This window comes from Denitratimonas organivorans, from assembly GCF_037478135.1.
Classification (GTDB): Bacteria; Pseudomonadota; Gammaproteobacteria; order Xanthomonadales; family Xanthomonadaceae; genus Denitratimonas.
Genome location: NZ_JBBHDV010000012.1, coordinates 57,156 through 114,826, shown reverse-complemented (window position 1 = coordinate 114,826; position 57,671 = coordinate 57,156). Strand labels below are relative to the sequence as shown.

47 protein-coding genes (2 of these 47 cut by a window edge) are annotated in these 57,671 nt (G+C 65.8%); 19 read left to right on the top strand and 28 right to left on the bottom strand.

What is annotated here, in order from left to right:
• Both WDB66_RS12390 and WDB66_RS12385 read right to left on the bottom strand, forming a co-directional pair.
• Nucleotides 1–1,227, bottom strand: partial view of a hypothetical protein gene (locus WDB66_RS12390; RefSeq protein ID WP_339398903.1) — the 5' portion only. It extends 621 nt beyond the left edge of the window; 1,227 of the gene's 1,848 nt are visible here — the first part of the coding sequence; the start codon lies at nucleotides 1,225–1,227; its stop codon lies off the left edge, out of view.
• Nucleotides 1,228–1,436: 209 nt separating this feature from the next.
• A complete protein-coding gene (locus tag WDB66_RS12385) occupies nucleotides 1,437–3,755 on the bottom strand; it encodes a winged helix-turn-helix domain-containing protein (RefSeq protein WP_339398915.1) in 2,319 nt (772 codons plus the stop codon).
• A 397-nt stretch (nucleotides 3,756–4,152) separates the two neighbouring features.
• Between WDB66_RS12385 and WDB66_RS12380 the strand changes: the two genes are divergently transcribed.
• Complete coding sequence (locus WDB66_RS12380) at nucleotides 4,153–6,693, top strand: Ig-like domain-containing protein (RefSeq protein WP_339398902.1); 2,541 nt, start codon at nucleotides 4,153–4,155, stop codon at nucleotides 6,691–6,693.
• A gap of 160 nt (nucleotides 6,694–6,853) precedes the next feature.
• Here the strand turns inward: WDB66_RS12380 and WDB66_RS12375 are convergent, their stop codons facing one another.
• From WDB66_RS12375 to gpmI, 3 genes are read right to left on the bottom strand one after another with little or no spacing between them, the layout of a single operon-like run.
• A complete protein-coding gene (locus tag WDB66_RS12375) occupies nucleotides 6,854–8,326 on the bottom strand; it encodes a S41 family peptidase (protein ID WP_339398901.1) in 1,473 nt (490 codons plus the stop codon).
• A gap of 28 nt (nucleotides 8,327–8,354) precedes the next feature.
• Complete coding sequence (locus WDB66_RS12370) at nucleotides 8,355–9,536, bottom strand: murein hydrolase activator EnvC family protein (protein WP_339398900.1); 1,182 nt, start codon at nucleotides 9,534–9,536, stop codon at nucleotides 8,355–8,357.
• A complete protein-coding gene (gene gpmI, locus WDB66_RS12365; RefSeq protein WP_339398899.1) occupies nucleotides 9,533–11,086 on the bottom strand; it encodes a 2,3-bisphosphoglycerate-independent phosphoglycerate mutase in 1,554 nt (517 codons plus the stop codon). The genes WDB66_RS12370 and gpmI overlap by 4 nt, the downstream gene beginning before the upstream one ends.
• A gap of 139 nt (nucleotides 11,087–11,225) precedes the next feature.
• Here gpmI and WDB66_RS12360 point away from each other — a divergent pair, with 139 nt between their 5' ends.
• From WDB66_RS12360 to WDB66_RS12335, 6 genes are all read left to right on the top strand, one after another.
• Nucleotides 11,226–11,903 (top strand): DUF4097 family beta strand repeat-containing protein, encoded by a 678-nt coding sequence (locus WDB66_RS12360; RefSeq protein ID WP_339398898.1) that lies wholly within the window; start codon nucleotides 11,226–11,228, stop codon nucleotides 11,901–11,903.
• Between the two features lie 93 nt (nucleotides 11,904–11,996).
• On the top strand, nucleotides 11,997–12,290 hold the full coding sequence (locus tag WDB66_RS12355; protein WP_339398897.1) for a HigA family addiction module antitoxin: 294 nt from the start codon (nucleotides 11,997–11,999) through the stop codon (nucleotides 12,288–12,290).
• A 432-nt stretch (nucleotides 12,291–12,722) separates the two neighbouring features.
• Nucleotides 12,723–13,124 (top strand): hypothetical protein, encoded by a 402-nt coding sequence (locus WDB66_RS12350; RefSeq protein ID WP_339398896.1) that lies wholly within the window; start codon nucleotides 12,723–12,725, stop codon nucleotides 13,122–13,124.
• Nucleotides 13,125–13,431: 307 nt separating this feature from the next.
• Nucleotides 13,432–13,905 carry a hypothetical protein gene (locus tag WDB66_RS12345; protein ID WP_339398895.1) on the top strand — a complete coding sequence of 158 codons (474 nt, stop codon included), beginning with the start codon at nucleotides 13,432–13,434 and terminating at the stop codon, nucleotides 13,903–13,905.
• Between the two features lie 118 nt (nucleotides 13,906–14,023).
• Complete coding sequence (locus WDB66_RS12340) at nucleotides 14,024–14,554, top strand: hypothetical protein (RefSeq protein ID WP_339398894.1); 531 nt, start codon at nucleotides 14,024–14,026, stop codon at nucleotides 14,552–14,554.
• Nucleotides 14,555–14,717: 163 nt separating this feature from the next.
• Complete coding sequence (locus tag WDB66_RS12335; RefSeq protein ID WP_339398893.1) at nucleotides 14,718–15,035, top strand: MliC family protein; 318 nt, start codon at nucleotides 14,718–14,720, stop codon at nucleotides 15,033–15,035.
• A gap of 42 nt (nucleotides 15,036–15,077) precedes the next feature.
• Here the strand turns inward: WDB66_RS12335 and WDB66_RS12330 are convergent, their stop codons facing one another.
• Nucleotides 15,078–15,818: an AraC family transcriptional regulator gene (locus WDB66_RS12330; RefSeq protein ID WP_339398914.1), complete on the bottom strand. Its 741-nt coding sequence runs from the start codon at nucleotides 15,816–15,818 to the stop codon at nucleotides 15,078–15,080.
• Between the two features lie 419 nt (nucleotides 15,819–16,237).
• On the opposite strand from WDB66_RS12330, the gene putP reads away from it, so the two are divergent.
• On the top strand, nucleotides 16,238–17,725 hold the full coding sequence (gene putP, locus WDB66_RS12325; RefSeq protein ID WP_339398892.1) for a sodium/proline symporter PutP: 1,488 nt from the start codon (nucleotides 16,238–16,240) through the stop codon (nucleotides 17,723–17,725).
• A gap of 475 nt (nucleotides 17,726–18,200) precedes the next feature.
• Here the strand turns inward: putP and WDB66_RS12320 are convergent, their stop codons facing one another.
• From WDB66_RS12320 to WDB66_RS12300, 5 genes are all read right to left on the bottom strand, one after another.
• Nucleotides 18,201–19,430: an ABC transporter permease gene (locus WDB66_RS12320; protein ID WP_339398891.1), complete on the bottom strand. Its 1,230-nt coding sequence runs from the start codon at nucleotides 19,428–19,430 to the stop codon at nucleotides 18,201–18,203.
• The gene (locus WDB66_RS12315; RefSeq protein ID WP_339398890.1) at nucleotides 19,414–20,124 is read right to left on the bottom strand and encodes an ABC transporter ATP-binding protein; all 711 of its coding nucleotides are present in this window, start codon (nucleotides 20,122–20,124) and stop codon (nucleotides 19,414–19,416) included. Before WDB66_RS12315 ends, WDB66_RS12320 begins: the two co-directional genes overlap by 17 nt.
• The gene (locus WDB66_RS12310; protein WP_339398889.1) at nucleotides 20,121–21,371 is read right to left on the bottom strand and encodes an efflux RND transporter periplasmic adaptor subunit; all 1,251 of its coding nucleotides are present in this window, start codon (nucleotides 21,369–21,371) and stop codon (nucleotides 20,121–20,123) included. The genes WDB66_RS12315 and WDB66_RS12310 overlap by 4 nt, the downstream gene beginning before the upstream one ends.
• Nucleotides 21,368–22,066 carry a YIP1 family protein gene (locus WDB66_RS12305; protein ID WP_339398888.1) on the bottom strand — a complete coding sequence of 233 codons (699 nt, stop codon included), beginning with the start codon at nucleotides 22,064–22,066 and terminating at the stop codon, nucleotides 21,368–21,370. Before WDB66_RS12305 ends, WDB66_RS12310 begins: the two co-directional genes overlap by 4 nt.
• A 243-nt stretch (nucleotides 22,067–22,309) precedes the next feature.
• Entirely contained in the window at nucleotides 22,310–22,600 is a 291-nt protein-coding gene (locus tag WDB66_RS12300) for a ComEA family DNA-binding protein (RefSeq protein WP_339398887.1), read from the bottom strand.
• 273 nt (nucleotides 22,601–22,873) lie between these two features.
• On the opposite strand from WDB66_RS12300, the gene WDB66_RS12295 reads away from it, so the two are divergent.
• From WDB66_RS12295 to WDB66_RS12275, 5 genes are all read left to right on the top strand, one after another.
• Complete coding sequence (locus WDB66_RS12295; RefSeq protein WP_339398886.1) at nucleotides 22,874–23,155, top strand: DUF2249 domain-containing protein; 282 nt, start codon at nucleotides 22,874–22,876, stop codon at nucleotides 23,153–23,155.
• Nucleotides 23,152–24,417 (top strand): hypothetical protein, encoded by a 1,266-nt coding sequence (locus WDB66_RS12290; protein ID WP_339398885.1) that lies wholly within the window; start codon nucleotides 23,152–23,154, stop codon nucleotides 24,415–24,417. The genes WDB66_RS12295 and WDB66_RS12290 overlap by 4 nt, the downstream gene beginning before the upstream one ends.
• Entirely contained in the window at nucleotides 24,414–24,809 is a 396-nt protein-coding gene (locus WDB66_RS12285) for a putative zinc-binding protein (protein ID WP_339398884.1), read from the top strand. Before WDB66_RS12290 ends, WDB66_RS12285 begins: the two co-directional genes overlap by 4 nt.
• A gap of 123 nt (nucleotides 24,810–24,932) precedes the next feature.
• Nucleotides 24,933–26,657 (top strand): DUF1800 domain-containing protein, encoded by a 1,725-nt coding sequence (locus tag WDB66_RS12280; RefSeq protein WP_339398883.1) that lies wholly within the window; start codon nucleotides 24,933–24,935, stop codon nucleotides 26,655–26,657.
• Nucleotides 26,657–28,120, top strand: a complete 1,464-nt coding sequence (locus WDB66_RS12275; protein WP_339398882.1) for a DUF1501 domain-containing protein — start codon at nucleotides 26,657–26,659, stop codon at nucleotides 28,118–28,120. The genes WDB66_RS12280 and WDB66_RS12275 overlap by 1 nt, the downstream gene beginning before the upstream one ends.
• Nucleotides 28,121–28,196: 76 nt before the next feature.
• On the opposite strand, the gene WDB66_RS12270 is transcribed toward WDB66_RS12275, so the two are convergent.
• From WDB66_RS12270 to WDB66_RS12260, 3 genes are all read right to left on the bottom strand, one after another.
• Nucleotides 28,197–28,844: an anaerobic ribonucleoside-triphosphate reductase activating protein gene (locus WDB66_RS12270; RefSeq protein ID WP_339398881.1), complete on the bottom strand. Its 648-nt coding sequence runs from the start codon at nucleotides 28,842–28,844 to the stop codon at nucleotides 28,197–28,199.
• A gap of 14 nt (nucleotides 28,845–28,858) precedes the next feature.
• Nucleotides 28,859–29,044: an anaerobic ribonucleoside-triphosphate reductase gene (nrdD, locus tag WDB66_RS12265; RefSeq protein WP_339398880.1), complete on the bottom strand. Its 186-nt coding sequence runs from the start codon at nucleotides 29,042–29,044 to the stop codon at nucleotides 28,859–28,861.
• Between the two features lie 166 nt (nucleotides 29,045–29,210).
• Nucleotides 29,211–30,953, bottom strand: a complete 1,743-nt coding sequence (locus tag WDB66_RS12260) for a ribonucleoside triphosphate reductase (RefSeq protein ID WP_339398879.1) — start codon at nucleotides 30,951–30,953, stop codon at nucleotides 29,211–29,213.
• A gap of 145 nt (nucleotides 30,954–31,098) precedes the next feature.
• Between WDB66_RS12260 and WDB66_RS12255 the strand changes: the two genes are divergently transcribed.
• Entirely contained in the window at nucleotides 31,099–31,512 is a 414-nt protein-coding gene (locus WDB66_RS12255) for a YbaN family protein (RefSeq protein WP_339398878.1), read from the top strand.
• 66 nt (nucleotides 31,513–31,578) lie between these two features.
• Here the strand turns inward: WDB66_RS12255 and WDB66_RS12250 are convergent, their stop codons facing one another.
• The 3 genes from WDB66_RS12250 to WDB66_RS12240 are packed head-to-tail and all read right to left on the bottom strand — an operon-like array spanning nucleotide 31,579 to nucleotide 34,429.
• Nucleotides 31,579–32,190: a class GN sortase gene (locus tag WDB66_RS12250; RefSeq protein ID WP_339398877.1), complete on the bottom strand. Its 612-nt coding sequence runs from the start codon at nucleotides 32,188–32,190 to the stop codon at nucleotides 31,579–31,581.
• Nucleotides 32,187–32,426: a hypothetical protein gene (locus WDB66_RS12245; RefSeq protein ID WP_339398876.1), complete on the bottom strand. Its 240-nt coding sequence runs from the start codon at nucleotides 32,424–32,426 to the stop codon at nucleotides 32,187–32,189. The genes WDB66_RS12250 and WDB66_RS12245 overlap by 4 nt, the downstream gene beginning before the upstream one ends.
• On the bottom strand, nucleotides 32,426–34,429 hold the full coding sequence (locus WDB66_RS12240; protein ID WP_339398875.1) for a marine proteobacterial sortase target protein: 2,004 nt from the start codon (nucleotides 34,427–34,429) through the stop codon (nucleotides 32,426–32,428). Before WDB66_RS12240 ends, WDB66_RS12245 begins: the two co-directional genes overlap by 1 nt.
• Nucleotides 34,430–34,606: 177 nt before the next feature.
• On the opposite strand from WDB66_RS12240, the gene pdsR reads away from it, so the two are divergent.
• Both pdsR and WDB66_RS12230 read left to right on the top strand, forming a co-directional pair.
• On the top strand, nucleotides 34,607–35,296 hold the full coding sequence (gene pdsR / locus WDB66_RS12235; protein ID WP_339398874.1) for a proteobacterial dedicated sortase system response regulator: 690 nt from the start codon (nucleotides 34,607–34,609) through the stop codon (nucleotides 35,294–35,296).
• 229 nt (nucleotides 35,297–35,525) lie between these two features.
• Nucleotides 35,526–37,484, top strand: coding sequence for a choice-of-anchor X domain-containing protein (locus WDB66_RS12230; RefSeq protein WP_339398873.1), 1,959 nt, complete (start codon nucleotides 35,526–35,528; stop codon nucleotides 37,482–37,484).
• Between the two features lie 130 nt (nucleotides 37,485–37,614).
• Here the strand turns inward: WDB66_RS12230 and ppc are convergent, their stop codons facing one another.
• The 5 genes from ppc to WDB66_RS12205 form a co-directional block, all read right to left on the bottom strand.
• Nucleotides 37,615–40,380: a phosphoenolpyruvate carboxylase gene (ppc, locus tag WDB66_RS12225; protein WP_339398872.1), complete on the bottom strand. Its 2,766-nt coding sequence runs from the start codon at nucleotides 40,378–40,380 to the stop codon at nucleotides 37,615–37,617.
• Between the two features lie 145 nt (nucleotides 40,381–40,525).
• Entirely contained in the window at nucleotides 40,526–41,830 is a 1,305-nt protein-coding gene (locus WDB66_RS12220) for a substrate-binding domain-containing protein (RefSeq protein WP_339398871.1), read from the bottom strand.
• Between the two features lie 216 nt (nucleotides 41,831–42,046).
• Complete coding sequence (locus tag WDB66_RS12215) at nucleotides 42,047–43,489, bottom strand: S8 family serine peptidase (RefSeq protein WP_339398870.1); 1,443 nt, start codon at nucleotides 43,487–43,489, stop codon at nucleotides 42,047–42,049.
• A gap of 145 nt (nucleotides 43,490–43,634) precedes the next feature.
• Nucleotides 43,635–47,456 (bottom strand): ATP-binding protein, encoded by a 3,822-nt coding sequence (locus WDB66_RS12210; RefSeq protein ID WP_339398869.1) that lies wholly within the window; start codon nucleotides 47,454–47,456, stop codon nucleotides 43,635–43,637.
• Nucleotides 47,457–47,533: 77 nt separating this feature from the next.
• Entirely contained in the window at nucleotides 47,534–48,607 is a 1,074-nt protein-coding gene (locus tag WDB66_RS12205; protein WP_339398868.1) for a hypothetical protein, read from the bottom strand.
• A gap of 185 nt (nucleotides 48,608–48,792) precedes the next feature.
• On the opposite strand from WDB66_RS12205, the gene WDB66_RS12200 reads away from it, so the two are divergent.
• The 3 genes from WDB66_RS12200 to WDB66_RS12190 are packed head-to-tail and all read left to right on the top strand — an operon-like array spanning nucleotide 48,793 to nucleotide 52,006.
• Nucleotides 48,793–50,352, top strand: a complete 1,560-nt coding sequence (locus WDB66_RS12200) for a type IV secretory system conjugative DNA transfer family protein (protein ID WP_339398867.1) — start codon at nucleotides 48,793–48,795, stop codon at nucleotides 50,350–50,352.
• Nucleotides 50,349–51,659: a type IV secretory system conjugative DNA transfer family protein gene (locus tag WDB66_RS12195; RefSeq protein WP_339398866.1), complete on the top strand. Its 1,311-nt coding sequence runs from the start codon at nucleotides 50,349–50,351 to the stop codon at nucleotides 51,657–51,659. The genes WDB66_RS12200 and WDB66_RS12195 overlap by 4 nt, the downstream gene beginning before the upstream one ends.
• Nucleotides 51,660–51,676: 17 nt before the next feature.
• Nucleotides 51,677–52,006 (top strand): cyclic-phosphate processing receiver domain-containing protein, encoded by a 330-nt coding sequence (locus WDB66_RS12190; protein WP_339398865.1) that lies wholly within the window; start codon nucleotides 51,677–51,679, stop codon nucleotides 52,004–52,006.
• 69 nt (nucleotides 52,007–52,075) lie between these two features.
• Here WDB66_RS12190 and rpoH read toward each other — a convergent pair whose 3' ends face one another.
• The 6 genes from rpoH to gspF form a co-directional block, all read right to left on the bottom strand.
• Nucleotides 52,076–52,939: an RNA polymerase sigma factor RpoH gene (gene rpoH, locus WDB66_RS12185; RefSeq protein ID WP_339398864.1), complete on the bottom strand. Its 864-nt coding sequence runs from the start codon at nucleotides 52,937–52,939 to the stop codon at nucleotides 52,076–52,078.
• 142 nt (nucleotides 52,940–53,081) lie between these two features.
• Nucleotides 53,082–53,816 carry a uracil-DNA glycosylase gene (gene ung / locus WDB66_RS12180; protein WP_489670862.1) on the bottom strand — a complete coding sequence of 245 codons (735 nt, stop codon included), beginning with the start codon at nucleotides 53,814–53,816 and terminating at the stop codon, nucleotides 53,082–53,084.
• Nucleotides 53,810–54,673: a response regulator gene (locus WDB66_RS12175; RefSeq protein ID WP_339398862.1), complete on the bottom strand. Its 864-nt coding sequence runs from the start codon at nucleotides 54,671–54,673 to the stop codon at nucleotides 53,810–53,812. The genes ung and WDB66_RS12175 overlap by 7 nt, the downstream gene beginning before the upstream one ends.
• Nucleotides 54,670–55,662 (bottom strand): permease-like cell division protein FtsX, encoded by a 993-nt coding sequence (ftsX, locus tag WDB66_RS12170; RefSeq protein WP_339398861.1) that lies wholly within the window; start codon nucleotides 55,660–55,662, stop codon nucleotides 54,670–54,672. The genes WDB66_RS12175 and ftsX overlap by 4 nt, the downstream gene beginning before the upstream one ends.
• Nucleotides 55,659–56,342 carry a cell division ATP-binding protein FtsE gene (gene ftsE, locus WDB66_RS12165; protein WP_339398860.1) on the bottom strand — a complete coding sequence of 228 codons (684 nt, stop codon included), beginning with the start codon at nucleotides 56,340–56,342 and terminating at the stop codon, nucleotides 55,659–55,661. The genes ftsX and ftsE overlap by 4 nt, the downstream gene beginning before the upstream one ends.
• Before the next feature lie 124 nt (nucleotides 56,343–56,466).
• A protein-coding gene (gspF, locus tag WDB66_RS12160; protein WP_339398859.1) for a type II secretion system inner membrane protein GspF crosses the window boundary here: on the bottom strand, nucleotides 56,467–57,671 show its 3' portion. The gene runs 7 nt beyond the window's last position; 1,205 of the gene's 1,212 nt are visible here — the last part of the coding sequence; the start codon falls outside the window, past its right edge — the gene reads right to left on this strand; the stop codon is at nucleotides 56,467–56,469.

Sequence of the window (57,671 nt, the reverse complement as noted above, 5' to 3'; positions counted from 1 at the left end):
CGCCTCCACGCTCCAGGACAGGGAGCGGTTGGTCGGCCGTGAGCGGCCGATGTCGGTGAACACGTTGTTGTGGATGGCAATGTCATCGAAGCGCAGCGCACCACCGGGTGGATAGTTGCCACCCAGGCTGATCCCGATCTCGCCGTCGACATATAGGTTGTTGTCAGTGACCAGTCGCCGGCTGTCATAGTGCTCGGCAGTCAGGTAGGCGGTCCATTTGTTGCTTATGGATGAGGGGCGCAGGAACAAGTTTCGCTGGAACAGCACGTTGCTGGCCGAGCTGAAATAGGTGTTGTGGTTGAAGATGGTCGCCTGGCCGCCTTCGGCATCGTTGTTGCCGTTGATCGACTGGATGCGCCAGCCGTTGTGGTCGAACAGGTTCTCCTGCAGCAGGATGGTCGCCACACCGTCGCCATGCCCCTTGCCGCTGTGGTAGATGCCCTGCGAATGCCCCATGCCCGTGGTTTTGTAATTGCCGGAAATGATGCTGCGTCGGACCGCCAGCCGGGTGATTGGCTCGTTCGGTGCATCACCGGTGAACACGTTGTTGGCATAGGTGCGGAACACGCAGTCCTCGATCAGCACGTCGCGCACCTGGTTCAGACTGGGCGCCTGCCAGGTGGAAAAGCTCATGCCGCTGCCGCCCTCGTAACCGGTGAAGTAGGGCCCGTCGGTATCACGGGTATGGGCCCAAAAGCGGATGCCGACCACGGCCACATTCACCGGATGGGACGAGGCGATGCCGCGTTCGACGCCGGTGCGCAGTTCCGGGCGCGGTCCTTCACCCCAGGCGGTGGCGACCATGCGTTCGGTGGCCGAGCGCCCGCGCCGTATCGGCAGTGATTCTTCCCAGACACCTCCAGCGCGCAGCAGCAGCCAGTCGGGTGAATCCTGGCGCAGCTGTGCTTGCGCCGCCGCCAGTGTACGGAACGCCAGCACCGCCCCCACCGGTTGCGTTGGATCGGCACCGATGACTGCGTCTGCGAGCAAATGGAACTGGCCGTTGCTGTCACTTCCAGCATTGGCATCGACATAGACCAGACGGCTGTCGGCCGAGGGCGTCAGGATCGACCAGCCCGCCTCGTCCTGCTGCGGCAGGTTGAAATCGGCCACGGACAAGCCGCCGCCCGCCATGGAAATGCCGGAAACGGCAAGCAGCGCCAGAACGACGCCCAGCCGCTGCAGACTGGTCAGCTGCGGCCACGATGGATGGTGCGATGTGCCCATGGAACGGATCTCCCTTGTCGACGCGTCACGCCCGCTCGAAACTCGGGAGCGCAGCCGCGGCGGCTATGAACAGCCATCGCCTGGCGGCAGTGGCCGGACGGGGAGAACCCTCAGCCTGGGTGGTTCGGCGTCCCCGCATCCCGTGCCGAGAGTGATGCGCGGTCGCCGTTGATGCTTCAACGCGGGATCGTTTCTGGATCAGGAATCGATCAGAACGTGGCTTCTGCCGCCTTCGTCACAGGCAAATCGCCGCGCTGCGCGAGGGTGTCCACTTCGAGCGGAAGGGCGCGCTCACCCGCCAGCCGCCGAAGGTGGTGGAGGGCCGCAGAGCGCGCGGCTTGCGGTTCCAGCACATAAAGAAGGCGGATGCGCGCGCGGGCGGCGCCGAAATGATGGCTGGCGGATGGCGCCAGACGCTGCATCAGTTGCAGCAGGCGCGGCTGCTGTCCTTCGATGTCGGCAAGCCAGGGCAGCGCCATCTCGGCGAACTGCAGCCAATGCCGGGGACTGGCGCCATCGTCGAGCAGCGCCCATGACTGGTCCACCTGCATCAGGGCGGCGGACTGGTCACCTTCGGCCCGGGACACGGCCATGTCGGCCGCCAAGGCGTGCAGGCGGACGGCCCGCAACGTAATCTCCTGCGACCACTGCCGGAGCGCCCGGGCCTCGCGTCGGGCAGCTTCCAGGTCTCCGCCATCGAGGCTGGCCTGCACCTGCAGCTGCCACGCTTCGGCGTGGAAGTGGCGCAGGTTGCGATGCGCCGCCAGACGCTCACGCGCGAGGGCGGCCTGGTGCAGGCGTGCGTTCGACGGTGCGCTTTGCGCCACCAGCAAGCGGGTCTTCAACAGCTCATGCACGGCCTGGTAGGCAGCCAGCCCGGATTGGCCGGCAAGACCCTCCTGCAATGATGCCAGCGTCGTCGTCGCCTGCTGCACGCGGCCGTGTTCCAGCAGCCACATCGCTTCGACAATCTGTGCATAGGCGCGCGCGAGTGGACTGCCCACGTGCCCGCGCTGCAGGCGGGCAGCGACCTTGTCGGCGGCCGGCAGATCGAGGCTGGCCAGGTGCAACTCCAGCTGCGCCGCCAACACGTGCACGATGCCGGACGCATCGCCCAGCGCGGTGAAGCCGGCCAGCGCCCGTTCCAGTTCGCTGCCGGCCTCCATCAGGCGTTCGCTGCGAAGTGCATGTACGCCCAGATTGCTGGCCAACACCGATTGGCGCTGCAGATCGCCTACTCCGATCAACAGGTGCCGGGCGCGGACCAGATGCAGGTCGGCTGCGGCCAGCTCGCCGCGCTCTTGTGCCAGCAACCCCAGATTCATCTGCACCACGCCGAGCAGATCGGCATCGGTGGCGGCATCCAGTTGCAGCGCTAGTTCCTCAAGCAGCGCTTGGGTGCGCGCCGGTTCGCCCATCATCGCGTAGACGCTGGCGAGGCTGGTCCGCGCTCGCGCCCGGAGACGCCGGTCACCCACCGGGTCCAGACTTTCCAGCACACTCTCGAAGCGTTCCCGCGCCTGCGCCAGATCGACGCGATGGAACGCCACCGCCGCCTCGGCCATGCGCAGCCGCGGATGTTCGCGCAGTTCCGCGTCGGCGCCGGCAATCAGGTGCTCGACGCGATCCAGGTCGCGTTCCAGCAACGCGGCATCCACCTCCAACAGCAGGCCCAGCACGGCAGCGCTTTCCGACGGTACCGGTGCCGGTGCGTGTCCCAGCGCGAGTGCCAGTCGATCGGCAGCCTCGCGCGCGGCGGCGAGGGCATCGTCGGCTTCGGCCAGCACGCGGGTGGATGCGTGCCCGGGCCCGCGAGCGTCGATATGCACCACCCAGACGCCTTGGGCCTGGCTGATACGGGCGTTCACCACCTGGGCGCCGGTCGCATTCAGCGCGGCCTCGTTTCCGTCCCGGAGTGCGGTTCCCTGCAGTGCCAGCGCGGTCTCGACCGGCACCGTGGTCGCGCCGGCAGCGCGCAAGCGGCTGGCCACCAGATCCATGAGTCCCAGCCGCATCCAGGTCGTGTCCGGCTCATCGCCGGCGATCACCGGCCGCACCAGCATTGCCTGCGGCGGCACAGCGGTTGCGAACGCCCCAGGGTTTGCGGTTTCTGGCACCGCCACCGGCCTCTGCACCCACGCGGCGACCGCAACAACGACCGCCACCAACGCGAATGACCACCATGGCAGCCGCCGGGCCACACCCGTGGCCGCCATCGGCGCTGCCGCAACTGTCGGCGGCTCGACCGACGCGGCACTTGAAGCGGCGACCTGCTCCACCGGCGCCACCCAGCGATAACCGAAGCCGCGGATCGAACGGATCGGCCCGTCCGGACCGCCGTCACCCAAGATGCCGCGCAGTTCGAAGATGGTCTGCGCCAGCGCGCCGTCGCTCAGGTGTATGTGGCCCCACACCGCATTGATCAGCTCATCGCGGGACAGGGCGCGGTGGTGGTTGGCCACCAGATGCAGCAGACAGGACATCGCCCTCGGCGGAACCGCGATCTCGACGTCATTGCGGGAAAGCACCCGCGTGCCCGCGTCCAGCAGCCATGGGCCGGTTCGCCAAACCCGGCAATCCAGATGGGTATCGGATCGGGGAGCGGACACCGGCACCTCACTGCGGCAAAAGAGACAACATTCTGTCACGAAATGTCACAACCACCTTCCCGTCGCACCACCGCGTGCAGCAGCGATGACGGCGATGGTGGGCATTTGCCACTGACGCGCCCCGGCAACGGGCCCGGCGCAGAAAGCGGCAGCCACCTGATCCTGCGCTTCTGGCCGTTCCGGTTGCGGCATCAGTACGTCATCAGCGAACCCTGATCGAATCCTGATTCCATCATGATATTGATGACGCCGCAGTCGGCGCTGGTGGCCGCAAGTGCAGACTATCCTTCGCTTTTCCGCGCGAAGGGCGAGCGATATGAAGTCTGTAATTGCCATGGTGTGCCTGCTGCTGGCCGGCCCGGCGGCCGCCATGCACGTGTTCGACGGAACCGATGCCACCCATGTCGCGGTGGCGGACGGGCCGTGGTTCGATCCAGCAACATGGCAGCCCGCAGTACCCGGCGAGGGTGCGGTGGTACATATCCCGGCGGGTCGGAGTGTGGTCTATGCCGGCCACGGCAACGCCGGTTTGCGCGGCCTGCTGGTGGACGGGCAGTTGCATTTCGATCCTGACCAGTCCAGCACGATGCGCGTGGACACCTTTGAAGTCGGCATGGCCGGCGAAGTGTTGATTGGTACCGTGGGAGCGCCGGTACAGCCGGACGTGCTGGTACGTATCGTCTTCACTTCCGATACCGATATCGACATCGTCCAGGACCCACAGCTGCTGGGCCGTGGCCTGGTAGCGCACGGACGCGTGCACATCCACGGCGCGCGCAAGACGGTGCACGGCAAGGTGGCGGTGGATCCGCTGGCCGGACAGACCAGCCTGCAGATGGCGCAGGCGCCGGAAGGTTGGCAGGTCGGCGACACTCTGGTGCTGACCGGCACCCGCTATTCGGGCTGGAAGTGGGACAACGCCATCGGGGCGGTGCGCTACCACGGTACCCAGGATGAGGTGCTGACCGTGACATCGCTAGATGGCGCGAGCATCGGCTTCACCCCGCCGCTGCAACACGACCACCGCACACCGCGACTGGATCTGAAGGCCTCGGTCGCCAACTTCAGCCGCAACGTGCGCTTTGAAACCGAAGGTGGTGAAACCGCGCCGATCCACCGGCGTGGCCACGTGATGCTGATGCACCATACCGATTACGACGTGCGCTACGCGCAGTTCCAGCACCTGGGCCGTACCGACAAATCCATCGCCAGTTTCGATCCCGACCAGTTGCCGGGCCTGACGCCGACCAGCAACATCCGCACCCGCTATCCAATGCACCTGCACTTCACCGGCCTGAACGAGCCGGACAAGCCGTCGATGGTGATCGGCAATGCGGTGTTCAACAGCCCGGGCTGGGGTTACGTGCATCACGCCAGCAACGCGATCTTCGACGACAACGCCAGTTTCGACACCCATGGCGCCGGCTTCGTGGCCGAAACCGGTGACGAGATCGGCTCGTGGACGCGCAACATCGCGATCAAGGCCGAGGGCAACTCCTCGTTCAATCCGAAAAACGGCAACGACGTTGCCAGCCACGACATGGGCCGCACCGGCGCCGGGTTCTGGTTCCAGGGGCGAATGGTGCGCAACGTCGGCAACGTGGCCGCCAGCGTCAACCATGGCTATGCCTACCTGCACCGCGGCACCCGCATGCGCTCGTTCCCGCACACGCTGTTCCCAATGGGCGATGGGCTGCGGCGTTCACGTGCGGAGTCGCCGGACCATCCGCCGATCCTGAACTTCCACGACAACGAGGCCTTCGCCAGCACGGTCGGCATCTACGTGGTCAAGGCCAATCCCAATCAGGGCCACGGTATCCACACCCATATTTCCGACTTCCGCGCCTGGGAGGTGCGGGCCGGGGCGGCGATGGAGTACACCTCGCACTACCTGCTGGAGGACATCGACGTCATCGGCAACACGCCCGAGCCGTTCCGGCAGCCGGCGTTCGGCATCGAGTTCGGCAGGAACGCCACCGACATGGTGGTGCGTGGTGCGCACATCGCCGACATGCCAACGGGCGTGATCCTGAGCAAGGATTTCACCACCAACGATCCGGTGACGAAGAAGCAGTACGTCACCATCGATATCGACTTCGACAACGTGCCCGAGCAATACCGGCACCTGGATACCAGTGTCGACCAGGTCCTGACCAGCGCCGACCTGGTGCCGGAGCGCTTCGATATCGAGCTCAACGACGGACAGATGCTGGAATACAACGACCCGGGTACCGGCGGCCATGTCGAGCTGCCATTCATCGGCAGCAAGACCGACAGCATCGGCAGCCAGCAGATACCGGCCGGCACCGATTGGCTCGGCGTGCCGGCCCGGGAAATGATCTACAACGTCTCCAACGACGGCTACTACCGCACCGCCGACAACGTACCCTATGCCATCGTGCCGCAGTATTTCACCAGCCGTGCCGAAGGCATCGTCCACAAGTACGGCCTGCTGGTGCGTCTGGGCCCGGCCGTGGAAACGCAACTGGGCTACCAGCACAGCGCGTGGCGCAATGCCTTCCAGCGTGGCGTTCTTGATCTGGACAGCCAGCCGCCGCTGGCCGTTGATGATGCCGTCATCGTTGCGCGCAATGGCCAGGTGATCATCGATGTGCTGGCCAACGACAGCGATCCCGATGGCGATCCGTTGGAACTGGATGGCTTCGTGCCGCCAACGTACGGACTGGCCTGGGCCACCGCCGATGGCCGCATCGGCTACCGGCCGGACCCGGAGTTCACCGGAATCGATCAATTCCGGTACTGGGCCACCGACCGCCACGGCCACTTCAGTCCGGCGACTGTGAAGGTGAACGTGGGTGGCGGCGGGGTTTTCGCGGACGGCTTCGAGTCGCCGTAGTCAGGCAGTGCCTGATGCGGGTGCTGCTGGACCGGCACCCGCATCAGCGCTCACCGGCTCCAGCCTTCCACACGCACCGACAGGTCCGGGGCAGGACGTGCAGCCCGAGGCGGTCGCGGATGCGTAGATCTTCTCCAGCACCCGATGCGGCGCGAGCGTATCAGTCGGAGGCGCGGGTATCGCTGCGTTCGCGGAAAACGGACAGGCCCTTGAGCATGTTCAGGGCTTCGCGCACGCCGCTGTCGTCGAGTTCTTCCGGGCGTTGCAGCGGGATGATCGGGATCGAGCTATCGACGGCGGCTTCGGCTTCGGGCGTTTCGTTGTCGCCGCGCAGGTGGCCGGGAAGGTCGCGTTCGCGCACCGTCGGCGGCTGGTCGGGGACGCTGGCGATCTGGTCGATGCGGCTTTCCAGCGGCACGTCCGGAATGATGCCGGTGGCCTGGATCGAGGTGCCGCTCGGGGTGTAGTAACGCGCGGTGGTGAGCTTGATCGAATCGCCGTTGTCCAGCGGCAGCACGGTCTGCACCGAGCCCTTGCCGAAGGTCGGCGAACCCAGCACCAGGGCGCGGTTGTGGTCGCGCAGTGCGCCGGCCAGCACTTCGGCGGCGCTGGCGGTGCCACCGTCCACGAGGATCGCGATCGGTGCGCCTTCCAGCAGATCACCGTTGTGCGCACCCAGTTCGCTGCGCGAATGCGGCAACCGGCCACGGGTGGACACGATCAAACCGTCATCCAGGAACAGGTCGGCCGCCTCGACCGCGGCATTGAGCAGGCCGCCGGGATTGCTGCGCAGGTCCAGCACCAGCCCCTTCACCTCGCCCTCGTTCTGCTGCATCGCCTGCTGCAGCTTGCGGTCCAGTTCCAGCCCGGTATCGGCCTGGAAGGTGGAAATGCGGGCGTAGACATAACCCGGTTCCAGCGTCTTCACGCGCACGCTGGCGACGCGGATGATTTCCCGCGTCAGGGTGAACAGCAGCGGTTCCGCCGCGCCTTCGCGTTCCACCGTCAGGCGGGTCTGGCTGCCGGCGGCGCCGCGCATCGAATCGATCGCGGCATCCACGCCATCCACGGTGATCGGTTCGCCATCGATCGCGGTGATGACATCGCCGGGCAGGATGCCGGCGCGCGCGGCCGGGGTTTCATCAATCGGTGCGATCACCAGCAGGCTGCGGTCCGGCTGCTGGATGACTTCCAGGCCCAGGCCTTCGTAGGCGCCGCTGGCGGCTTCGTTGAGGGCGCGGGATTGCTCGGCATCCAGATAGGCGCTGTGCGGGTCCAGATCGATCAGCAGGCCGCGGATCGCGGCGCGCATCAGCGTGGCGTCGTCGATCGGATCGACATAGCCTTGCTTGACCGCGCGGAACACGGCGACGAAGCGGCGGATTTCGTCGAGGCTGACGGCATCCTCGGCATCCTCGGCATCCTCGGCATCGGCCGCATCGGCGACATCGGTTTCCTCAGCAGTTGCCTCCGTATCCGCTGCGGTGCCGGATTCAGCCGGCTGACCGGAATCGCCGCTGCTGTCCGCCGGCGGGGTTGCGGCGGGTTCGCGCGCGGCCAGCGGTGCGGAGAATATCAGCGCGCAGACCAGTGCCAGCGCGACGTGAAAACGGGAGGGGATCAGGCGATTCATGCTGTGATTATCGCATGGCGCCAAGGCTTCAGCGGCGTGCGAACCAGCCGCGCGGGTCCACCGGCCGGCCGTTGCGGCGCAGCTCGAAATACAGCGCCGCCTGTTGTCGGCCGCCGGAACTTCCGGCGCTGGCGAGGGTATCGCCGGCCTTGATCCAGTCGCCGACATCGCGGTGCAGGCTGTCGTTCTGGGCATACAGGCTCATATAGCCGTCGCCGTGATCGACGATGACGATCAGGCCATACCCCTTGAGCCAGTCGGAAAACGCCACCCGCCCATGCGCCACCGCGCGCACCGGCGCACCGGCCTCGGCTGCGATCAGCCAGCCCTGGCTGGTGCGGCCATCCGGCAGCTTGCCGCCGAACGCGGTCAGGGTACGACCCGGCAACGGTGGATCGAGTTTGCCGCGACGCTGGGCGAACGGCTGCACCGCATCCAGCTCATCCGGAATGTCGGCGAAGATGTCCTGCAGGCGTTCGAGCAGCTGCGCCAGCGCGGCTTCATCGCGGCCCAGTTCCCTGAGGCGTTCGCCGGTATCGCTCAGGCGCTGCTCCAGTCCGGCCACCAGCGCCCGGCGTTCCTCGCGCTGGCTTTCCAGATCGGCGATGCGTTGCTGCTGCTGCGCGCGGCTGGCGTCCAGTTGCTGGCGGTATTGGTCGAGCTGGCGCACGACCTGGGCCAGCTCGTCCAGTTCTTCCAGCAGGGTTTCGATGCGCGTGATGCGGTGCTGCTGGAAGTAGCGCTGATAGCCCTGCACCCGTGCCATCGCATCGAGCCGGTCCTGCGCCAGCAACAGTTTGAGCTGCTGGTGTTGGCCCAGCGCGTAGGCCGAACGCAGCAGCGCGGCGAGCGATTCGCGTTGCGTGGCAAGACCGGCTTCGAGGCTGTCACGCCGGGCTTGCAGCTGCGCCAGCGTGGCCAGCTGACCGGCGACTTCGTCATCGATCAGGCGCAGCGCGCGGCTTTCCTGATCCACCAGCTGGTCGGCCTCGCGCACCGCGCGGCTGGCGCTGTCGCGTTCGCCATCCAGTTGCTGGCGCAGCGCGGTGAGTGCGGCGATTTCCTGCCGGATTTCGGCCAGTTTGCGCTGGGTTTCAGCTTCGCGCGCAGAAGGCTCGGCCGCCGCCGCAGTGCCCGCCAACACCAGCAGCAGCGCCAGCGCCGGCAGCAGGCGATGCAGGTAAAACCGGCAGCCAGCGGCAGCTTTCACGCCGTGGTGGCGGTGTCGCCGGGCAGGAACTGCACCAGCGCGTGGCCGCTCATTTCCTGCGGCTGCGCGATGCCCAGCAGGTGCAGCAGCGTGGGTGCCACATCCTTGAGCGCGCCATCGTCGCGCAGCGTGGCCGGGCGGCCGAGATAAACCAGCGGCACCGGGCCGGTAGTGTGTGCGGTATGGGCCTGGCCGGTGGCCGCATCGCGCATCATTTCCAGATTGCCGTGGTCGGCGGTCACCAGCATTTCGCCACCGACCTTGCGGATGGCCGCCGTCAACGCGCCCAGCGCTTCATCGACCGCTTCTGCTGCGCGGATCGCGGCCGACAGGCTGCCGGTGTGGCCGACCATATCGGGGTTGGCGAGGTTGCAGATGATCACGTCGTAGCGCTGCTGTTCGATCGCATCGACCAGTTTGGCGGTGACTTCCGGCGCGCTCATTTCCGGCTTCAGATCGTAGGTGGGCACGTCCGGGCTCGGCACCAGGATGCGTTCTTCACCCGGCCAGCGGGCTTCGCGCCCGCCGCTGAAGAAGAAGGTGACGTGCGCGTATTTCTCGGTTTCGGCGATGCGCAGCTGGCTCAGACCATGCGAGGCCAGCACTTCGGGCAAGGTGTTGACCAGGTTTTCCGGTGCGAACGCGAGCGGCGCCGGCAAGGTGGCGTCGTATTCGGTCAGGCAGACGAAACGCGACAGCGCGATCACACGCGGCCGCACGAATCCGGAAAACTCCGGCTGCACGAAACTGGCGCTGAGCTGGCGCGCGCGGTCGGCGCGGAAATTCATGAACACCACCGCATCGCCATCGCGCATCGGGTGGGCGCCATCGATCACCGTGGGCTGCACGAACTCGTCGTTTTCCTCGCGCGCATAGGCCGCCTCCAGCGCACTGCGCGCATCGGTGGCACGCGCCGACGCCTGCGCCTCGGCAATCGCCAGATACGCCTTTTCGACCCGCTCCCAGCGGTTGTCGCGGTCCATCGCGAAATAGCGCCCGCTGACGCTGGCCACATGCGCACCCGGCACTTTGGCGCAGTGTTCCAGCAGGCGCTCGATGCTGGACGCGGCCGAACGCGGCGGCGTGTCGCGGCCATCCAGGAAGGCATGCACCGCGATGTGCGGCACGCCTTGGCGGCGCGCCAGTTCCAGCATCGCGAAGATATGGTCCTCGTGGCTGTGCACCCCGCCCGGCGACAGCAGGCCGAACAGATGCAAGGTGCCGTTGTTGGCAATCGCGCCCTGGCAGGCGGCTACCAGTTCGGCGTTGTCGAAGAAGCTGCCATCGGCGATCGCCGCATCGATGCGGGTCAGATCCTGATACACCACGCGCCCGGCGCCCAGGTTCATATGCCCCACTTCCGAATTGCCCATCTGCCCGTCCGGCAGGCCGACGCGCAAGCCGGAGGTGTGGATCAGCGTATGCGGACAACTGCGCAGCAACCCGCGCCAATGCGGCAGATGCGCCTGCGCGATGGCATTGTCGGTGGGATCATCGCGCTGGCCCCAGCCATCCAGGATCAGCAACAGAACGGGCTTGGGTCGCGACACGGCATGACTTCCGGCAGTGAAAATGCAGGAGGATGATAACGGATGCTGGCAACCGCGCCGTGGCGGCGCAGCGCAACCGCTGTCCATTTTCCGCCCCGCACCGCCGGCGCCCATCCCCATCCGAACAGGAGCACACACCATGCGCAGCCTCATTCTCATCACCGCCCTGCTGGCCTGCCCGGCGGTCATGGCGCAGCAGAACATCAGCCGCGTCAACGGCGCCATCCAGACCGAAGCCGGCGCCCGCTACGGCACGCTGGAAACCGTCAACGGCGCCATTTCAGTCGAATCCGGCGTCAGCGCCGGCGAAGTGGAAACCGTCAACGGCAGCATCCGCGTGGCCGAAAACGCCAGCATCGTCTCGGCCGAAACCGTCAATGGCAGCATCCTGATCGGCGAAAACGTCGTGGTGAAAGGCGATCTGGAATCGGTCAGCGGCCGCGTCGATGTCGGCGCCGGCACGCATATCGGCGGCGATATCGAAGTGGTCAACGGCATCATCACCCTCACCCGTGCCCGCATCGACGGCGATGTGGAAGGCGTCAACGGCGGCATCAATCTGCACGGCAGTCAGGTCGGCGGCGATATCGAAAGCGTCAACGGCGACATCCTGATCGGCCGCGACAGCGTGGTGCGCGGCGACCTGATCATGCACAAGAAGCGCGGCTTCTCCTTCGGTTTCGGCGCCAGCCGCAAGCCCAAAGTCACCATCGAAGCCGGCGCCACCGTGGAAGGCCGCCTGCGCTTTGAACGCGAAGTGGAACTGAGCATCTCGCCGGAAGCGAAAGTGCAGCATGCGGATGCGGTGGAAGGCTGATATCACGCATGGCGCGGACCGGCTTTGTACCGGTTCGCGTTGTCGGTTTTGGAAAAGGAACGCTTACGTCCTGGGCCGGGAGGACTACCACTGATGACTATGCACAACCCACCTCATCCTGGCGGGTTCATTACTGCCATCTATCTGGAGCCGAATGGCATCAGCGGCCGCGAGTTGGCGGAAAAGCTGGACGTGGCGGCCTCTACCCTCAGCCGGGTTCTCACAGGTTCCAGTCGAGTCACGCCTGAAATGGCGCTCCGTCTTTCCAAAGCGATTGGTCGCTCACCGGAGAGCTGGCTCGCCATGCAGCACGCTCATGATCTTTGGATCGCCCGCCAGCATGTCGACCTTGACCGGATGCGCAAGCTCGATCTGGCTGCCGCCTGACAGTTCATTTATGGCTGCTCATTTATGGCTGCCCCGGCCAACCCTTGATCGCATGATGCTGTGAAACGGTAGCCTCACCGTATCGGGTTCTGCATTTCTCCATCCTGTTGACGTTTTTTCTTCACTCCCGGGAACAGGAGCCGCTGCATTCGTGCAGCAGGCTTTACGGTGAACTTTTGCCAGATCCAGCAGTCCGGCAAGGAGGCGACTCAGGCCACCACCAGCGAAACGGCGGCAGATGATTCAACCCGTACCGGTTTGGTGGTAGCGTGCCTGTCGAACTGTCCCGTGATCCCGTGTGCTGATGGCGAACACCTCCAGTCTGGCTCACCGAAGCCCTGTGACAACATGGGAAAAGTCCATACGATCACTCAAGCCGACGCCGTTTCGTGGTACGGCTTGATTCCGGTGTCATCAAAAAGGAGTGTGCATATGAACATCAGTACCTCGAAAGCCATTGCCATTGCCGCCATCGCGTTTGTCGGCGGAGTTGTTGCGGCAAACCTGCCTCCCGCCGTCGCTGCGGGTACGCCCCAGCCCGACCTTTCAAGCCAGGCGTTCGCCGTGTCCATCTATGAAATAGCGCAGAATTTTGTTTTTGGTGAGGAGTTCGTTGGCTCTTATACCAAGAGCATCACTCTCTCGGACGGGTCCACGCGAGAGATCGAACTGACGCCCATGATTCATAACGGCATACAGGTAGTGCGCTTCAAAGACACCGGCGGGCACACATACATGGGCCTTAATGGCACTACGACCAATGGATCGCTCATGGTTCAGGTCAGAGAATACGACGCATCATTAGCAGCACTGAAGGAGCAGGGCTGGCAGTAGGCCCGTCAGGCATCAGGTATTTGAATCATGGGCACTGCTGCCTGGGTGTGCTTTGACTGCCAGACTTCCGTTAGGCGCAACACGGCATTTGACGGAGAGGTGCCGTGCCCGAACTGTGGGCGCTCTTGTAGCTATCTCGGCCACAAGATTCCCGTTCCGCCAAAGTCCAAAAGCCGGGAGTGGGCAGCGCTCCGCGATCAGCTCGCTCGCGAGCGCATGCAAAGAGATCTCGCCTCATACACTTCAGAAGTTCGGGCACGGCATGCCATTGAGCAGGAGATTGCCCGTCTGGAGGATTTGCCGGTCAATGAAGGACGCACCAAGGCTATTCGCTTGCTTCGGCGCCGTCTCTCCGGGTCAAGCGCATAAAGAATATCAAGGCCTCGTCATGAGACTATTCAGCACGCTTGCACTTGCTTGTCTGATGATCGCGGCCGTCTCTTTCGTCTTTGCCGATGAAAAAGCAGCCGACGGCGTGCTGTCTCGCGCAGTAGGCATTCCCTCCTTCATCGGCGCCATTTCAAACTTTTTTACTCCACCCCGGACCCCCGGCTTCTGGCCAGATTCCACCTTTTCCGAAGGGCACATTGTGATCGCCCTGGCAGTGTTTTCGCTTCTGGCCACCTGCGGTTGCGCGTTATTCGCAATGCTCGCCCGCCGCCGTCGCGAGCCCACGTTCGGATATGCCGGCCCACTTGTACTCTCACTGGCCATTGCCCTGTTTTCAAGCCGTCTGCTTGCATGGGTTTGGCCGCTCCACTCCGCTTGGGCAAGCTGGTGAAGAGCTCAGGTAAAGTCGCTGATTGCATGCGGATCCCTTGCCGGGCAACGCAGTATTCAAAGCGTTTCCACTGTTTTTCCCAGTACGCACACCCCACCACCCTTTGGCACTTCACGCAATGAACCCCCTGACCCCTCCCCTGCTGTCTTTCGCACTTGTTGTGATGTCCTGCACCGCGATGTCACAGGAATCCGGGCCAGCCGATGCAATCAGCGAAGCGAAGTGGTCGGACTACGCCGGGCATTACCCGGCAAGCACGCTATGTGCGGATGACGAGGTGACGTTGTGGTCGTGTGGATTCGATCAGCGGGAGTTTGCGATTTGTTCGTCGCGGGAGATGTCGCGGGATGTGGGGCACCTGCAATATCGTGTGGCGGATGCGGGTGCGGTGGTATTTCTTTATCCGGAGGTGAAGCAGCCGCCGGCTGGGCTGTTCACGTTCGACACCTACGCCAATGGGGATGCAGCGCTCGGTTTCGTGCATGACGGGCAGCGCTACGCGGTGGTGGACCGGCTGCGCGGCGAAGGTTCGGTGACGGTGCGGGCGGCGGATGGCAGCACCGGCGAGGTCGATTGCGCGGGCAACCAGACGCTGCAACTCAATTACACGCTGCGCCTGATGCATGAGGCCGGGATGTGGCGCCGTTGAGCGGCCTGTCCGGTCCGGTTGCCGCTGCAAACTGCGCCCACACACAATCGAGGTCGCCCGAAAACGCGCTGATGGTGAGCGGTTCCCGGTCAGTCTTCGGCGGTCCCGGCATTATCCACCGGGCCGATTGGAACCGCTGTTTCTTTCCCTTCTTGCTCCTGCCATGAAACCTGTTCTTGCCGCGTGGCTGATCGTTCTGTTGGCTGGGGCTTGCAGCGCTGTGCCGACGACGCCGGATTTCCATGATGTGGACTTCAGCTGCGCCAACGGTGAAAGCGTTTCGGTGCGCTTTTTCCTCGGCCAGGAGCGTGCGGTGCTGAGCCGCCGCGGCCAGGGCATCGAGCTTGCGCAACAGCGCAGCGGCTCGGGCTTCATCTACAGCAACGGGCCCAACACGATCCGTGGCAAGGGCGATGCGTTGACGATCGAGATCGGCCGCATGGTGCCAATCGAGTGCAACGCCAGTCCGGCGCAGCGCTGAAGTACATCGCGCGTGCATTGCCTTTGTTTCCACCCGGTCTGATCAAGCCGGGCTGACCGGCGTGACGTGGGTGGCACCGGTACGAACCATGGCGCGGTAGTCGCGCGGGGTCATGCCGACAGTGCTCTTGAACTGGCGCGCAAACGCGCTCTGATCGGAGAAGCCGCAGGCCTGGCCGATACGGGCGATGCTGTCGTTGCCGTGCAGCAGCCGCATTGCGGCTTCGATCCGCAGTTTGGTCAGCATCTGCTGCGGGGTGATCTGGAACACGCGCTTGAACAGGCGTTCCAGCTGCGCCACGGAAACCCCGGATTTTTCCGCCAGGTTCCGCACCCGCAACGGCTCGTGGAAGTGTTCCTGCATGTGGTCGACGATTTCGCGCAGGCGCTCGAACGAGGAATGGCGGCTGTCGGGCTGGCCCAGATCGCGGGAAATGCCGATCAGGCCGACGATGCGGCCGTGTTCGATCACCGGCTGCTTGCGCGTCAGGCACCAGCCGGTGCTACGGTTCGGATAGAGCTGGAGTTCAAGCAGGTTTTCGATGGTTTCACCGCGCAGCACGCGCTGATCCTGCAGGATGTAACGCCCTGCCAGCGTGGCCGGATACAGCTCCAGCACGCTGCGCCCGAGGATCTCCTCGTGCCGCTTGATACCCACGCGCTGGCTCAGGGTCTGGTTGACATGGGTGTAGCGGCACTGCGTGTCCTTGATGAAGAACACCACGTCCGGCAACAGATTGAACAGGCCCAGCAGCTCGTTCGGTGACAGGGTGACCTGGTGGATGGCGGCGGCTCCATGTGATGCGCTTCAGCAGCATGGGATGGTGCCAGATTCGGCTCGTTCCTTCGGATACCTGGGGCCTTCATTGCGTGGTCGTGGCCGGCCCTGTGAGGCCAGATCATCCGTACAACAATGATGGAACGCTTTCGAGGGCAGCCCGGCTGATCCCGGGTAGTTTCGCGCCGAGGCCACACTGTGGACATACCCGCATCCGCCAGTCGCAGCACCAGTACGATGCGTGCCCCGCTGACTCCCCCGCGCCGACGCATGGTCAGCCTGCAAGGGTGGGCCGGCGGCCGGGAACGTCCGGCACACGACCGCGGACCGGTGCTTCGGGCATCCTGCGCCGATGGACGATGGCGCCGGGACCTTGCTCCCGGCCACACTGATGTCACCAGCTTCCGACCGGGAATCCGCACCACATGACCGCCAGCACTCCCCTGCTTGTCACCTTCGCCGCCTACCTGTTGCTGATGGTGGGTCTGGGTTTTGTCGCCTGGCGCCGCACCAAGACCTTCGACGATTACATCCTCGGCGGGCGCTCGCTCGGCAGCTTCGTCACCGCGCTGGCGGCCGGCGCTTCGGACATGAGCGGCTGGTTGCTGATGGGCCTGCCCGGCGCGCTGTATCTGAGCGGCGCCTCCGAAGCCTGGATCGCGGTCGGCCTGATCCTGGGCGCGTGGGCGAACTGGAAGTACGTCGCCGGCCCGCTGCGCGTCTACACCGAACGCACCCGCAATGCGCTGACCCTGCCGGACTACTTCACCCATCGCTTCGAGGACCATAGCCGCGTGCTGCGGGTGCTGGCGGCGCTGGTGATCCTGGTGTTCTTCGCGATCTATTGCGCCTCGGGCATCGTCGCCGGCACGCGCATGTTCGAAAGCGTGTTCGGCCTGCCCTACGGCCGGGCGATGCTCTGGGGCGCGGCGGTCACCATCCTCTACACCTTCATCGGCGGCTTCCTGGCGGTGAGCTGGACCGACACCATCCAGGCCTCGCTGATGATCTTCGCGCTGCTGCTGGTGCCGGTGTTCACGGTCATCGGCGTCGGGGGCCCGACGCAGGCGCTGGCGCTGGTGGAACAGGTCGATCCGACGCGGCTGAACTGGATCGGCACTGGCGGCATGATCGCGGTGATCTCGTCGCTGGCCTGGGGTCTGGGCTATTTCGGCCAGCCGCACATCCTGGCGCGCTTCATGGCCGCCGACAGCCTGCACACGATTCCACGCGCGCGCCGCATCGGCATGACCTGGATGATCCTGTGCCTGACCGGCGCGGTGGCGACTGGCTTCTTCGGCATCGCGTACTTCGCCGCGCATCCGGACGTGGCCGGGCCGGTCAATGCCAACCCCGAGCGCGTGTTCATCATGCTGTCGGAAGTGCTGTTCAACCCGTGGATCGCCGGCGTGCTGCTGTCGGCAATCCTGGCGGCGATCATGAGCACGCTGTCGGCGCAGCTGCTGGTGTGCTCCAGCGCGCTGACCGAGGATTTCTACCGTGGCTTCCTGCGCCCCAAGGCCGGCCATCGCGAACTGGTCTGGGTCGGGCGCCTGACCGTGCTGGGCGTGGCACTGCTGGCGATCTGGATCGCGCGCGATCCGGACAGCCGCGTACTGGGCCTGGTGGCCTATGCCTGGGCCGGCTTCGGCGCAGCGTTCGGGCCGGTGGTGATCCTGTCGCTGTTATGGAAGCGGATGACGCGCAACGGCGCGATCGCCGGGATGCTGGTCGGCGCGCTGACCGTACTGCTGTGGGAACACACCGGCAGCGCCCTGTACGAAATCGTGCCGGGCTTCATCGCCGCCACGGTCGCGATCTTCATTGTCAGCCTGCTCGGACGCGAACCCTCGCCCGACATCCAGGCCCAGCATGAGCAGGTGCGGCTGACGTTGAAGGAAGGCGGCTATTAATTAATAGCGCGGAGCAGAGCTCTGACATCAAGGTGTCGGGGCTGCTTGATGACCGTTAACAGGAGCCGCTTGGGCAAGCCCCATCGCGGGCAAGCCCGCTCCCACAACAGAAAATCCGATCCGCAGAAAAGCCGGTCCGCATGTCGGAGAACGTCGTCATTGCATGCGCACAGCGCGTTGTCCGACACGACACCCGGGCTCGCGCGCAACATCGGCAACGAAGCAAACCCTCGCCGTAGGAGCGCACCCGCAGGGGGCGCGAAACCATGTCAGGGGGGGCGTTGGAAAGCAAAGCTTCGTGCCCTCTACGAGTGCGCTCCTACAAAAGCAGTGCTGGATGGCGGGCAAGTCCATCGTGCTTCCAGCACCGCCAAGCTTGCCGTCCACCTCGGACCGCTTGTTTTTGTGGGAGCGGGCTTGCCCGCGATAGCCGTCTTGGGTGACAGCGCCGGGCTCGCCCCGGCGCTCGCTGCACCTACTCGTAACGCAGCGCTTCGATCGGGTCCATGCGGGCGGCCTTGGCGGCTGGCATCAGGCCGAACACGACGCCCACCAGGGTCGAGAAACCCAACGCCAGCGCCACTGCCCACCACGGCACGACGGCATCCGGAAAACCAGGGATCAGACGCGCGGCACCGAAGCCCAGCGCATAGCCGATCACCAGCCCGATCAGCCCGCCCAGCAGCGACAGCGCGGTGGCCTCGATCAGGAACTGCATCAGAATGTGGTGGCGTTTGGCGCCCAGCGCCTTGCTGATGCCGATCTCGCGGGTGCGCTCGGTGACCGACACCAGCATGATGTTCATGATGCCGATGCCGCCCACCAGCAGTGACACGCCGACCACACTGCCCAGCACCAGCGTCATGGTGTTGATGATGCCGGCGAAGCTTTCGGTCAGCTGGCGCGCGGTTTCCACCTTGAAGTCGTTGCGCTGGCCGGGCTTGAGCCCGTGCAGGCGACGCAGCAGCGAGGTCACGCGGTCGCTGACCGGCTCGATCTGTTCGATGTCATTGACGTTGAAGGTGATCGAAATATCCTGCCGCAGCGCATTGCTGGACAGCGCCAGACCGGTGCCGAACGGGATGATCGCGTAATCGTCCTGGCTGAAGCCGAACATCTCGCCGCGTTCTTCCATCAACCCGACGATACGGAACCACTCGCCGCCCATTTCGATGAACTCGCCGACCGGATTTTCCGGCAGTTTGAGGTTGTCGCGCAGCGCGGTGCCGATCACCGTGACGCGGCGCCGCGAGCGGTCATCGGCGTCGGTGATGAAGCGCCCGACCGAGGGATACACGCTCTGCGTGTCCTGATAGCTGGGCGTGGTGGCGAGGATGCGGCTGACGCTGCTCTGCCCGCCGTACTGGATGCTGCCGCCGAAATCGCTCAGCGCCAGGAACATCGGCGTCACCGAGTTGATGTCCTCGATGTGGTGCAGCAGGTACTCGTAATCGCGCAGCGACAGACGGTTGCGCTTGCCCTGCATCGCCTCCTCGAACGAGGTGTCCGAGCGCACCGTCAGGCTGTTGCTGCCGAGCCCGGCGAACTGGCTGCTGATCGAATGCGACAGGCCCTGGATCAGCGACACCACGGCGATCACCGAGGCCACGCCGATGATGATGCCCAGCGTGGTCAGGAAGCTGCGCATCGCATGCGCACGGATGCTGGCCAGCGCCGAACGCAGGCTTTCAAGCAGGCTGAACATGATGTTCCTCACGCAAGGTATCGCTGACGACCTGGCCATCGGACAGCCGCACCACGCGCTGGCAATGCTCGGCGATGTCCGGCTCGTGCGTCACCAGGATCAGGGTCTGGCCTTCACGCAGCAGATCGTCGAACAGCGCCATGATGTCGGCGGTGGTGGCCGAATCCAGATTGCCGGTGGGTTCGTCGGCCAGCAGGATCGAAGGCTGGCCTACCAGCGCACGGGCGATCGCCACGCGCTGGCGCTGGCCGCCGGACAGCTGGTTGGGCAGATGGTCCATGCGGTTTTCCAGCCCGACCCGGGCCAGCGCTTCGCGCGCACGGCGCTGGCGTTCGGCCGGACGCAGGCCGCGATAGATCAGCGGGTGCATGACGTTCTGCAACGCACTGGCGCGTGGCAGCAGGTTGAAGCTCTGGAAGATGAAGCCGATCTCGCGGTTGCGGGTGTCGGCCAGCTCGGATTCGTCCAGCGTCGCGACATCGCGGCCGTTGAGCCAGTAGCGCCCTGCGCTGGGGCGGTCGAGGCAGCCGAGGATGTTCATCAGCGTGGATTTGCCCGAACCGGAGGTGCCGATGAAGGCCACGCTCTGGTTGCGCGGAATGGACAGGTCGATGCCGCGCAGCGCGTGGATGGTTTCCTCGCCCATCACGAAGCGCTTTTCGATGCCTTCCAGTTTCAGCAGCGACTGGCTCACGGGGCCGGCGCTCCGCCTGCGGCTGCGGCTGCGGCTGCGGCTGCGCTGTCGTTGACCTTGAGCGCATCGCCGGCCTTCAGATGCCGCAGGATCTTGTACGGCCCGATCACCACGCGTTCGCCCACGGCCAGTCCGTCACTGATTTCCTGATAGCTGTCGTCGGAAGCACCGACCTTGACCACGCGCCGCTGCGCGCGGCCGTCCTGCTCGACGAACAGGTGGAATTCCTCGGCCGGCGGTTCCTTGCCGCCACCGCTGCGGGTGCCGGCCTCGTTGTTGCTGAGCACCGCCTGCACCGGCACCGCCAGCACCTGGTTGCCGCTGTCGGTGAAGATTTCCGCACGGCAGGTCATGCCCGGGCGCAGCGCCAGCGAACCGGTATCGCGCAGCCGCACCTTGACCGAATAGCTGCGCGCCAACGAACTGCTGGCGGCGCCCGGCGCGGTGCTGCGTGGCGACAGCGGGATGCTTTCCACTTCGCCTTCCAGCGCGGTATCAGGGAACGCGGCGGCGTATACCGCCACGCTCTGGCCGAGCTGGATACGGGCGATGTCGGCCTCGTCGACATTGACCTCGGTCATCAGGCTGTCCGGGTCGGCGATGGTCATCAGCGAGGAACCGGCGATGCCGGTGCTGCTGGCCACGGCGGTTTCACCGATCTTGATGCCGACGCTCATCACGGTGCCGCTGATCGGCGCGCGGATTTCGGTCTTGGCCAGTTGCTCGCGTGCCTGATTGAGCTGGGCCTGGGCCTGCTGCAGCGACTCGCGGCTGGCGCGCAGTTCCACCTTGGCCATGTCCAGCGCCAACCGGGCTTCATCGTGACGCGCTTCGTCGATCAGGCGGCGGCGGTGCAGTTCGTCACTGCGTGCGAACTGGCGTTCCTGATTGGCGACATTGAGCTGCTGGCGCTCGATATTGATGCGCTGCTGGCGCACCGCCGCTTCCAGTTGCGCCACCTGCGCCTGATGGACCTGTTCGTCCAGTTGCAGCACGACCTGGCCGGCCTCGACCCGGTCGCCCTCCTCCACCAGCACCGCGCGCACCCGCCCGATGACTTCCGGCGAGAGCTGCGATTGCTCGCGGAACACGAGGTTGCCGGAAGCCAGGATCGAGGAGCGCACCAGACGCTCGCTGGCGACCTCGATCTGCACTTCCTTGCCGCTGTCGCGCTGGCCGCCGCGCAGCAACAGCGGCAGCACGATGATCGCCGCGATCGCGGCAATGCCGATCCAGCGCCTGTTCATGCCGCCGCCCGCATCGCGGCAAACGCGGCCCAGATGCCGTAGATCACCACGTAGGGCGCCAGCACCACGATGATGGAGGTCAACGTGCTCTTCTTCATCCATACGCGGAAGCCGATCACCGCCACGACGATCGACCAGATCATCGTCAGGTTGATCGAGTTCAACAGTCCGGCCCAGGCGTTGCCGGCCGGCAGCTGGAACAACAGGGTGTTGAGCGTCAGCGGATTCAGCGCCTCGGGTGCGAGCTGGCCATTGGTGTGGGTCAGGATCTGCACCACGCCGACCGGGATCAGCAGCAAGGTGGGCACCGTGACCCAGGTGTTGAACGCGAACCACTTGCCAAAGCCCAGTTCGCTGCCCATCACCTTGGCTACCAGCAGGTAGTACACCGCGCTGATCACCAGCATCAGCGGCACCATCAGGCCGATGCCGATCACCGCGCCGGCCATCATCGTGCCGCGCTGCATGAAGCCGCGCGCGGCCTCGGCCTGCTCGGCCGGGACATTGCCCATGGCGCTGATCATCTGGTCCTGCAGCCACGGGAAATCGACCATGCCGTAGTACCACGTCATCAGCGCGATATTGCCCAGGATCAACAACAGCAGCGGCAACAGGACCATCGAGCGTTCGAGCACGGCGGCCATGGCCTTGGCCGGTTCAAGAAAGATGGCAACCAGGGTGTTGAGCGGTGACATGGGAGGCTCCTGCAAGCGACAAGGGATGCGGACAAGGATGGCTGTGCAGGAAAAGTGTGACGGAAATGTTTGACCGGCGTCGCCTGCCATCCGGCACGGGTGCGTGTTGATCGGTCTTGCGCCGGTGCGTCAGGCAGGCTGTGGATCAGCGCGCGGATGGTTTGTGAATGCGGCAGCGGCGGGCGCCGAAAACACGGACGCCCCGCAGGCGGGTGCGGGGCGTCCGGTCGGGGTTCGGTGAACTCATTCGGGCTTGGAAGTGCTGCCGCCCAGCTGGATGCGATCGCGATTCTTTTCCACCGTCGCAAGGCCGATGCCCTTGACGGAAGCCAGCTGGTCCGCGCTCTTGAATGGGCCGTTGGCCTGTCGGTAGTCGACGATCGCCTGTGCCTTGGCCTGACCCACTCCGTGCAGACCAGCCGCCAGCGTCGGCGCGTCGGCGGTGTTGATATTGACCGGGCCGGCGGCGAAGGCGGAAAAGCTCAGCATCAGCGAGAGCAGCAAGGACTTCAGCACGAGAGTGAACTTGTTCATGGCAAATCTCCTGGGTTTTGAATGAGGGTTCAGTGGCCGGCGGAAGGCTTCCGGCCGGTGGAGACAGTCTCCGCGTCGGGGCGTTGGCGCCCCATCGGCGCCTGCCGGAAACCCGTACCGGAAGCGGCGGGAATCGCGCATCGGAGTTTTCCCACAAGGTCCAGGCAACAGGCTGATGCCGGCGCCGGCATGTGCACGGCCTGACACACGTCAATGCGCGGCCGGGCCGGCGCGGGCATGCTGCGTGACATCGCCCGCCATGGAGTGAGCAGCATGATCGTGTCGCTGGATCTGCGGCAGCTTCCGCCACCGGAACCGATGGAGCGGATTCTTGACGCCCTCGACGCATTGCCGCCGGGCGCGCGCCTGCAAGCGCTGACGCCGTTCCGGCCCATGCCTTTGCTGCCGATGCTGGAACAGGCCGGCTTCGCGTTCCGGATCGAGGATGCGCCCGAAGGCCATGCGGTGGTGACGATCTGGCGGCGCGATGATGTGGCCGCAGCGGCAGCCGGTTCTTCTCCTGCCGAATCTTCCCCGGCCGGATCTTCCCCATGAGCGGCCTGGACCTGCGCCAGGCGCCACCGCCGGCACGGCCGCTGCGCTGGTTGTTCAGCGCGCCGCTGTGGGGCGTGGCGGCCGGTCTGTGGCTGCTGTTTCATGGCGACGCGGCGATGGCCGGGCGCTGGTCGCCGCTGACCGTGGCGCTGGTGCATATGTTCACCCTTGGCGTGTTGGGCAACGCGATGCTCGGCAGCCTGTTGCAGTTCCTGCCGGTTGCAGCCGGCAGCGCATTGCCGCCAGGGCGCTGGCCGGCGTGGCTGCATGCCGGCTTCAATCTGGGTCTGGTGCTGTTCGTGCTGGCGATGCATGGCGGTGAGCGCACGCTGATGGCGCTGGCGGCACTGTTGCTCGGCCTGCCATTACTGGTGTTCGCGCTGCTGGCGCTGCCCGGCCTGCTGGCGCGCGGCGGCAAACGCGTGATGCGCCTGGGACTGGGCACGGCGCTGCTGGCGCTGCTGCTGACCACGCTGACCGGCGTTGCGCTGTTGCTGGTGTTGCGCGGTGAGCTGTGGCTGCCGCTGGATCGGTTGACCGATGCACATGCGCTGCTCGGGTTGCTGGGCTGGGTGCTGGTGCTGATCGCCTCGGTCGGCAGCATGACGGTGCCGATGTTCCAGGGCACGGCGCCGATATCCGAGCGCCACCTGGCGGCATGGCTGTGGCTGACGCTGTGCGCGTTGGCGCTGGCCGTGATGGCACGGCTGTGGCTGGACGCGGCAGGCCTGGCGGTGATGTTGGCGGCGCTGCCGGCGCTGCTGTGGGCGGGCGGGTTTCTGCGCCTTTCATTGCGTGCGCTGTACCAGCGCGGACGGCCGATGGTATGGGCCTGGCGCGGCGGCGCGCTGGCGCTCGGGCTGGGCTGCATCGTGGCCGTGCTGGCCGCTGCGGGAATCGCCATGCCACAGCCGGACATGCTGGCCGGCACCTTGGTGATCGGCGCCGGGCTGCCGCTGATCGTGAGCGCGATGATGCTGGAAATCGTCGCCTTCCTGACCTGGATCCAGCTGCGTGCCGACTGCCCGCGCGGCATCCGGATTCCCGGCGTCGGCACCTTGCAGCCGGATACCGCCAAGCGTCTGGTGCTGGTCACGCAAGGCGCTGCCGCGCTGCTGCTGGTGGCTGCCGCACTGTTGCCGCCACTGGCGCGCGCCGCCGGCCTGCTGCTGGTGGTGGCGCATATCGTGCTGCTGGGCCGCCTGCGTGAATGCCGGCACCACGCGGCGGCGTTTTTGGAAGCCAACCGAGTAGCGCAATGAAGGCCAAACCGCCCTTGGTGTATTCATGCTCGGGCTGCTCCAGCGCGGCGCAGATGGCGAACCGGCTGGCGCTGTGGCTGGACCGCGACGGTGCGGCGGAAATGTCCTGCATCGCCGGTGTCGGTGGCGGCGTCACCGGGCTGGTCCGCACCGCGCAGGCCGGGCGCCCGATCCTGGCGCTGGACGGCTGCGTCCTGCATTGCGTCAGCGCCTGCCTGTCACGCGCCGGCGTCGTGGCCGACCGCCATCTGACGCTGTCCGAATACGGCGTGGCCAAACGCAAACATGCCGACCTCGATCCGGAACAGGCGCGCCAGGTCTATCGGCAGCAGGTGCTGCCGGCGGCGCAATCGCTGGCCGAAGCAGGGAGCATTCGCCACAGCGATCCGTGAAAGGCGCCGGCGCTGGCCCGATACGCCGTTCTTCCGCGCGCCGTACCCGCCCATCGCGGGAATCGCGCCCGCTGCCGAACCACTTGCTAGCCTCGCTCCGCAACCGCAGGAGTGGCCCGGCCCATGGCGACGAAACCACCTGATGTGTTCTTTCGCGGCCTGCTGGCCGGCGTGCTGCTGGTACTGGCGGCGCCGATATCGGCACAGGCCATCTTCGAAAGCGGCTTCGAGTTCCGCACCGATGTGCCAGACAGCGATGCCGAGGCCGCGCGCTTCCTGACCCAGGCCACGTTCGGCCCCACGCCTGCCGACATCGCCCACCTGCGCGGATTGAACGGCGGCTATGCGGCGTGGATCGACGAGCAACTGGCAGCGCCGGCATCGCATCTGGTGCCGTACCTGGATCACATCGATTCGCTCGGCGAGCCGGTCTACAACAATGCGCGGCTGGAAATCTGGTGGCAGAACGCGCTGCTCGCGCCCGACCAGCTGCGCCAGCGCGTGGCGTTCGCGCTGAGCCAGATCTTCGTGGTGTCCGAAGCCAGCGACGTCATCCACTCTCCCTACGCCACCGGCCACTTCTACGACACCCTGATCGACCACGCCTTCGGCAACTATCGTGAGCTGCTCGAAGCCGTGACGCTGGCCCCGGCGATGGGCGATTACCTGAGCATGCGGCAGAACCATCCGCCCGATGCCGCCGGCACGATCCGCCCGGACGAGAACTATGCGCGCGAGGTGCTGCAACTGTTCTCCATCGGACTGGTGCTGCTGAATCCGGACGGCACCCCGGTGCTGGAAAACGGCACGCCGGTGCCTTCGTACAACCAGTTCAACGTGAAGACGTTCGCGCACATCTTCACCGGCTGGAATTACGGCAATGATCCGCTGGTGGACAACTGCACGCATTTCGAGTGGTGCTACGTCGGCTATCCGTTCCCGGTGGCGTGGGCGCTGCCGATGCAGTCCTTCCCCGACTTCCACCACACCGAACCGGATGCCGACCCGGACAACGACGTGCTGCTGGGCGATGTACCGCGTCCGCACGGCGGCACGCCCGCCTCCAACCTCGCCTTTGCGCTGGACAACATCGCCAACCACCCGAACGTGGGGCCGTTCATCGCGCGCCGGCTGATCCAGAACCTCGTCACCAGCAATCCCTCGCCGGCCTACATCGGCCGCATGACGGCGGTGTTCAACGACAACGGCGCCGGCGTGCGCGGCGACATGGGCGCACTGGTGCGGGCCATCCTGCTGGACGAAGAAGCCCGCGCCGGGCATCGCGCCCGGCCCACCACCTTCGGCAAGGTGCGCGAACCGCTGCTGCGCCAGAGCCATCTGTGGCGCGCGTTCCAGGCGATATCGAACAACGACCGCTACAGCGACTGGAACCCGGAGTTTGATTTCGGCCAGGCCCCGAACCGTTCGCGCTCGGTGTTCAATTTCTTCCAGCCCGATTACCAGTTGCCCGGCGAGGTGACCGCCGCCGGGCTGTATTCGCCCGAGTTGCAGATCGTCAACGAAACCCTGGTCACGATGACGGCCAACCGCTTCTGGGAGCAGGCCGAGCGTATGCATATCGGTTCGCCCTGGGCCGAGCAATGGGCGAACCAATCGTCGATCCTGCTGGATTTCGAGCCCTACTACGCGCTGGCCGGCAACCCGCAAACCCTGCTCGATACGCTGGACATGCTGCTGATGAACGGCCAGATGTCGGCACACATGCGCAGCGTGCTGGTGAACCACCTCAACGGCATCGATCCGATTGCCCCGCACGGGCCGCGCAACCGGGTCTGGGGTGCGGTGCACCTGATCATGACCTCGCCCGAATACATGGTGCAGAAGTGATGAAACGCCGCGATCTTCTCTCCCGCACCCTGCTCGCCTCGCTCGGCGGCGCGGGTCTGTTCTCGCAGCTGGGCCAGCTGGGTCTGGTCCGGGCCGCCGCGCTGGATTCCACGTCCATCGCCAGAGGCGACGATTACAAGGCGCTGGTCTGCGTGTTCCTCAACGGCGGCAATGACAACGTCAACACCGTGATCCCGCGTGATGCGGCCACCCATGCGCTGTATCACGCGGTGCGGCCGAACCTGTCGCTGCCGTTGGCCAATCTGACCGGTGCCACGCATCTGCATCCATTCACGCCGCAAACCGGCGGACGCCAGTACGCGCTGCACCCGTCGATGCCGGAGATCGCGGGCCTGTTCAACAGCGGGCGCTGCGCGCTGGTCGCCAATGTCGGCACCCTGATCGAACCGGTGACGCGCAGTGCCTATCAAAACGGTACGGTGGACGTGCCGCCGCAGCTGTTCTCGCATTCAGACCAGACCGTGTTCTGGCAGACCTCGCGCCCGGACACGATGCACAAGATCGGCTGGGGCGGGCGCATCGCCGATCTGCTGCAATCGCAGAATGCCAACACGCAGTTGCCGATGAGCCTGTCGCTGGCCGGGCAGAACGTGTTCCAGACCGGCACTGCGGTGCAGCCCTACAGCGTCGGCAACAATGGCCCGGTGCAGCGGCAAGGCTATTACGGCGAATACCACGCCAGCCGCCGTGCCGCGATCGACGCGCTGCTGAACCACAGCCAGAGCCATGTCCTGGAACGCGCGGTGGCCGGCATCCAGCGCCGTTCCATCGATCTTTACGGCGATGTGCGCGATGCCATCGATGCCGTGCCGGACTTTTCCACCACGGTTCCCGCCGGATTTTCTACCGGTAACGGCAGCATCCTGGGCGGTTTCAACAGCCTTGTTGCGCAGTTGCGCATGGTCGCCCGGCTGATTGCCGCGCGGGCCGATCTCGGGCAGCGGCGGCAGGTGTTCTACGTCTCGATCGGCGGTTTTGATTTCCACGACCGCCTGCTCACCGACCACGGCGACCTGATGCGCGCACTGTCGCTGGCGCTCAACATGTTCTACGACCTCACCGTGGAACTGGGCGTGGCCGAGCGTGTGACCACCTTCACCGCCTCGGATTTCGGCCGCACCATGACCGCCAACGGCGACGGCACCGACCACGGCTGGGGCGGCGAACATTTCATCATCGGTGATGCGGTGCGCGGGCAGGACATCTACGGCGACATGCCCAGCCTCGTTTCCGCTGGTGACGACGACGCCGGCTGGGGCCAGATCATTCCGAAACTGGCCACCGACCAGTACGCCGCCACGCTGGCACGCTGGTTCGGCGTCTCCGACTCCAACATCGACCTGATCCTGCCCGCCCTGGCCGGGCCGCATCCGCAGTTCGGTCCGGCAACGGGCGGTTTCATCGGCACGCACCGCGATCTGGGGTTCATGTTGCCCGGCTGATTCGCCGCCCTGCCGGACGCGCAGCGGTGCGGTGCGGTCCGATGCATCGTATCCAGCGGCATGTGATTTGCGCGGATCAACCAGCGCGGAATTCGAATCGTTCGAAGCCCTGACCCAGTCGCGCCTGTTCGCCGGCATCCAGTCGCGGCGGCGGATGGCCTGCTTCTCGGCAGGCCTGCACCGCCCAGTGGCGCACGCCGCGCGCGTGCAGGTCGCGGCCGAGGCGATGCAGGGATTCGAGCGAGAACAGACCGGGATGCCAGGTGGTACGGCATTCGAAATCGACGCCGCTGTGCAGGATCGCGTCCAGCGACCGGCGCACCGGGCCGGCGCTGCCACGGCGCGTGGTGATGCGGTCGTAGTCCTCATCCGGCGCCTTGATGTCCAGCCCGATCCAGTCCAGTTGCGGCAGCAGCGTGTGCAGGCGCTGCGGGTACATGCCGCCGGTGTGCAGGCCGGTCTGGAAACCGAGTTCACGCACCCGCGCCAGCGCATCGGCGAGCGTGGCCTGTGAGGTCGGTTCGCCACCGGAAAACACCACCGCATCGAGCAGGCCACGACGGCGTTGCAGGAAGGCTTCGACCTGCTCCCAGGCCAGGCCGGTGTCGGCACGCGCCGGCAGCAGTTCCGGATTGTGGCAGTAGCCGCACCGCCACGGACAGCCCTGCAGAAACAGCACCGCCGCCAGCCGCCCGGGAAAATCGATGCTGGTCAGCGGCGTCATGCCGCCGACCCGGATCATGCGGCGGCGGCCACCGCGCGGGCGCGGCCGGGTTCGGCGAAGAAGCGGCGTTCGGCATGTTCGCCCTTCTTGCCGATGTTGAAGCTGGAAACCGGGCGGTGATAGCCCATCACGCGGGTCCAGACTTCACAGCGCTGGCGTTCGTCATCGCGCAGGGTGGGTGGGAGGGTGGTGGTGTTCATCGTGGTACTCCTTGGTGGTTGGAAAACAGGGCGTGTGGTGGGAATGGATTCCTGTAGGAGCGGCGTCAGCCGCGATCTTGATGTCGGGATTGCGGGGAACGCCCCATCGCGGCCAAGGCCGCTCCTACAAAAGCTTTTGCTGCTAAGCCGGTTGCTGCAAAAACGCTCAAGCCACGGCCTGTTGGCGTTGCTTCTGCGCCAGTTTTTCCTCATCGCAGCGTGGGCAGAATTCGTGTTCGCCGGCCAGATAACCGTGCGTGGGGCAGATCGAAAAGGTCGGGGTGATCGTGATGTAGGGCAGGCGAAAGCGGCTCAGCGCGCGCTTGACCATTTCGCGGCAGGCATCGCCGCTGGACAGGCGTTCGCCCATGTACAGATGCAGCACGGTGCCGCCGGTATAGCGCGATTGCAGCGCCTCCTGCCGTTCCAGCGCCTCGAACGGATCGTCGGTGAAACCCACCGGCAGTTGCGAGGAATTGGTGTAGTACGGATTGGCCTCGGTGCCGGCCTGCAGGATGTCGGGCCAGCGCCGGCGGTCTTCCTTGGCGAAGCGGTAGGTGGTGCCTTCAGCCGGCGTGGCCTCCAGGTTGTAGAGGTGGCCGGTGTCCTCCTGGAACTGCACCATCCGCGCACGCACATGGTCGAGCAGGCGCAGCGCGAAGGCGTGGCCCCAGTCGCTGGTGATGTCGTGCGCATCGCCGCTGAAGTTGCGGATCATCTCGTTGATGCCGTTCACGCCGAGTGTGGAGAAGTGATTGCGCAGCGTGCCCAGATAGCGCTTGGTGTACGGGAACAGGCCGTCGTCGATCAGCTGCTGGATCACTTCGCGCTTGATCTCCAGGCTGCGCATGCCCAGCTCCAACAGCTCGTCCAGACGCCGCATCAGGCCGTCTTCATCACCGCGATACAGATAGCCCAGACGCGCGCAGTTGATCGTCACCACGCCGAGGCTGCCGGTCTGCTCGGCGCTGCCGAACAGGCCGTTGCCGCGCTTGAGCAGTTCGCGCAGATCCAGCTGCAGGCGGCAGCACATCGAGCGGATCATGCCGGGGTCCAGTTCGGAATTGATGAAATTCTGGAAGTACGGCAGACCGTACTTGGCGGTCATGTCGAACAGGCGCTGCGCGTTCTCCGATTCCCACGGGAAATCGGCGGTGATGTTGTAGGTCGGGATCGGGAAGGTGAAGACCCGGCCCTTGGCATCACCCGCGCTCATCACCTCGATGTAGGCGCGGTTGATCATGTCCATCTCGGCCTGCAACTCGCCGTAGGTGAACGGCATTTCCTCGCCGCCGATGAACGGCACCTGCTCACGCAGATCGGCCGGGCAAACCCAATCGAAGGTCAGGTTGGTGAACGGCGTCTGCGTGCCCCAGCGCGAAGGCACGTTGAGGTTGTAGATCAGTTCCTGGATGCCCTGCTTCACCTCCTCGTAGCCCAACCTGTCCTTGCGCACGAACGGCGCCATATAGGTATCGAACGAGGAAAACGCCTGCGCCCCGGCCCATTCGTTCTGCAGCGTGCCGAGGAAGTTGACGATCTGCCCGACCGCCGACGACAGATGCTTCGGCGGACCGGCCTCGACCTTGTTCGGAATCCCGTTCAGGCCCTCGTACAGCAGCGTGCGCAGCGACCAGCCGGCGCAGTAGCCGGAGAGCATGTCCAGATCGTGGATATGCAGATCGCCTTCGCGGTGGGCGCGGCCGATCTGGGCAGGATAGACCTGTTCCAGCCAGTAGTTGGCGGTGACCTTGCCGGCCACGTTTAGGATCAGCCCACCCAGCGAATAGCCCTGGTTGGCGTTGGCATTGACCCGCCAATCGGCGCGCGTGAGGTACTCGTCGATCGAGGCGACGGCATCGACCAGATGCCGGGTCGAATGGCTGGCAGGCGTGGTACCGAAGGTCATGATGAACAAGCCCCAACACAAGATGTGGGGCGGATGATGTCCCTCGACCACTAGATGTTGATTGACATATGTCAAGTCCGCGGCGGATCGCCGGCCCCGCGTGCCTCCGCACCGACCAGCCGCGACAGGCCGTTATGCTGTGCCGATGGCTTCCACCCGACCACCCCGCATCCGCCCACACCGCTCGCGTTCGATTCGCGGCCTGTGGCTGGCGGCCGCCTGCCTGGCCTTGTTGCTGGGTCTGATCGGCATCGCGCTGCCGGGCCTGCCGACCGTGCCGTTCATGCTGCTGGCCTCGTTCTGTGCAGCGCGCGGCTCACGCCGCCTGCACATCTGGATGCGCCGCAACCGCCGCATCGGCCCGATGCTGCGCGACTGGGAAAACGGCGGTCGCATCCGCCGCCGCAGCAAATGGCTGGCAACGGCGATGATGCTGCTCGCCTCGCTGATCATGTGGTTCAGCCCGACCCCGCAGTGGGCCTGGGCACTGGCCAGCGGCATCATGTTTGTTACTGCGATCTGGTTATGGCGGCGGCCTGAGCCGGCAGAACGCCGTTGATCCTGCCCACGAAAACGCACGAATTCCCATAGGTTGGCTCAAGCCGGAAAGCGGCGGCGATGCGCCTCAACCCTCCTTGCGCTGCGCCTGCACCAGATAACGCATCGGGCCGCCGGCGGTGACGGCATCGAACGGCCAGCAGGTCACCAGCCAGAGCGTGTCCTGATCGCTGGCGGTCACATCGAGGCGGTGGTGGCGGGTGTCCACCACCTGCGTGGAGATCACGTGGTATACCGCGCCGCCGAAGCGGTCTTCGAGCTGGATTGCATCGCCAACGGCCAGCCGCTGCAGGAACGAAAAATGCGTATCGCGATGGCCGGAAATCACCGTGCCGCCCTGCTGCCCCGGTGCGGCACTGGCCTGCGCCCAGCCAGGACCGAAGGCCAGGGTGCGCCCGTCATCGCCGGCCAGCACGATCTGTTCGATGCCATGCGCCGGTACCGCGAGCCGCGCCACCGGCACGGTGTCGGCCCAGGGCCAGGGTGCGTGGTCGCGGCCATCGTGCTGGCTGGCATCGAAGGCGCGCGCCAGCAGCAGCTGTGCCAATCCCGCCTTGGCATGGATCGCGCCGGCCTGCAGCGCGAAGCCGCAGGCCAGCAGCAAGGCCGCGAGCAAGGCGCAGCGGCGTGCGGTCAGGCGTTGGCGCCAGCCGGCGCGAACATCTTTGCGCGCGTTCAACGCGCCAGCTCCGCCAGCACCCAGGCCGGCGCGCGGTAGGGCCGCAACACCGGTGCCGGGCGTGTCTGGCGCAACCGCCAGTCGCGCAGGCCGCTGACGAAGGCGGTCGATGTCGTGGCGGTGGCAGGCCGTGGCTTCGGAGGCGCGGCGCGAACCACGCCGGCCTGCGGCCCGAGATCGTCGCGGAACATGGCACCCGCGTTCTTGTTCCAGTTTTCCGGCAGGCACAGGTCCATCACTTCACCTCCTGATCGCGGGCGGCGGCGGGGCGCCACAGCGCCAGCGCCAACAAGGCCAATGCCAGCGTCCAGCCCAGCGCGCTGCGGGCACCGGTCGCGCCCTGGGCGAAGGCCAGGGCGTCTTCACCATTGGCCGGCAGCGGATTGTCGAAACGGGTCGAGGCCAGCGCTGCGTCCTGCGGGCGCTGCGGTGTGCGTTCGATCGCGACCAGGCTGGTGAAGCGCGTCACCAGCCCGTGTTGCAGTGCCAGTTCGACGATCTGCGGGCGGATTTCTTCTTCCGCCCGGCCCTGCCGGATCGCGTCCTCCAATGACTGGATCGCATCGCGTGCGAACAGCCGCGCCACGCCCTGCGCCGGCCGCGCATCGGCCAGATCCAGCTGCGAACGCCAGATGCCGTCGGCATGCCAGCCGGCGACCTGCACCTGTCCCGCCAGCACCGGCAGGCGCGCGATCGCCAGCAGCGGCTCGCCGTGGTACAGATCCGGCAACTGCGTGCGGGTGGCCTGTGCGCCAGCCGGCCACTGCACCGCGACATCGCCCAGCGCCGGGCGGTCAAGCCGATCGAACAGCACTTCCATCTGTTCCTGCACCTGCGCGATCGAGCGGATCGTGATGTGGCTGCCACGGCCAAGCTCGGCCGCGCGGCGCAGGAACCACGCATTCGGCGCGCTGCCGATGCCGACCGGGAACAGCCGCGCCTGGCCCAGTTCGCGTTCGATCTGATCGAACAGTTCGCGCTCGTTGCCGACACCGGCATCGGTCGCGAACACCACCTGGCGCACGAAACCCGGCGGCGGGTTGCCGGCCAGCGCCATGCGCAGCGCCGGCCCCATTTCAGTGCCACCGGTGGCGCGCAGGCCAGCCAGCCAGCGCGTGGCCTGATCGATGGCATCGGGCGTGGCCGGGCGGGCCTGCTCGAACAGCTGGCTGGAACTGGAATCGAACTGCACCAGATTGAAGCGGTCCTGCGGGCGCAGCCGCGCCAGCGCTTCGGTCAATGCGCCGCGCGCCTGCTCAATGGCAACGCCGTGCATCGAACCGGAGGTGTCGATCACCAGCACCAGCTCGCGCGGCAACGCCGCCACCGGGCGGGTCGGCGGCAGCAACATGGCGTAAGCATAGGTCTGGCCGTCGACATGCTCATGGAACACCGCGCTCTGTGGCAGTTCGCTCGCCTGCGGGCGCCAGCGCAGCTCGAAACTGCGGTCGGCGCGCACTGCCAGATCGGCCAGTTCGATGTGATAGCCCGCGCCTTCGGCCTGCACCTGGATGGCGTGGGTCGGGCTGTGCACCTGTTCCAGCGCCACGCCGGGATTGAGCGCCACGCTCAGGCTCACCACCGGCTCCAACGCGGCATCATCACTCTGCGCGGCGACGCTGGCCGGCAGTGACGACGGCGTGGCCTCCTGCGGCGATGCGCCGTGGCGCGGCACCAGCGTCAACGGCAGCGCAAGCGAGAATTCGCCATCGGAAAAACCCACGCCCTGCCAGTATTCGACCTCGACCGTCACCGCTTCACCGGAGCCGATATTGGCCACGGCGGTGCGGAACAGGTTGGGCCGGTTCTGTTCCACCAGCGCCGCACGCTGGCCGGCGGCAGCAGCAGCTTCGTAGCTGGCGCGTGCCGCTTCCTTTTCGCGCACCACGCCCTCGATCACGCGCGTGCCGGCGCGGATGCGCAGCGCGCCGACGGCGGCATCTTCGGGCAGCGGCAACAGATAGCGGCCTTCGAGCCAGTCGGAGCTGTCGTTGATGTAGCGCTGGCGCACCTTCACATGCGCGATCAGGCCATCGACATTGAAGGCCACATCGGTTTCCAGCGCCGCGCTGCTGCGCCAGGCACCGGCGGCATCGCGCAGTTGCAGGCCCTCGTCGAAATCCTGCGCGCTGGCCAGCTGGCCGGCCAGTGCCAGCAACATCGCACCGATACCGGCGAGACGACGTGCCGGAGAACCGAACAGACGGGGCTTGCGGGTATCACGGTCGGACAGGTGCATGGCGATCTCCTCGGCGGGCAACCGGCCCGCCTGCGATGCCATCTGAACCGCCGCAGCGGCCATCGCGACGGCCCGAACCTGCGTTGTCTGTGACCAGTCATGGCGATTTGCGGGCACGCCGTTGCCGGCAGTGCGAAGCGGCTTCTATGCTCGTTGCCGACCGCAACAGGAATCGCCATGTCACGCACCATCGCCATCGTCGAGGATGAACCTGCGATCCGCGCCAATTACGTGGATGCACTGACCCGCTACGGCTACCGCGTCGCCGCGTTCGCCACCCGTGCCGAAGCGCAGCAGGCCTTCGCGCTGCAACTGCCGGATCTGGTCATCATCGATGTCGGTCTGGGCGATGAGCCGGAAGGCGGTTTCGACCTGTGCCGCGAACTGCGCGCGCGCTCGGCCACGCTGCCGCTGCTGTTCCTGACCGCACGCGATTCGGATTTCGACGTGATATCCGGCCTGCGGCTGGGCGCCGACGATTACCTGACCAAGGACATCTCGCTGCCACAGTTGACCGCCCGGGTGCAGGCGCTGTTCCGCCGCACCGACGCGCTGCGTTCGCCGCAGGCGCGCGACACCGTGCTCGCACTGCGCGGGCTGAAGCTGGAAGTGGAACGCATGCGCGTCACCTGGAACGGCGAGGAAGTGCCGCTGACCGTCACCGAGTTCTGGATGGTGCACGCACTGGCGCACCGTCCCGGCCACGTCAAATCACGCGAACAACTGATGCGCGAAGCACAGATCGTCGTGGACGACGCCACCGTCACCTCACACATCAAACGCATGCGCAAGAAATTCGTCGCGCTGGATCCGGCCTTCGATGAAATCGACACCGTGCATGGGGCGGGGTATCGCTGGCGGCCGTAGTGGCACCACTCCGTCCGCTGCAGCGGGCGGGTTCCGCATCCATCACCCCATCTTCATCCACCGCGCGGTGCGGCCTGCGCCCTCATGTTGCACTGCGAATTGCATTCGCCTGCGTATGGCCGTCTACTCGGCCAGCTCCGGGCCAGGGGGCCGCATTCGCGGCAATGGGCCGGGGTTATCTGCCGGCCTGCGGGCCGGCCCTTATTTCGGGGCGGGGAGAACCATCGTGATGAAGCAGCATATGTTCAATCGGGCCGGGCGCGTGTCCGGTCTTGCAATTGCCATGGCACTGGGATTGGGACTGGCGTCGGTCGCCTCGGCCCAACTGGTGCCCAAACAACTGTCCGGCCCGGCATCGGAGTTCGCCGCGATGCGGGCGCCCGATCCGGTCGAATCCACGATCCATTCGCGCAGCGCGCTGATTCCGGTCGACATGCTGGCCAGCAAGTCCGGCAGCCGGGGCAGCAACCGCCTTGGTGTGGAGAACGGCACGCTGCGCTTCGCGCTGCTGGCGCCTGATCCGCAACAGTGGAGCGTGTCGCTGGTCGGCCCGCACGGCCAGAAACTGGCCGCCGCCGATACCGCCAAGCGCGCCAGCGCCAGCAGCTTCGGCATGGAAGGCGCGCAGGTGCCGGCGCAGCTGTTCCAGTTCGACGCATTGCCCAAGGGCGCGTGGCAGGTGGAAATCATCGGCCCCAAGAAGGCACAGCGTGCTTTCCTGCTGCTGGAAGGCGATGGCGATACCGAGCTGGCCTCGCACGCCTGGCACGGCCGCCAGCTGGTCGGTGAAACCCTCGGTCTGACCACGCAGCTGACCGGCGTGGACGGCATGGGCAAGGCCCTGACCGGCGCCGCGGCCGGGCGCATCGAACGCGCCTGGATCAACCTCACCGGCCCGGATGGCAGCAGCACGACCTTGCCGATGTTCGACGATGGCCTGAATGGCGACGGCCTGGCTGGGGATGGTGTCTACGGCGCCGGTTTCCTCGCCAAACAGGCCGGCGACCATACCGCGCAGGTGATGATCGAAGGCGTCGACCGCCACGGCAACCGCGTGATGCGCAGCACTGAACACCTGCTGCCGGTGCTGGAGCCGTCCATCTCGCTGAGCGGCAAGCGCGCCAGCGCCAGCATCGCCAAGGGCGGCAACTCGCGCCTGTCGATCCAGATTCCCGTCAGCGCCGCGAAGAACTCCGGCCACTACCGCAGCTATGCCGAGGTCTGGGGTCGCGACGCCAACGGCAACGAGCTGCCGGTGGCCTGGGTCGGCGGCATGGTCACGCCCGAGCAGGGCCAGCTGAAACTCGGCTTCGACCAGCGCTGGGTCGCCAAGGCGCAGGCGCAAGGTCCGTTCGAACTGCGCAATCTGCGGATCGAGGATCCGGACCATTCGATCACGCTGGCGTCTGCCAGCCGCATGCCGCTGTCGCTGCCGGCGATGCGCGGCCAGGCCAAGAGTGGCCCGATCAGCATCGACGAAAGCATGCTGATGGGTCCGCGCCCGGACGACATCGTCAGCGCCAAGGGTGTCGGCAAGCGTCTGCTGCTGGTGCATGGCTATTGCTCCGGCGGCGTCTGGCCGGCAAGCCAGTTCAGCACCGCATCCACGTTCCTGGACGCGAACAAGAACCGCAGCCACGACGCCTTCGCGCGCCTGATCCAGAGCTACGGCAACACCTGGAACTCGTTCGGCGTGGTCGCGCACAGCCAGGGCGGCGCCGCCTCGCTGCACCTGTACACCTATTACTGGAGCGGCCTGGACAACGCCACCGGCAATCGCCTGATCCAGTCGGTCGGCACGCCGTACCAGGGCACCAACCTGGCCGGCATCCTGGCCACGCTGGGCAACTGGTTCGGCGTGGGCTGCGGCAACAACAGCAACCTGACCTACAGCGGCGCCAAGAGCTGGCTGGCCGGCATCCCGACCTGGGCGCGGGCCAAGGTCAACTACTACACCACCTCGTTCAAGCACACGAACTGGTGGACCAACGACTACTGCAACTTCGCCACCGACCTGGTGCTCAGCGATCCGGAAGACGGCACCGTGGAACAGGTCAACGCCCAGCTGCCCGGCGCGGTCAACCGTGGCCATGTCACCGGCCAGTGCCACACCGCCGGCATGCGCGACCCGGCGCAATACCTGAACGCCTCGCGCAACTCGACGATGAACGCCAACGCGGCGCGCTGATCCGTTTCAACCTGTTGCACGAAAAACCCCGGCCTGTGCCGGGGTTTTTCTTTGCGGATCCGTTTTCTGCGTGCTGGCTTGCATGATGTCCACGCAGCCCGATACTGCCACCACCAATCGGCTGCGCCCCTCACCCCGTGTTCTGCACTCCGGCACTGATGCCGTTGACGGTGGCAACCAGGGCGCGGTAGTCGGCGTCATCGGGGCAGCCGGCGGCGCGCCAGCGTTGCAGCAGGTCCTGTTGCAGCAGGTTGATCGGGTCGACATAGGGATTGCGCAGGCGGATCGACTGGCGCAGGCGAAGGTCGCCGGCGAGCAGTTCGTCGGCGCCGCGCACCGCCAGCACCGCGCTGCGGGTGCGTTCGAATTCGGCCTGGATGCGCGGGAAGAACTGTGCGTGCAGCGGCCCGGCCAGGCGTGAATAGCCCTCGAAGATGTCCAGATCGGATTTGGCCAGCACCATTTCCATATCATCGATCAGGGCTTGGAAGAAGGCCCAGCCGGACAGCATGGCGGCCATCTGTTCCAGCCCCCAGGTGCGGATGCCGTGCTCCAGCCCGGTGCCCACGCCGTACCACGCGGTCAGGTTGCCGCGTGTCTGCGACCAGGCGAAAACCCACGGGATCGCGCGCAAGGCACTGATGTCGCCGGCCCCGGCACGCTTGGCCGGGCGCGAACCCAGGCGCAGTCGCTCAATCAGGTCGATCGGCGTGGCCTGGCGGAAATAGGCGGAAAATTCCGCATCCTCGTGCACCAGTGCGCGATAGGCGGCGGTCGATACTGCCGCCATCTCGCGGGTGCGTTCGCGCCAGAGCGGTTCGCGTGGTTCGGCCGGTCGTGGCCGCAGGCTGGCGCGCAGCACTGCGCCGGTGGTTTGCTCCAGATTGCGCAGTGCCAGCGCGCGCAGGCCGTATTTGCGGTGGATCACCTCGCCCTGTTCGGTCACGCGCAGGTAGCCGGCGATGCTCCCGCGCGGGGCCGCGATGATGCCGCGTTCGGTCTTGCCGCCACCGCGGCTGATCGAACCGCCACGACCGTGGAAGAACGCGATCTTCACGCCGAATTCGTGCCCCACCGCCAGCAGCGCGATCTGCGCCTGCTGCAGCGCGAAGCGCGAGGCCAGCACGCCGGCATCCTTGGAGCTGTCCGAATAGCCCAGCATCACCATCTGGCGTTCGCCGCGCTGCGCGACGTGGGCGCGGTAGCGCGGTTCGGACAGCAGTGCGTGCAGCACCTGCGGCGCGGCTTCCAGATCGGCCACGGTTTCAAACAATGGCGCCACATCCAGTGCCGCAACCGCCTGTGCGGCTGCGGCCTGATCTTCAGCGGCCGCTCCGGTACCGGCCAGCCGCGCCAGCGCCAGCACCGCCAGCGCGTCGGCGGCGCTGCGGCTCATGCTGACGATGTACGGCCCGAGTGCGGCCGCGCCGTATTCGCGCCGCATCCGCGCCAGGGTGCGGAACACCGCGAGCGTGGCCTGTGCCGGTTCGCCCAGCACATCGCTTTGTGGCCGAGGCAAGGCCGCGCCCTCCAGCACATCGCTCAGGCGCCGCACGCGCTCCTCGACGCTGCGTTCGGAAAAATCCGCGTCATCCAGACATTGCGCCAGCGCCTGATTGTGCACCCCGGCGTCCTGGCGGATGTCCAGCATCGCCAGATGGAAGCCGAAGCTGCGCGCCCGCCACAGGGTGCGTTGCAGCGCGAAATCACCGGCATGTTCGCCGCGATTGTTGCGCAGGCTGGTGGCGATCAGTTCCAGATCGGCGACGAACTCCTCCGGCCCGGCATAGGCCTGTGCGCTGCCCTCGCCGGTTGCATCCAGACGCGCGCCGATCAGCTTCAGCAGGCCGCGATACGGCATGTCGGTATTGCGCGAACGCAGCGCGGCGGCGGCTTCCGGGAAGCGTTCGCGATAGTCCTCGATGCGTGCCAACACCGCCGCATCGATGCCGACACGCTCGGGTGACTGGCTCAGCAGCCCGGCCAGGCGCGACAGGTCGGCCTGGTAGGCGCCTAGGATGATGCGCCGCTGTGCCGCGAGGCTGTCGCGGATGGTGTCGGCACCGACATTCGGATTGCCATCCATGTCGCCGCCGACCCACGAGCCGAAACGCAGCACACACGGAAATTCCGGCACCGCGCCGTAAACCTGCTGCATGGCCTCGGCGAAGGCCTCGTAGAACACCGGCAACACGCGGTACAGCACATCGGAAAGATAGAAGCCCACATGCTCCAGTTCGTCACCGACGCTGGGTCGTACCGGCGGGCTTTCAGCGGTCTGCCAGGCCGCGGTGATCGACATGCGCATCCGCGCCAGATCGGCACGGCGCTCTTGCGGGGTCAGGTCGCGGTCCATGTCCTTGATCAGGCCGCGCACCACGTCCTGTTCCTTTTCCAGCAGCGCGCGCCGCACCGCTTCGGTCGGGTGCGCGGTGAACACCAGTTCCACGCACAGTTCCTCGATCAGCGCGCAGACCGTGGCGTAGTCCACGCCATCGGTTTTCAGTGCCTGAAGCACATCCAGCAGGCCCCCGGGCTGGGCTTGGCTGCCACTGCGCTGGTAGTCGCGGCGACGGCGGATGCGGTGCACCCGTTCGGCCAGATTCACCGCGTTGAAATAGGTGGCGAAGGCGCGCACCACGGCTTCGGCGGTGGCCGGGTCGATGCGCGCCAGCGTGGCATGCAGTTCGCCGGTGTCGTGGTCGTGCTCGCGGCGCAGGATCGCGGCGCTGCGGATGCGCTCGATCAGGGCCAGGAAATCCTCGCCCTTCTGTTCGGCCAGCACCTGCCCGACGAGGCTGCCGAGCTGGTTCACATCATCGCGCAAGGGTTCGTCGGTGGGTGCGAAAACGACGTCGCGCAACGGGATATCGCGGGTATCGGAAGGCGTGCTCATGGGCGCGAGGGTAGCAGGTTGGCGCTGCGCTCCAGTCGCTCATTTCCACTGAATATGGCGCGCCGGCGTGGCGCCCGGATCCGCGCAAACCAGCACTTCCGCTGTTCTTCCTACGATGACTGCCGGCGGCACGCGACAGCCAAGCTCAGGGTGCCGCATGGTCGATCCAGACTTCGACCCGACGATTGCGGTGGCGGCCCGCATCGCCCGAATCCGATGCCAGTGGCGCCGAGCCACCCATGCCGCGCACCCGCACCACCGGCAGCCGCGCGGCTTCGAGCAGGCTGGCGATGTAGTCGACGCGATCATTGCTCAGCGACTGCGCCATATAGGGCGAGACTTCGTCCGGATCGACGAAGCCCATCAGCAACAGGCGGGCGCCGCGGTTTTCAGGCTTCGCCATGAACTGTGCCAGGCGCGCGACATCGGCCGCCGCCTTGCTGTCGACCAGACCCCGGCCGAAGCGGAAATTCAGGCTCAGTCGCTGCGCGCCGTCGACCAGCGTGCGGTATTCATCCGGCGCGTCCGGGCGCACGCTGTCGGCGTAGGCGCGCACCTGTTGCGAGACGAAGCCGCTGCGCGCGATCAGCGCCTGCTGTTCTTCGGCCAGCACGAAAGCGGCAAAATCCTGCGCCAGCGGTGATGCATCCGCGCCCTGGTACAGATACAGGCGGCGCGACAAGGGATAGTCCTCGACCGCGATACGGAAGGCTTCCGGCAGCATCGCCACGCCGGCATCGGCGATCGCCAGCGCGCGTGCGCCAGCGACGCCGGCGATACCGACAAACCCGATCGCGGCGGGATCGGCCGCGACAGCGGCGGCCAGTTCGCGCGTGCTCTCATACCGCTGCGCATCAGCGCGCAGCGGACGCTGGCCGAGCACCAGCCCACGAAAGGTGTCGAAGGTGCCGGATTCGGCGTCACGCGCATGCACCCGCAGCGCGCCACCGCGCCCACCCAGCTGCGACCAGTTGCGCAGGCTGCCATCGAACAATGCGCGCACCTGCGCCACGCGCAATTCGCGCAGCGGGTTGTCCGGATGCACGATCACCGCCACACCATCCAGCGCCACGACCAGCTCCTGACCGGGCGCATCCAGCTCGCCAAGGCCACGTTCGCGCCCAGCCTGCACTTCGCGCGCATTGACCGGACGCGAAGCCATCGCAAGATCGGTACGGCCATCCAGCAAGCCGGCGATGCCGGTACCCGAGCCGTGCGTCTGCAATTCCACTTCCAGCCCACAGTCACCGCTGCCGACCAGCCGCACATGCCCGGCCTCCACCGGATGGCGTTCCGTGCCGCTGCATCCGCGCGCCTCGAACCAGGCTTCGACCCAGGCCGGCGCCAGCGTTTCACCCAGCGTGTTGGAGCCGTGCAGCCGCAGCACCTCGCGCGCCTGCACCGAAAACGCCAGCGTCAGCAGCAGCACTGCGACCAACACACGGGACACGGCCGAGCATCCCGGCAGTGCCGACATCATGAAAATCTGTTGCATTGCAGCGTGCGTTCGCATGGTGCATCCCTGTTCCAGACCAACCAGTCGATCAGGCTAGAAGTCCTGTGTTACAGGCAATGCAGCCGCCTTGAATGGGGCTGGAACGAGCATCACATTTCGCCCCCTTCGCACACGATGTTGCAGCGCAACGCAGCCCGAGGACGCGCGGGTTCAGTCCTCGAAACCGTCTGCGAACAGCAGCAACACGACCTCGGCCAGCGCCGCCAGCGCATCCACATGGCCGTGGCCGAATACCGCGTTGGGCACCTGGCTGCCGGGAAAAGCGCCACAATCCTGAGCCGATGTCGCCGGCCGCGCGCTGGCCCGCAACAGCGCCGCGACCCGATCCGGATTACCGATCAGCGTCGGATCAGCACTCATCATCAGCGCCGCCACGCCAGCCACATGCGGCCCGGCCATGCTGGTACCCGAGGATTGGCCATAGCCGCCATTGCGGATCGACGAACGGATGCCGACACCGGGCGCGACGACATCCGGATGCAACCGCCCATGCGGTCCCGGTCCGCGCGAGGAAAATCCGGCGATGTCGTCGCTGATGTCAGTCGCGCCGACGGTGAAGGCTTGCGGGTAGATCGCCGGTGGCATCGTCACGCTGGAACAGGCGGAGCCAGCATTGCCAGCCGACACCACCACGAAAATCCCGGCCTCGTGCGCATTGGCGACGGCTTCGGCCAGAATGCCCGGATCGGTGCAGCCTTCCGACGGCGGGCAGCCCCAGGAATTGACCATCACATGCGGCGCCAGCTCCGGACGCGGATCGCTGCCATCGATTCTGGTCGGCGCCAGAAACCATTGCAGGCAGTCCAGGTAGGTGGAGGGCGTCCCGTCTCCCGAGTTCATGTTGCGGCAGCCGATCCAGCGCGCTTCCGGCGCCACGCCGATCTGGTTCGCGCCGGCATCATCGCCAACCGCCGTGCCCATCGTGTGGGTGCCGTGGTTGTGGTCATCGCAGGGCGCGGGCGAAGCGAAACCGCAGGCCGTATTGAATGCGCCAGCGGTGATGGCGTCGCGCCAGTTGTGATCGTGGCTGGCGACACTGCCGTCCCAGCCCCGGTATTGCGCGCGCAGCGCCGGATGGTCCCACTGGTAGCCCGTATCCTGACCACCCACCACCACGCCTTGGCCGCGATAACCCAGCGCCCAGACCTGCGGTGCGCGCACCCGGCTCACGCCCCATTCCACCACCTGCGCGGCGGAAGGTTGACGCTCCGACTCCCGCACGGCCTCCGGCACTCGGGCACTGACCTGCGCGTCTGCCGCCAGCGCCACGACATCGTCACGCTGCGCCAGCCATTGCAGGATTTCCGGCGTGGCGTGGACCTGCACCACGTTGGCGACCCAGAACGCCCGATGCGGAACGCCGCGCGCCTTCAGTTCACGCAACAGCGAGGCCTGACCGATATCGGCGCGGGAGCGGAGCCGATCAACCTGCGCCGTGACCCGGCGCGCAAACCCTTCCGGCCCGCTGCCCTGCGGCAACGCCCGCTCGACATGCGCGACGTCATGCCGCAGATGCACCAGCACATCGACCGGCCCGGCGGCAGGATCGAAGCGCAGCGCGGGATCGATCTGGACCGAGGCGGAGGCTCCCATGGCCAGCATGCAACAGACCAAAGCGGTATAGGACCGCATCAGGTGGCGAAATGCCGCAGTTCGGGTCACGGCCAGGCACCGGGGGAAGCGGGATCCGCAAAATACTACGAACCCGGCCCCGTCATGGAGGGTGGCCCCATCACTGCTACCCGAGCTGCTCGAAACCCAGCTCCACCAGTTTGCCGCTGACCTGCTCGCGCAATTCCTGCTCCAGTACCGCTGGAAATCCGCCCGGCTCCGCGTCCGGCCGCAGCTGCGCCAACATCAGCTGATGCACCAGGCGCAACACCGGATACCAGTCCGGATGCTGGAAATCCTTCTGTGCAGCCTTTCTCACATGGAATCGCTGTTCAAGCAGATTGAAGTGCACTTCAACGTGAACCAGTCCTTCCAGAACCTCTTGCGCAACCCCCATGCCCGGCGCATCGCGCTGTCGCATACGGCATGGCATCGTCGCTTTTCGCAGTGCCGCCTCAAGGTGCACCTTGTCCAGCCACCAGCGCAGCTCCCAATGTGGCACGATGTCATCGCCCACCTGCTGTCCGGGCATGAGGGCATGGAGTCTTTGGTCACGCAGCTCCACCGCTTTTGACGACCACTCGAACGCCTCATCGGCATCGCCGCATTCCAGCAGCCAGACCGCATACCAGCCGGCTGCGTCTACGCCCTTCGGACTCCAGCCGTACTTCATCGCATCGCGCCAGCCGGAGAACGTACGGCCATCTCCGCTGTTGTCCCGATAATGGATTTTCCGGGCGACTTCGATCTCGAATGCCTGGAGGAAATCCCCGGCGGACACGCCGGGCTCCAGCTCGACCGCCAGATCCAGGCCGACAGCCGGCCCGGCAAGCACACGCTGGGCGGACGCCAGGCAGGAACGTGCAAACACCTCGTGTTCCCCGAGGTATCCAAGATAAGCTGCTCCCAGCCAACAGCCGAACGCGAACCCCGTACCGTCCCCAGGCACGGTACGGGCCGCAGCAACCAGCACATCCGGCAGTTCCCGGTGGTTCCGGCCAGCCCGCGCAAGACTGAAGACCCAGACCCAACCGACTGCGCCGGAGCGGGCTGTCTCAACACGACCCAGGGAACGGTTGAACTGCTTCCTCGCCTTCTTTGCCGTGTCCGCTCCCTGCTGCTCCCTGATCCTGTCGCTGACCTGCGCCATTGCATCCTTGCAGCCCTGCACCAGAGCCTGGAGTCCGGGAAGGATTTCCGCTCCGACCGCCTCAACCATCAGGGCCACAGCACCCACCATGCCCAGACTCTGGATGATTTTTCCCAAGTGGGTGCTTCTGTTCCGCTTGAACTCCCACGCCATCGCCTGTTTCAGCAGCCCCAGCGCCGCATCGGGATCACCTGAAATCAGACGTGCACGGCCCGCATTCAAATACGCCACGGCGAGGTCCTGTGCCATGCCAGCGTGTTCCGTGTGTCCAAACACCCTCCGCAGAAGGTCGTCCAACCGCTCCCGGGAGCCGGCCTGGGCAACGCTTTCAACCATTGCATTGATTGTGCGCCGCTGGTGGTCGCCGCCGGCATGGTCAAGTGCCAGCTCGTAATAGCGGACCGCCGCCTCGTACTCCCTCCGGTTACGGTGCAGCTTCGCCAGAAATGCGGCCTGGATCGCCAGCGCGGTACGGTCACCACTCTGCTCCGCCTGCGCCAGCGCTTCGCGCAACGCATCTTCGGAGGCGACGATGGCGGCGAAGTAGTGCGCAGGAAGGCGGGAGAAATCAATATCGTCAAACGGCAGCGAGTCCACCTCGTCCTGTCTGCGCAGCAGTTGCAGGCAACGGCGGCGGCCCATGAGCGCCTGAAACATGGCCTGGTCACCCAGCTTATGCTTGCGACATAGCGATTCCGCACACTGGTAAATCGCCAGTGCGTCATCCGTCCTGTCCAGATGCCGCTTGGCCTTGGCCAGGTTCAACATCACCTGGAAGCAGCGCCGAGCATCCCGTCGGTTCAAAAGGGGAAGCACCGGCTTCCTGCCCCCTCCTCGCTCCTCGAAGCGGGCAGGCGCCCCCTCCAGCTCCACACCGAGCCGAGCAAGCAACACTTCCAGCAGGCTGCATGCCGCAGAAAAGGCACCAGCAGCAATCCAGTCGACCGCTGCCAGATTCAAGCTGATGGAGCTGATCACTGTTTCCGGAACCTGCCGCCAGTCGATCATCATGCAGCTCTCAACCCGCTGTCTGATGCGATCCCACTCGCTGTCCATCGCATCACTGCGATTCAGCAGCATCTGTACCCGCAGGGCGAGCGCTTGTTCCGTCGTGAACGTCCCATCCCCGGGCCCCTCCCACACGAACTCGGAAGCGGCCATGTCGAGCAGAGTCCTGCGATCCCTGACTTCCAGCTGGAGGATCGAGACAGATGCACCGCGCAACTCATCCTCCCGCGACCGCAGCTCGCCGTGCTCATTGAAAGAGCGCCCCACCCAATCAGCCAGGTGGTTTTGAAGCATCCGCCTGAGGGCAGGAGCATGCTCGTGCTGGGCCATCCGGGCGTAATCCTTGGCCGCCTCCAGCCAGAGCCGGTCCCTGAACTGTCCGAAGAGTTCGCCGGGAAACTCCAGCACGGCATAGGGATCGGCGCATTCGTCCAGCATTGTGACGATCCGGTCCGGCGGCAGGACTTCCTCCAATCCGTCGAGGCAAAGCTGCCGGGCAGAGTTTTCCACCACCTGTCGCAGGAAGCCGGGGCCGGAGTGGCTTGCCAGACCAAGCATTTCCCTATGGCCGTCCTGCAGCGCGTAGAACCGGCTGTGCACGCGCTGTTTGCGCTCCCCAACAAGCTGTCCTATCGCCTGCACTCCCATTTCCGTCAGCATGCCGGCAGGATTTCGATCAACAAAGCAGGGAGGAGTCATTCGCAGAAAGCCGACATCCTCCACCAGGCTGAGGAAGTTGCCATCCGCCTTCTCCAGCAGCAGGGAGCGCTGCGCCGGTGAGAGCCCGGGAAGCTTCGAATCCAGATAGTCGCCAAGGTCATCGGCGGTGCTTTTGGAAAGCATCCACTCGCATACTTTGCCTGCTCTGCCGTCTTCCTCCATACGCCGGAAGAGTCCGGCAAAGCTGCGCTGTGCCTCCTCCGACCCGGAGGTGGTGGTGCGCCGCCACTCCTGCTCCCAGTGGGTTGCCACAATCAACAGCGGCCAGCCGTTCGGGCAAGCGGTGGCTGCCGACCACAGCCGCTCTACGAACTCCACCGTCAACGCGTCCATGTTCTGGGCATCATCCAGCGCGAGGACCACAGGAACAGGCGCCTTGCTTCCCATGATCAGTTCCAGCAGAGCCAATAGCTCATCTCCTGCGGACATGTGGCTCTGACGTTCACGCTCCGTCGGCCCCAAGGCCTGCTCGTCAAGCTTTTTCGCCGCCGAATAGCATGCTCTGAGCCCATTGATCACGAAGCCGGGCACCCCAACAGTGTTAGCGACGTTAGCGACACCATCCCAGATAAGCTCGGCTGGGGCTTTCCTGCCCTTGTCCTTGAGCTCGCACACGAACTGGGTGAATCGCGATTCCTTGCTGCGCACCGTCTCCACATGGGAGCGGAGTTTCTCCCGCAGAATCGGCAACGCGTAGCTGCTGCCATCCAGCTTTACACCCAGCCAATAGAAGGCAGGTGGCCCTTTGATATGGTCGCTGGCTATCGGCGCATTGAGATCGGCAGCCTGGCCCAGGCTCTCCGGCCAGTATCTGAATTCCCCAGGATTCCAGAGCGGGTGGGCTGCGAGCCACCGGTACAGCTCCCGGAGCAGGCGTGTCTTGCCCATGCCACTTTCAGCGATGATCGTCAGCATGTGCGGCGCAGACAGCCGGCGGACGGTTGCTGGCGTACCGATTGATCCGGCGTCCCCATCGTGGCCCGTCACCTCATGCCAGACACTCCGGAGGAACTCCAGCTCTTTTGCGCGCCCGTAGAACTCCATAAGCCCCCCCCGGCTTTCCATGGTCATGTGATGATATTGAAGTAGCAGTTGCGGGCGACCCGCGCAAGCTGAGCCACCGCATGTATCGACAACCCATGGATTCCTCATTCCCATCCCGGCGAAGCGGCCATGTGCTGCGACGGATGCTTGCGCTGAGCCTGACGCTGGGGTCGATCACCGGATGCGGTGGCGGTCAACCGCCACAGATACAACCTCCTCCGATTGCAAGCGGCAATGCCACTGGGCTGCACATGCGCGACCCATGCGAGGATCACCTGCTCGGGCTGTACCGGCTCACCGGTGATCTGCGACTGCCACGCCCCCTCCGGCCCGGCGAAGCGGCCCACTTCGATACCTGCAGTGGGCCGCCACCCGCCGATGACAGCGCCCAATGGAGCGCGCGAACCTACTGGGCGACACGCCTCGCAGGCGGCACGCTGGCACCTCGCGACACCCACCACCAGCAACTTCTGGAGGGGCTCTGGCATGGCTATGCAGAGGATGTTGCGCGTTTCTTCGAGCATCACACCAGGTTGCCACCACCACGCCTGGCAAGCTCGTTTTCCGTGCCCGGTGTGGATGAGGGTCGAGTGGCATCGGCACCGGTCATTTTCGATTTTGGCGTGGTGGCAGTGGCCGTGGACCGGATGCTGGATGGGACCACGGCGCCGGCACGCGGCGTGAATCTGGCACAGCATCGACACAGCGGTGCCGCCGGCCAACATGAGCGGGCGTTGCAGGCGCTTGCTACGCAACAGCAGCATCTGGACCCGGCGCAGTGCCTGGCTTCCGAACTCGGTGCGATCCTGCTGGTGGACCTGCTGGATGCACCGGTGCGGCGACAGGCCTATCTGCGACTGTGCGGACACCCGGAAATAGCACTCGCCTGGCAGGTCGTGCTCGACCAGCGTGATCTGATCGGGCCGCAAGAGGCGGTACGACAGGCCTGTCAACGCGAGTTCGACCAGCTGGCGGTCACCATGCTGCCGCAAGCGGAACGCGACGAAAACCAGCCGCCGCCTCTTGCTGGAGCCCCGCTTCCGCTGCGGCTGTGGTTTGAAGCGATCAGTGCCGCTGACACCACTGGCTCCGGACCCGGAGTCCGATCCCGCAACCTGAGCGAGATAGCTTGCTCGGGACTGCACCACCTTCCTTTTGCCGACACCCGGTTTCTGCATGGGCTCGTCCGCGCTTCCGCTGCGGCACCGGGCGCGGGACCTTGATTTCCCGTCCGGGCGACATGCCGGCCCGCCCGTGGCGGCCTTGCCGCTCCTGTCGTGTGGTTGACCGTGTTGCCCCAGCCAAACACACTCGATCCGCTTTCAATCGGTAACACGCGTCCACTGCCCGACGGAGAACATGCATGAAGGGCACCCGCCCCAAGGAACCCCCCATGCCGCGCACGCTACCCGTCGATGGGCTGCTGATCGGGTGGTCGATGGAAACACGTAACCGCAGCCTGCCGATAGGATTCCTCCCGCCTCGCCAAGAAGGAGCGCGCGCCCGTACCAGGCAGCCCTTTCTCCATACCGGCGGCGGCCACCTGATGACCATCGCCCCGACCGGGGCCGGCAAAGGCGTCGGCTGCATCATCCCCGCGCTGCTGCGCCACCCCGGCCCGGTGATCGTCATCGACCCCAAAGGCGAGAATCACGCGGTTACCGCTCGTCGCCGGCGCGAGCTCGGGCAGCGCGTGGTGTTGCTTGATCCATTCAACGTGACCGGTGAGCGTGCGGACGCCTTCAATCCACTCGACCTGCTTTCCCAGAACGACCCTGGAGTAGTGGACGAGGCCGGAATGCTGGCCGACCTGCTGGCGCCACCCACGATCAGCGACGATCCGTTCTGGAACAACCGTGCGCGCCAGGCCATCCATGTGCTGCTGCTGACCATCGCACTGCAGCGCCCGCTTCCGCTGCGCAATCTCGCAGAGTTGTGCTACCTGTTACATCAGAGCGAAAACGACCTGGCCTACACCGTGGCCGAACTGCGTCGTTCCTCCATCGACGCCATCTCCGCAGGCGCGTCGATCCTGGATCGCGGCAACGCTGAAAACGTCAAGGCGTCCTATCTGTCCATCGCCCAGGATCATGTGGCGATATTCGGAAGTTCGGCGGTCAACCGGGCCACCGCCATGAGCACTTTCGACGTTCACGGGATTACCCGTGGTGACCCGCTGTCACTGTATATCGTGCTGCCACCGGATAAGCTCACCTCGCACCGGCATCTGCTGCGGATCTGGATAGGTGCACTGTTCGGGCTGATCCTGCGGCGCCGCAAACGGGTGAACCCGCCCACGCTGTTCCTCCTCGACGAAGCGGCCCAGCTCGGACCGTTGCCGCAACTTCGCCAAGCGCTCACGCTGCTGCGCGGCTACGGGCTTCAGACCTGGAGCTTCTGGCAGGACCTGAGCCAGTTGCAGCGCCTGTATCCGCATGACTGGTCCACGATGTACAACAACTGCTCGGTCCACCAGGTTTTCGGAATCACCACGATGCGGCTGGCGCGTTCGATCGCCGCATTGAACCGCACCCACGCTGCACAGGCGCTGCTGGAGCTGGAGCACGACGAAATGGAGCTGTCTCTCGCCGGCTCCCGGCCCCTGATTGCGACCCGTCCCAGCTATCTGGCCGATCCCTGCTTCGCCGACCAGTACGATCGCAACCCCATGTTCGGTGAAGCGACACCACCGCCACCAGACCATCCACCCAGGATCTACGATGCCCGCAGCCTGCAGCTTCAACCCAGTCAGGAGCAATGGTCCAGGGAAATAGAGGCGCACTGGCAACTGGGTGAAATCGACAGCCTCGAGCCCGAAACACGCCAACGCCTGGCACCCGAATACTGGCTGCACGAAGATACCGACGGCCATGTGGACATAATCGAGCGGACCTCCGGAGGCGACGGGAAGCCATCGCCATGAACACCTCATCCAAGCTTCCGGCATCCATCCCGGAACATGGCCTGCTCGTCGGTTGGCAAGGTGCGGACGCATCCCACTGGCCGCCCTCCGGTTTCAGTTTCGGCTTTATGCCCAAGCAACGGGTCACTGGTCGGCCGGACTGGACACCTGTGCTTTATCACGGCGACGGCCACCTTATGACAATTGCTCCGACAGGCAGCGGCAAAGGCGTCGGAGCCATCATTCCAGCGCTGTTGCGCCACCGCGGACCGGTGATCGTGATCGACCCGAAAGGTGAGAATCACGCGGTCACGGCGCGACGGCGTCACGAGCTGGGCCACGAAGTGGTGCTGCTGGACCCTTTCGGCGTCACCGGCGAGCCAGGCGCATCGTTCAATCCTCTTGATCTGCTGCGAGGCCCGGAAGCAGAGAACGAGGCTGATGCGCAGATGCTGGCCGGACTGATCGTGCCGACCACGGATAGCCAGCGCGACCCGTACTGGGACAACCGCGCACGCTTCCTGGTTTCGGCCCTGATGCTGCACCTGGATGCAACATGCGATAGCGGCGCCACCCTCAAAGCTCTGCGCAGCGCACTCCACGGCGACAACGCGGCAATGGCGGCACTGGCTGACGGGATGTTGCGCTCCGGCAGTTCCATGGTCCGGAACGGTGCCCATGCACTGACGATGGGATCAAGCAAAACATTGGCTTCCATCCTCTCCACTGCCCAGAGTCATGTGGCCGACCTCGTCGGACCGCGCGTCGAAGGAGCCACGATGGACAGCAGCTTCGATCTCCAGGCGGTGGTGGACGGGCGCCCACTGTCCATCTACATCGTGATTCCGCCACAGCACATGGAGTCGGCACGACGGCTGCTCAGGCTCTGGATCGGCGCCCTGTTCGCACTCATCCTGCGGCGTCGACGACGTATCAGCCCCTCAACCTTGTTCCTGCTGGACGAGGCCGCCCAGCTCGGCCCACTCGACCAGCTCCGCCAGGCCATTACCCTGCTTCGCGGCTATGGCCTGCAAACCTGGAGCTTCTGGCAGGATCTGAGCCAGTTGCAGTCCACTTATCCGCAAGACTGGGAAACCCTCTACAACAACTGCCATGTGCACCAGGTGTTCGGCATCACCACCATGCATCTGGCCACTTCCATCGAAGCGGTGAACGAGGTTCATACCGCCGGTGAATTGATCGACATGGGACCCGAAGAACTGCAGCTGGCCATTGCCGGCGCTCTTCCTCTCATGGCGCGCCGCCCCGACTACCTCAGCGACCCGGTATTTGCCGGCCAGTTCGATCCCAATCCTTTCCACGCCTGAAAGTTGGTCAGCCCACCATGAGCTATCTGCTGTTTCTCGACGACCGACGCACACCCACCGATGTCAGCTGGGTACACCTGCCACGGGGCAACTGGGTCTTGGCGCGCAGCTTCCGGGATTTCGTGGACCGGATCGAGAGTCTTGGCCTGCCACGCTTCGTCAGTTTCGACTACGACCTCGGCGCGACACAGAGCGGTTGTGACTGCGCAAAATGGCTGGTCCGGTACTGCCTGGACAACGATGAAGCCCTTCCGGTCTACGAGGTGCACTCCACCCACTCTGCAGGAGCGGCGGAAATCAGCCAGATACTGGGCGCAGCGCGCAGCGCAATGGATTTCATCGGCTGAAAAACGCAAACGGCCCCGTTTCCGGGGCCGTTGCGGGTGTTGCGTGATGCGGAAGCGTGGAAGCGTGGATCAGGCGGCGAACAGCGCCTTCATCTTCTTCATCGCATTGGCCTCGATCTGGCGGATGCGTTCGGCCGAGACGCCGTATTCGTCAGCCAGTTCCTGCAGCGTGACCTTGCTCTCGTCGTCGTTGAGCCAACGGCGACGGATGATGTCGCGCGAGCGCGCATCGAGCTTGGCCAGACCCTGCTGCAACAGGTCGAGCTGGGAGTCCTGCTCGTCCTGGTAAGCGTAGGCCTGGGCCGGATCGGCTTCGGCCGCGATCAGATAGGCGGTCGGTGCCGGCGGGCGGTCATCGTTGTCATCGGTCGGCGCATCGAAGCCGATGTCGCGGCCGGACAGGCGCGATTCCATCTCCAACACTTCGGCTTCGGGCACATTGAGATCACGCGCCACGGCCTGCACTTCGGCGTGGTTCAACCAGCCCAGGCGCTTCTTGCTCTTGCGCAGATTGAAGAACAGCTTGCGCTGCGCCTTGGTGGTCGCGACCTTGACGATGCGCCAGTTCTTCAGGATGAACTCGTGCATCTCGGCACGGATCCAGTGCACCGCGAAGCTGACCAGACGCACGCCGTGGCTCGGGTCGAAACGCTTGACCGCCTTCATCAGGCCGATATTGCCTTCCTGGATCAGGTCGGCCATCTGCAGGCCGTAGCCGTTGTAGCCACGCGCCACATGCACCACGAAGCGCAGGTGCGAGAGCACCAGCGAGCGGGCGGCGGACAGGTCCTGATCGTCGACCAGACGCTGGCCCAGCTCCTGTTCTTCTTCCACCGTCAGCACCGGGATGCGGTTGACGGCGCCGATGTAGGCATCCAGCGAACCGAGCGCGCTGGGGATGGGGAGGTTGTTTGCCACCAAAGCCTGATTCATGTGGATCTCCTTAGTGGTGGGTGATGGGTCAAGTTTAGCAGTCGGGGGGTTAGAGTGCTAAACCGACACAAAGTTCCACCATCCCCAATGGGTCTGAAATGGCGCCGTTGTGCGGAAAAGCCAGATTTGGGCGGGTTTGCGTTCAGCTTTCCGACAGCGATGCGTCCAGTTCCGCCCTGGCCGGCAGGCGCCAGTCGATCGGCGCGATGCCGTGCTGTTGCAGGTAGCGGTTGGCGGCGGAAAAGTGACCGCAGCCGATGAAGCCGCGATGCGCTGACAGCGGCGAAGGGTGCGGGGCGCGCAGCACGCGGTGGCGGCGGGCGTCGATGACCTGGCCCTTCTTCTGCGCGTAGCTGCCCCACAGCAGGAACACCAGATTTTCGCGATCTTCGGCCAGCCGCGCGATGACCTGATCGGTGAACTCCTCCCAGCCGCGCTTCTGGTGCGAGCCGGCGCGCGCCTTTTCCACCGTCAGCACCGCGTTCAGCAGCAGCACGCCGCGCTGCGCCCAAGGCAACAGGCAGCCATGGTCCGGGCGCGGGATATGCAGGTCGCGTTCGAGCTCGGCAAAAATGTTCTGCAGCGAAGGCGGCGGCGGCACGCCAGGCGGCACCGAAAAACTCAGCCCGTGCGCCTGTCCCGGGCCGTGGTACGGATCCTGCCCGAGGATGACGACCTTGACCTGGTCGAACGGGGTGGCATCCAGCGCCGCGAAGATCTGCCGCGCCGGCGGGAAGAGGGTCCGGCCACGGCCGCGTTCCTGCAGCAGGAATTCCCGCAATGCCTGCATCGAAGGCGCGGCGAAGGCGTCCAGCAGGCGGGATTTCCAGCCCGGCTCAAGCCGGATACGGTCCTGGTCCGGGGCCTGGCTCACGATGATGCAGCGGCGGCAATCCGTTCGCGCATCAGGCGGCCGACACGCAGCTGGAAGATCAGCTTGGTGATCAGCAGGCGCTCCTCGATCGGCTTTTGCACCAGATCGTTGGCGCCGGCCTTGAGCAGGGCGCTCTGGTTGGCCGGATTGTCGTCACCGGTCATCACCAGGATCGGCAGCTGGCCCTTGCCGTAGCCGTATTCGGGGCCGCGCAGGCATTCCAGCAGATCCTTGCCGGTCAGGCCGCTCTTCAGATAGACGTCGGTCAGGATCACGTCCGGGCCGGGAATGCGGCCCTGCGCGCGGGCGGTTTCCAGATGCGCCAGCGCGTCTTCCACGCTGATCACATGGGTCACCTTGAGGCCGTGCTTTTCCATCATGCGGCGCGTGGCCATCGCCACCACCTTGCTGTCTTCCACATACAGCACATCGCCGCCGGCCTCGGCCTCGGGCCGCACATAGCCCTGGATGAAGGCCGACAATGCGGAAAAGCCCAGACCCTTGTCGAAATAGTCGGTGACGTCGTCGCCGAAGCTGCGGTTGATCAGGCGCTCCTGTGCATCGCCGGACACCACGATGATCGGGATATACGCCTGCGGCGCGTGCTCGCGGATGTAATGCGCCAGATCCAGGCCGTCCATGTCGGGCAGGCGCAGCGCGGTGGTGACCAGATCGACCACGCCTTCCTGCAGCGCGGTCTTGGCTTCCTCGCCGGTTTCACAGGAAATCACGGTGACGCCGGGCACGTCCTTGACCAGCACCTGTTCGATCAGCTTGCGCGCCACGCGCGAGCCGTCCACGACCAGAATGCGCGGGGTTTCACTGGTGATATGGCGGGCGACGCCGACGCCGGTACTCATGCCTTGGCCTCCGCATCGGGTGTGGTCTGGCGCAGATGGTGACCGGCCGCCAGCCAGGCGCCGAGCCAGCCCAGCGCAATCGATACCAGCAGGGTGATTCCAGCCACGCCCCAGCCCAGCCCGCGCAGGCGGAAACCGGCGCCGTAGCTTTCCACCAGCCCGGCCACCGCCGGTTGCAGCGCCAACGGCACCAGTGTGGCCACGATCAACGCCAGGATGGCCGCAAACAGGCCATACCATGCGCCCAGATACAGGAATGGCCGTCTCACGAAACCATCCGTCGCCCCCAGCAGTTGCACCGTCTGTATCTCCTCGGCCCGGCCCTGGATATCAAGGCGCACAGTATTGCCCACTACCAGCAACACACCAACACCCAGCAGGCCGGCGACCACCAGCGCCAGGTGGCGGCCAAAGCCCAGCCAGGCGTTGAGCCGTGCGCGCCATTGCGCATCATGCTGGACGAAGTCGGCTTCGGGCAACGCGCGCAGGCGTTGCGCCAGCACCAGAGGCTCAAGCTGTGACGCAGGCGTCACCACCAGCACTGCCGGCAGCGGGTTTTCCGACAACAGCGCCAACGCGTCGGAGAAATCGGTCATCTGGCGGAATTCGGCCAGGCCTTCCTCCGGGCTGCGCACCAGCACCGATTCGATCTGCGGATCGTCGCGCAAGCGCTGCGCCAGCGTTTCGACCGCCCCGGCATCGGCCTGCGGCACGAGGAACACGCTGACTTCACGCGATTGGCGGAAATCACCCGACAGCCGCTCCAGATTGTCTACCAGCATCACCAGACACAGCGGCAGCACCAGCGCGATTGCCATGACGCCGGCGGTCAGCACCGTGGCCCAGGGCCGCTGCATCATCCGCCCGATGCTGGAGAACAGGCTGTAAAGATGCAGCTCGCGCCAGGCGCGCAGGCGTTCGCCCAGGCCAGGGCCGGCATCGCGCGGGCGCGGGGTGTTGCGCGCCGGACGGGCGCCGGACGCGCTCATGCCGCCGCCTCCGGGCGGAAATCATCGATCAGGCGGCCGTGTTCGAGCACCAGTACGCGCTTCTTCAGCCGCCGAACCTGATGCAGATCGTGGCTGGCGACCAGCACGCAGGTGCCCTGGGCCGGCAATTCGGTGAACAGCTCCATGATCTCGGCCGCCAGCTGCGGATCCAGATTGCCGGTCGGTTCGTCGGCGACCAGCACGCGCGGCCGCGCCACCACTGCGCGCGCGATGCCCACGCGCTGCTGTTCGCCACTGGACAGCGCCATCGGCAGCGCACGTTCGCGCCCGCCCAGACCGACTTTGTCCAGCACCACCCGCACCCGTTTGGCGATCTCGGCGCGCGCCACGCCGGCGATCACCAGCGGCAGCGCGACGTTGTCGAACACGCTGCGGTCCATCAACAGGCGATGGTCCTGGAACACCACGCCGACCTGACGCCGATGCTGCGGCAGGCCGCGACGCCGCACCGTGGCCAGATTGCGCCCGCCGACGAACACCGCGCCCCGGGTCGGGCGCTCGCTCAGATGGATCAGGCGCAGCAGCGTGCTCTTGCCGGCGCCGGAGTGGCCGGTGACGAACAGCATCTCGCCCTCCTCCATCGAGAATCCGACATCGACCAGCGCCTCGTGCCCACCCGGATAGCGCTTGCTGACATGCTCGAATCGAAGCTGGGACATGCATTGGTACAACGGGATCGACGATCCCGGCACGTTAGCACCGCACCCTGTGCTTGACCATTGCGCCAGCGCGGGAAAGAGCGGCGGATGCCGGTCCGCGACCAGCCATGCAGTTCGCTGACGCTCAGCGCACCAGCGTGTTGAGCGAAAAGATCGGCAGCAGGATCGCCAGCACGATGAACAGCACCAGCGCGCCGACCAGCAGGATCACGCCCGGCCCCAGCACCGTGGTGGCCACGCCCAGCGCGGTGTCCAGCTCGCGCTCCTGGTGGTTGGCGGCATCGAACAGCATCGTGTCCAGCCGCCCACTTTTTTCGCCGCTGGCGATCAGGCGCAGCGCCACCGGCGGGAACTGCCCGCTTTCCTCCAGCGCGCGCGCCAGCCCCTGTCCTTCGCGCACCCGCACCGCGACCTTGCCCAACGCCTGCCGCAGATGGCTGTTGACCACCACCTGCGAGGCGATGTTCAACGCTTCCAGCAGCGGCACCGCACTGGACACCAGCAAGGCCAGGGTGCGGGCGAAACGTGCGGTGTCGGCGGCGCGCACCAGGCGGCCGATGACCGGCAGCCTCAACAGCAAGCGATGCCAGCCTGCCCTCAATGCCGGTACCCGCAACACCGCGATGCCGGCGCCCACCAGCAAGGCCGGCGGCACCAGCAACCACAAACCGAATTGCTGGATCAGTTCGGACGCTCCGACCAGCACCCGCGTCGGCCACGGCAGCGCCTGCTGCGCCTGCGCGAACACACCGATCACCTGCGGCACCACCCAGACCATCAATCCCGCCACGACCGCCAACGCCACACAGGTCAGCAGGATCGGATAGGCCAGCGCCAGCACCACCTTGCTGCGCAGCGCCTCGCGGCTTTCGGTGTAATCGGCCAGCCGTGCCAGCACCGTATCGAGCCGCCCGGAGGCTTCACCGGCGGCGATGGTGGCGCGATACAGCACCGGAAACGTGCCCGGCGATTCGGCCATCGCGGCGGCCAGCGTGGCGCCTTCCATCACCCGGGCGCGCAGCGATACCAGGCGTGAACGCAGGCGCCCGTCGCTGCCGTCGGCCAGCGCGCCGAGGGCTTCGTCGATCGGCAGGCCGGAACCGATCAGCGCCGAAAGCTGCCGCGTCAGCAGCGCCAGCTGCGCACTGGAAAGCCCCTGCCCGGCATCGACACCGGCGCCGGCTGGCGCGCCGGATTCGGACAGCGGCGAAATCTTCAGCGCATTGAGCCCGCGCTCGCGCAGGCTGGCGCGGGCGGCGCGTGCGGTATCGGCCTGCAGCACACCCTTGCGGGTGCGGCCATCGGCATCGAGGGCGTGGTAGGCGAAAG

Coding starts and splice junctions, on each gene's coding strand:
- WDB66_RS12380 (WP_339398902.1), top strand. CDS start 4,153: ATGAAGTCTGTAATTGCCATGGTGTGCCTGCTGCTGGCCGGCCCGGCG.
- WDB66_RS12375 (WP_339398901.1), bottom strand. CDS start 8,326: ATGAATCGCCTGATCCCCTCCCGTTTTCACGTCGCGCTGGCACTGGTC.
- WDB66_RS12360 (WP_339398898.1), top strand. CDS start 11,226: ATGCGCAGCCTCATTCTCATCACCGCCCTGCTGGCCTGCCCGGCGGTC.
- WDB66_RS12355 (WP_339398897.1), top strand. CDS start 11,997: ATGACTATGCACAACCCACCTCATCCTGGCGGGTTCATTACTGCCATC.
- WDB66_RS12350 (WP_339398896.1), top strand. CDS start 12,723: ATGAACATCAGTACCTCGAAAGCCATTGCCATTGCCGCCATCGCGTTT.
- WDB66_RS12345 (WP_339398895.1), top strand. CDS start 13,432: ATGAAGGACGCACCAAGGCTATTCGCTTGCTTCGGCGCCGTCTCTCCG.
- WDB66_RS12340 (WP_339398894.1), top strand. CDS start 14,024: ATGAACCCCCTGACCCCTCCCCTGCTGTCTTTCGCACTTGTTGTGATG.
- WDB66_RS12335 (WP_339398893.1), top strand. CDS start 14,718: ATGAAACCTGTTCTTGCCGCGTGGCTGATCGTTCTGTTGGCTGGGGCT.
- putP (WP_339398892.1), top strand. CDS start 16,238: ATGACCGCCAGCACTCCCCTGCTTGTCACCTTCGCCGCCTACCTGTTG.
- WDB66_RS12320 (WP_339398891.1), bottom strand. CDS start 19,430: ATGTTCAGCCTGCTTGAAAGCCTGCGTTCGGCGCTGGCCAGCATCCGT.
- WDB66_RS12310 (WP_339398889.1), bottom strand. CDS start 21,371: ATGAACAGGCGCTGGATCGGCATTGCCGCGATCGCGGCGATCATCGTG.
- WDB66_RS12305 (WP_339398888.1), bottom strand. CDS start 22,066: ATGTCACCGCTCAACACCCTGGTTGCCATCTTTCTTGAACCGGCCAAG.
- WDB66_RS12300 (WP_339398887.1), bottom strand. CDS start 22,600: ATGAACAAGTTCACTCTCGTGCTGAAGTCCTTGCTGCTCTCGCTGATG.
- WDB66_RS12295 (WP_339398886.1), top strand. CDS start 22,874: ATGATCGTGTCGCTGGATCTGCGGCAGCTTCCGCCACCGGAACCGATG.
- WDB66_RS12290 (WP_339398885.1), top strand. CDS start 23,152: ATGAGCGGCCTGGACCTGCGCCAGGCGCCACCGCCGGCACGGCCGCTG.
- WDB66_RS12285 (WP_339398884.1), top strand. CDS start 24,414: ATGAAGGCCAAACCGCCCTTGGTGTATTCATGCTCGGGCTGCTCCAGC.
- WDB66_RS12280 (WP_339398883.1), top strand. CDS start 24,933: ATGGCGACGAAACCACCTGATGTGTTCTTTCGCGGCCTGCTGGCCGGC.
- WDB66_RS12275 (WP_339398882.1), top strand. CDS start 26,657: ATGAAACGCCGCGATCTTCTCTCCCGCACCCTGCTCGCCTCGCTCGGC.
- WDB66_RS12270 (WP_339398881.1), bottom strand. CDS start 28,844: ATGACGCCGCTGACCAGCATCGATTTTCCCGGGCGGCTGGCGGCGGTG.
- nrdD (WP_339398880.1), bottom strand. CDS start 29,044: ATGAACACCACCACCCTCCCACCCACCCTGCGCGATGACGAACGCCAG.
- WDB66_RS12260 (WP_339398879.1), bottom strand. CDS start 30,953: ATGACCTTCGGTACCACGCCTGCCAGCCATTCGACCCGGCATCTGGTC.
- WDB66_RS12255 (WP_339398878.1), top strand. CDS start 31,099: ATGGCTTCCACCCGACCACCCCGCATCCGCCCACACCGCTCGCGTTCG.
- WDB66_RS12245 (WP_339398876.1), bottom strand. CDS start 32,426: ATGGACCTGTGCCTGCCGGAAAACTGGAACAAGAACGCGGGTGCCATG.
- WDB66_RS12240 (WP_339398875.1), bottom strand. CDS start 34,429: ATGCACCTGTCCGACCGTGATACCCGCAAGCCCCGTCTGTTCGGTTCT.
- pdsR (WP_339398874.1), top strand. CDS start 34,607: ATGTCACGCACCATCGCCATCGTCGAGGATGAACCTGCGATCCGCGCC.
- WDB66_RS12230 (WP_339398873.1), top strand. CDS start 35,526: ATGAAGCAGCATATGTTCAATCGGGCCGGGCGCGTGTCCGGTCTTGCA.
- ppc (WP_339398872.1), bottom strand. CDS start 40,380: ATGAGCACGCCTTCCGATACCCGCGATATCCCGTTGCGCGACGTCGTT.
- WDB66_RS12215 (WP_339398870.1), bottom strand. CDS start 43,489: ATGGGAGCCTCCGCCTCGGTCCAGATCGATCCCGCGCTGCGCTTCGAT.
- WDB66_RS12210 (WP_339398869.1), bottom strand. CDS start 47,456: ATGACCATGGAAAGCCGGGGGGGGCTTATGGAGTTCTACGGGCGCGCA.
- WDB66_RS12205 (WP_339398868.1), bottom strand. CDS start 48,607: ATGCAGAAACCGGGTGTCGGCAAAAGGAAGGTGGTGCAGTCCCGAGCA.
- WDB66_RS12200 (WP_339398867.1), top strand. CDS start 48,793: ATGAAGGGCACCCGCCCCAAGGAACCCCCCATGCCGCGCACGCTACCC.
- WDB66_RS12195 (WP_339398866.1), top strand. CDS start 50,349: ATGAACACCTCATCCAAGCTTCCGGCATCCATCCCGGAACATGGCCTG.
- WDB66_RS12190 (WP_339398865.1), top strand. CDS start 51,677: ATGAGCTATCTGCTGTTTCTCGACGACCGACGCACACCCACCGATGTC.
- rpoH (WP_339398864.1), bottom strand. CDS start 52,939: ATGAATCAGGCTTTGGTGGCAAACAACCTCCCCATCCCCAGCGCGCTC.
- WDB66_RS12175 (WP_339398862.1), bottom strand. CDS start 54,673: ATGAGTACCGGCGTCGGCGTCGCCCGCCATATCACCAGTGAAACCCCG.
- ftsX (WP_339398861.1), bottom strand. CDS start 55,662: ATGAGCGCGTCCGGCGCCCGTCCGGCGCGCAACACCCCGCGCCCGCGC.
- ftsE (WP_339398860.1), bottom strand. CDS start 56,342: ATGTCCCAGCTTCGATTCGAGCATGTCAGCAAGCGCTATCCGGGTGGG.